The organism is Actinomadura coerulea, from assembly GCF_014208105.1.
Lineage (GTDB): Bacteria > Actinomycetota > Actinomycetes > Streptosporangiales > Streptosporangiaceae > Spirillospora > Spirillospora coerulea.
This window is the reverse complement of sequence record NZ_JACHMQ010000001.1, coordinates 6453096-6509526: the sequence shown is the minus strand read 5'-3', so window position 1 is coordinate 6509526 and position 56431 is coordinate 6453096. Positions and strand designations below refer to the sequence as shown.

Below are 56431 nucleotides of genomic sequence, written 5' to 3'. Positions count from 1 at the left end.
TGAGGAGCTCCTCGCCCAGGGGGCGGTCGAGCTCGTCCGTCCGGGTCTCCAGCGTCAGGCCGGTCGTCGCCAGGATGTGCCGGACGAGCGAGTACCCGTTCGAGTGGATGCCGGACGAGGCCATGGCGATCACGACGTCGCCCGCCCTCACGCGTTCCGGCCCGAGGATCCGGTCGGCCTCGACGACGCCCGTCCCGGCGCCGGCCACGTCGAACTCGTCGGCCTCCAGCAGGCCGGGGTGCTCGGCCGTCTCACCGCCCACGAGGGCGCAGCCGGCCAGAGCGCACGCGTCCGCGATCCCGCCGACGATGTCGGCGACGCGCTCCGGGACGACCTTGCCGCAGGCGATGTAGTCGGTCATGAACAGCGGCTCTGCCCCGCACACCGCGAGGTCGTCGATGACCATGCCGACCAGGTCGTGCCCGATCGTGTCGTAGACGCCGAGGCGCCGCGCCAGATCGACCTTGGTGCCGACGCCGTCCGTGGACGTCGCGAGCAGGGGCCTCTTGTAGCGCAGCAGCGCCGAGGCGTCGAAGAGCCCCGCGAACCCGCTGACGTCGTCGACGACCTCGGGCCGCCGCGAGCGGGCCACCCGGGACTTCATCAGCTCGACGGCGCGCTCGCCCGCCGCGATGTCGACGCCTGCGGCCTCGTAGGAGGTCGTCGGGCGGTCCGTCATCGGGTGGCCTCCAGCAGGTGCTTGCCGCGGGCGTCCTGCTCCACCGGGATGGGGTACTGGCCGTCGAAGCAGGCCCGGCACAGGTTGTCCTTGGCGATGTGCGAGGCGGAGATCAGCTCGTCCAGGGAGATGTAGCCGAGCGAGTCGGCGCCGATGGAGTCGCGGATCTCCTCCACCGACAGGTTCCCGGCGATCAGCTCGGCCCGGGTCGCGAAGTCGATGCCGTAGAAGCACGGCCAGGAGACGGGCGGGCTGGAGATCCGCACGTGGACCTCGGCGGCGCCCGCGTCCCGCAGCATCGACACGATGGCGCGCTGGGTGTTGCCGCGCACGATCGAGTCGTCCACCACGACGAGGCGCTTGCCCTCGATCGCCTCGCGCAGCGGGTTCAGCTTCAGCCGGATGCCGAGCTGGCGGATCGTCTGGGACGGCTGGATGAACGTCCGGCCGACGTAGGAGTTCTTCACCAGGCCCTGGCCGTAGGGGATGCCGGACGCCTCGGCGTAGCCGATCGCGGCCGGCGTGCCCGACTCCGGCGTCGGGATGACCATGTCGGCCTCGACGGGGTGCTCGCGGGCCAGCCGCCGCCCGACCTCGACGCGGGTGGCCTGGACGCTGCGCCCGGCGATCGTCGTGTCGGGCCGCGCCAGGTACACGTACTCGAACAGGCAGCCCTTCGGGCGCGCCTCGGCGAACCGCTCGGACCGCACGCCCTGGCCGTCGCACGCGATCAGCTCGCCGGGCTCGATCTCCCGGACGAACCGGGCGCCGACGATGTCGAGGGCGGCGGTCTCCGAGGCGACGACCCAGCCGCGGTCCTCCAGGGCGCCGAGCACGAGCGGCCGGATGCCCTCGGGGTCGCGGGCGGCGTAGAGGGTCCCCTCGTCCATGAAGACCAGGGAGAACGCGCCGCGGGTCGCGGGAAGGATCTCCCGGGCCGCCTCCAGCGCGCCGCCCTCGCCGCGCGCGGCGAGCAGGGCGGTCAGGACCTCGGTGTCGGTCGTGGCGGTCAGCTCGCCGGGGTCCAGCCGCGCGGCCAGCTCCGGCGTGTTGATGAGGTTGCCGTTGTGGACGAGCGCCAGCCCGCCGTCGTCGGTGGACCGGAACGTGGGCTGCGCGTTCTCCCACGTGGGCGAGCCGGTCGTGGAGTAGCGGCAGTGGCCGACGGCGATGTGGCCGCGCAGGGTGTTCAGCACCGACTCGTCGAAGACCTGGGCGACGAGGCCCATGTCCTTGAAGACGACGATGCGCGAGCCGTCGCTGACGGCGATGCCCGCCGACTCCTGCCCGCGGTGCTGCAGCGCGTACAGCCCGTAGTACGTGAGCTTGCTCACTTCGGCGCGGGCCGCCTGCTCGGCGGGGACCCAGACGCCGAAGACCCCGCAGGCGTCCTGCGGAGCACGGTCGGAGGGATCGATGTCGTGGCTCAGACGTCCGTCACGGAGAGGCACGTCCGCCAGTCTAGATGCCCGGTTCACCTGCTCCGATCGGTGGCATCTCCTTAACCGACCTTTACTCCCTGAAACCACGGGGATCTCGTGGTCCGGAGGAATCTGGGGACGACACGTGGAGGGACGCATGACCATGCCCGGGTACCGGACCTACTCGCCCCCCGCCCCGGCGAGGCGGAGCACCCTGGCGCGGGCCTCGCAGGTACTCGGGATCGCCGGCCTGGTCGGGCTTGTGGCGGATTTTGCGGGATGATCCCCGCCCCTCAGCGGCTCGGTACAGGTGCTGGTTCCGTCTAACCGTCCGGCTGGTCCGCCAGGGACCGGACGGCCTCATGCCCGAGCGCCGATGCGTACACGCGCAGATCGTCGATGAGGCCGCCGAAGCCGGGCTTGGCGGGCTCCCTGCCCAGGTAGATGGGCCCGGCCGGGGTGACGACGGGGTGTTCCAGCGCGACGGCGGAGTCCTGCTCGCCCCCGACGTAGAGGGCCATGCCCCCGGTGTCCACGACGAAGGCGATGTGGGCCCAGTCGCCCGCGGTCAACCGGGTGCGGCTGTCGACGTAGTGGGGCCCTTTGACGGTGAACAGCTGGACGCGCAGCCTCATCTCGTCCGGGTACAGCCACAGGCCGAGGCCGCGCGCGTCGTTCTCCGCGACGGGCTTGTAGAGGACGCTGCGCCACTCGCCGGTGGGCCCCTCGTCGACCCGGACGAAGAAGGCCAGGCCGAACCCGAAGACCTGGCTGAGGACGAGCTGCGGCGCCCCTGGGATCACGGCGCGGTCGTGCTCGCCGAGCGACAGCGCCTCCCCGTCCCGCCCGGGGACGATCCGGGCGCCCTCCGCCAGCTCGGCGGCGGGAGCGGCTCCGGCGGTGTCGGCGGCCCGGCGGCCGTCCACGGTGCCGGCGTCGAACGTCCAGTGCGCGATCAGCACGGGGATCACCTCCGGTAGGGCGCGCGTCACCCGCGCACGCTATGCGCGCCTCCCCGCCGAGTCGAGAGCCGCCGCCGGACGAGGGGGCGGCACCGGACGGAGGGCGCCACCGGGCGAAGGGCGGCCGTCAGTCGAGGGGGAGCGGGAGGTGGGGCGTCAGGTCGGCGCGCGGGCCGCTCGCCCGCACCAGTCCGTTCGCGGCCGCGTCTTCCCAGGTGAGGCGGCCGGTGGCGAGCGCGATCCAGGTGGCGGCGTCCATCTCCACCACATTCGGTGGCGTACCCCGGGTATGGTGCGGGCCGTCGATGCACTGAACGGCGGCGTGCGGCGGGACCCGGACCTCCACCGAACGGCCGGGGGCCAGCTCCGCCAGCCGGTCGAGCAGGTATCGCACCGCTCCCCTGACCACCGGACGGCTCGGTTCGGCGCCGCCCGCCTCGACGCCGGCGAGGACCGTGTCCAGAGCCGCGCGGCGCAGCGCGGCGGGCTCGTCCGCGCCGGTGTAGGGCGCCAGCCCGAGCGCGGCGCGCTGCTCGTTGAGGACGGTCGGGGAAAGCGGTGTTCGCGGCATCGCGCATGACGCTACCGGGTCGGTCCCGGTACCGCGCAGGCGGTAGAAAGGACCCCGCCAGGCATGGGGGTGCGGGGAACGGGGAGGCCGGGGACGCCGTCCCCGGAGGAGACGGAGGTTCGTCAGATGCCCGAGGCGCTGCCCCTGCAGCCGGGCGACCCGAGACGGCTCGGCTCGTTCGAGATCACGGGACGGCTCGGCGTCGGCGAGCAGGGCGCCGTCTTCCTCGGCAGGGATCCCTCCGGACGCCCCGTCGCCGTGAAGGTCCTGCACGTGCGGTTGAGCGGCGAGCCGGTCGCGCGGTCGCGGTTCGCCGACGCGTTCGGCCCGGCCCTCAAGGTCTCCGGCTTCTGCACGGCGGCGATCCTGCACGCCGACGTGGAGGGCGACCGCCCCTACGTGGTGAGCGAGTGGGTGGACGGGCCGTCCCTCCAGCAGCTCGTCGACGAGGAGGGCGTCCGCGGCTTCGCCGTCGTCGAGCGGGTCGCGGTCGGCATGGCGATCGCCCTGGCCGCCGTCCACCGCGCGGGCGCCGTCCACCATGACCTGAAGCCCGGGAACGTCCTCCTCGGCCGGGACGGCCCCCGGATGTGCGATTTCGCCATCGCCCACGCCATGGAGGCCGTGAACGTGGCGTTCCGCGGTCACATGACCGAGGACCCGGCCTACAAGTCCCCCGAGCAGCTGAGCGGCATGGGCATCGGCCCCGCCGCCGACGTGTTCGCGTGGGCGTCGACCGTCCTGTTCGCCGCCGCGGGCAGGCCGCCGTTCGGCGAGGGCTCGCCGTCCGAGGTGATGCAGCGGATCGTCTACGACGAGGCCGACCTGTCGGAAGTGCCCGACTCCCTGCGCGAGGTGGTGACGGCCGCCCTGGCCAAGGACCCGGCCGAGCGCCCTATGGCCAGGACGGTCCTCGAACGGCTGCTGGGCGCGGGCAGCGAGCTCGTCGAGCGCCTCCCGGCCTCGATGGTCGAGGAGGGCCGCGCCCTCGCGACGGGCGTGATGGTCCGCCACACCCTTCCCCGGGTGGCGCCGCCACCGCGTCCGCCCATGGACGCCCCGGTGAGCCCCATGGGAGCCGCACCCCCGGCCGGGTTCGCGCCAGGCCCTGCCACGCCTCCGGCCCCTGCCGCGCCCCCGGGCCCGGTTCTGGGGCCGCCCCCGGGGCCGCCCCCAGGGCCACCGCCGGGGCCACCGCCGGGTCCGCCGACGGGTCCGCCGACGGGGCCGGTCACGGAGTCCGCGTCGCCGTCCGTGCCGCTGCTCGGGAAGCTCGCGCGCTCCCGCCGGGCGCGACCGGAGGCCGAGCGGCATCCGGAACCGCCCGCCGCCGACCTGGACCCCGCCGCGTTCGAGGCGACCGCGACCTTCAACGCGGTCGGCCTGAACCGGCCCGAGCAGCACGCGCCCGCGGGCGGTCGCGAGCAGGTCGAGCAGACCGCGAAGTTCGACGCCATCGCCGCCGACCGGACGGCCGCGTTCGACGCCGTCGACATGCCCGCCCCGCCGGACCCGACCGCGCCCAACCCCCTCGTCCCGGGCCTGGGGCAGGGCCGCGAGGGAGGCGGCGGGCACCGCTCCCCGGTCCGCTCCTCGCCCTTCGCGGGCCTCGCGAAGATGCGGCGCCCCGGCAACCACGTCCTCGGCCTGGCGCTGTCGCTGGCCATCGGCGTCAGCGTCGGCATCGCCATCATCGCCCTGGTGCTGTGGCCCCAGTTGAAGGCCGACGACGAGGCGCCGCCCGACAGCACCAACACGTCCGACAACCGCCCGGTCACCACGATCCCGGCCTCGTTCGCAGGGACGTGGAAGGGGACGGTGGTCAACACGGGCCGCAACGCGTCCTTCCCGGTGGAGATCACGTTCCAGACCGGCGGGACGACGGGGCGCGCCCTGTACCCGCGGGAGAACTGCGACGGCACACTCCGGCTCGCCCGGGGCACCGAGAGCGCGCTGAAGATGAACCTGGAGATCGGCAAGCCGTGCACGTCCGGGGTCGTCCAGGTCACCCGGCAGCCGGACGGGACGCTCCAGTACACCTGGACCAAGCCGGGAACGGGCCTCGGCTACGGGGGACGGCTCAGCCGGGCCTGACCTCCTTCTGCCACCTCTGGCAATACGTCCATTTTTCGACTCATATCAGGACAGTTCCGCTAGGGTTTCCCCTCGATCGAAACATCGATCATGAGCGGGACGCCTCCGCGCGCCCCGGCAGAAGGAGGGGTCTTGCGGGCTGTCCACCGAAGGCTGCTGCTCGTCGGCTCGGTCACGGCGTGCCTCGGCGCCGCCGCAGCGTTCCCGGTCCTCGCCGACGACTCGTCGTCGCTGGTGAAGGTGACGGCGGCGGAAGGCACCCCGGTGCCCGGCCGGTACATCGTCACGCTGAAGTCCGGAGCGTCCACCGACGCCGCCGCCAAGAAGGTCAAGGCGACGGGCGTCCGGCGCTTCGACGGCGTCCTCAACGGCTTCGCCGCGCGGCTGAACGGCGACCAGCTGAACAAGCTGCGCCGCGACGACCGCGTCGCCGCGATCGAGCAGGACCAGATCGTCAAGGCGACCACGACCCAGCGCGCACCGCTGCCCTGGGGGCTCGACCGCATCGACCAGCGGTCGGCGAAGCTGTCCAAGACCTACACCTACAAGTCGTCCGGCAAGGGCGTGAACGCCTACATCATCGACACCGGCCTGGACGTCAAGCACACGGAGTTCGGCGGCCGCGCCTCGATCGCCTGGGCGGCGAGCAGGTTCAACGGCGACGGGCGTGACTGCAACGGCCACGGCACCCACGTCGCGGGCATCATCGGCTCCAAGACCTACGGCGCCGCCAAGTCCGTGAAGCTGCGGGCCATGCGCGTCCTCGACTGCAAGGGCGAGGGCTCGATGTCGGACATCGTCGAGGCCGCCAACTGGCTGCGCACCCACGCCGCCAAGCCGGCCGTGGCGAACATGTCCCTCGGCGGCCCCAAGTCCACCGCGGTGAACACAGCCGTGATGAACCTGTCCAAGTCCGGGGTGTTCACCTCCGTCTCCGCCGGCAACGAGAACGCCGACGCGTGCAAGGTCTCCCCGGCCGGCGCGGGCTGGGTCATGGCGGTCGGCGCGACCACCAAGAGCGACACGCGCGCCTCGTTCTCCAACTGGGGCAAGTGCGTCGACATCAACGCCCCCGGCTACGGCATCTACTCCACCTGGCCCGGCAACCGCAGCAAGGCGCTCAGCGGGACGTCCATGGCGGCCCCCTACGTGAGCGGTGTCGCCGCCCTGTACCTGTCCACCCACCCGAAGGCCACCTTCCCGACGGTGCAGAAGGTGCTGAACGACAACTCCACCCACACCCTCAAGGGCCTGCGTTCGCAGCCCAACAGGCTCCTGTGGAAGGGCAAGCTGTGAGTCCCGTCACGTAGGATGGCCCGGCTCCCAGCAAGGGAGCCGGGCATCTCGTGCCTTCGCCGCGCCCCTTCACCGCAGGGGTCTACCCTTGGCGAGGCAGACGGCTCTTTGACGTCCATTGACCTCTGGCCATGACGAGAGGAGAACACGTGGAGACCCCCGCCTCCACCCGTCGGCACGCTGACCGCCGCCATGGCCGGCGACACGCCGCCGCGGCTCTCGTGGCCCTCGCCGCCGCGGTGCCCCTGGTCGCCGCCGCCACGCCGTCCGCGGCCGCGCCGGCGTCCGCGCCCCTCGACCCGGGCGACAGCGGCAAGTTCGCGAGACTGAACCGCCAGATCGAGCAGCTCGACAAGGAGTACGGCGGCGACCTCGCCAAGCTGAAGGACGCCGAGTACGCCGCGAAGAAGGCGCTGGACAAGTCCAACGACCTGCAGCGCGACCTCCAGGAGGCCCGCGGCGTCGTCGCCCAGCTCGCCGCGTCCCAGTACATGACGAACGGCGAGGACCCGACCGTCACCTTCCTGGCCGACGCCGACCCCTCCGACCTGCTGAGCAACGCCACCCTGGTCAGCCACCTCGCCCAGAACAAGGCGGGCAAGGTCGCCCAGATCCAGAAGCTCGTCAACGACCAGCTCGCGGCCCGCAAGGCGGCCCAGCAGAAGATGACGGAGCTCAACAAGGAGATCAAGGACCTGAAACGGCGCAAGTCGCAGATCCAGTCCCTGGTCAAGAAGTACAAGCCCGAGTCCCCGAGCGTCGGCATGGGCGGCGTCACGCCGCGCATGCTCAAGGTGAAGAACACCCTCGACCTGGAGACGGGCCCCTTCCCCACGATCGGCTGCGTCCGGCAGACCGGCGACCCCCAGGACCACGGCACCGGCCATGCCTGTGACTTCATGGTGACCACGGGCGGCGTCATGGCCTCCGGCAGCGCCCAGTCCTTGGGCGACCGCACCGCCGCCTACGCCATTGCCCACGCCAGCGCCCTGGGCATCAAATACATCATCTGGCGCCAGCGCATCTACGACCTGCGCAGCCCCGGCTGGCGCGCCATGGAGAACCGAGGCGGCGTAACCGCCAACCACTACGACCACGTCCACATCTCGGTCTTCTAGTAAGGGGACGAATAGCATCTGATGCGCTATTCGCACCGTTGAAGAAGGCGTTGGCCTGGCTGGGAGTCCGCACCTCGCCCCGAGGCGGGATGGCGACTTTCCTGTGACGTGGTCTTGAACAGGGCCGCGTCCCGGAACGCCGGAAGCCAGCCCTTGCGGCCCGCAGCGCGGGCGGGCCTAACGCCGGCCCGAGCGGACCCTTGAACGGGCTCACGAGAGAGCTGGGAAATGGGAGGACCGCGGTCGGCCAGCCTGCCAGCCTTCCTCACCATTGTGTGGCATCTCGGCGAGGACGAGGACGCCGACCGGATCGCCGACGTGCTCGACGGCGATCCCGCCCCCGGGCTCCGGGAGGAGGCACTGCTCGCAGCGTCCACCGCCCTCGACGACGGCGAGGAGCCGAACCCGCGGCTGCTGGCGGCCGTACGCGCCGTCGCCCTCGACGAGAGCCTGGACGCGCGGGTCCGCGGCTCCGCGATCCACGCCCTGGGCGACCTCGACATCCCCGAGGTGGAGGATCTGCTCGTCCGGCTGACCGAGGCCGACGATCTCCAGATCCAGGTCGGTGCCGCCGGTCAGCTGACGACGCCGAAGAGATTGCGTGCGCACCGTGAGCTGCTCCAGCGGCTCGTCGCCTCCTGGCCCGAGGACGCGGGGCCCTTCTCCGGCCACGTCCGCAGCGCGATCGAGGGCTTCCACAGCACGTCCTGAAAGGACGTCTTCAGCCAGTGCCATGCCCTCGCGGGCGCGCAGGCGGCCGGGTTCACATCGAACTCGGCGACCATCCGCCGGCCTCACCGGGTCACATTGCCGCAGGTCGCGATCTTGCGTCGCTCCGAATGACGGCATCACCGGCCCCTCCCAGTCGGACGTCGACCGGGTGATGAGCGAAGGCCGCACACTGACGTTCGACCTCGCCGGCATCGCTCTCGGCCCGAACGTCTCACCGCCAGACTTTCGGCCGGTGCCGGTCCGCCGCCGCTGTCAGAGTTCCAGGAGCTCAGGTCGTTCGCTAGGACGTCCGTAGGCCAGGACGCGGCGCAATCCTTCGCGGAGTTGGTCAATGCGCGCGTGCCAGAGCACAGGTGCCGGCAGAAGATCAGGCCGGGCTGCCGCGGAGCACGAGGATTCGCCATCCTGCGTGGGACGGTCCGAGGCGCCGTCTGCTACGGCGCCGAGGGGCGGCGGTGACGGTGGGGGTGTGGGCGCAGGGCTCTTGGAGGGGGGTCCTCTAGGGTCTGGGGATGGCTGAAAAGCGGGAGCTTCCGCGGTATCGGGTTCTTACCGGGCCGGACGACGAGACGTTCTGCCGGCGGGTCAGTGAGGCGCTCGACCTGGGCTATGAGCTGCACGGGCCTCCGTCGGTGACGTTCAACGGGCAGCGTGTCATCGTCGCTCAAGCGGTCGTTCGTCGCCCGGAATAGCGCGTGGCATGCGAAGGGCGCCCCCGGTCGGGGGCGCCCTTCGGTGCTCGGTCAGTCGGTGTAGGTGGGGAGCATGCGCTCGTGGGCCTCGCGGAGTTCGGAGAGGCCGATGCTGAACAGCTCCTGCTGGTCGCCTTCGGGGCCGCGGCCCGTCACGTGCAGGGCGTCGCCGCCCGCCACGCCGATCTGGCTGACCGGGACACCCGCCGACTCGCACAGGGCCGCGAGGCGGGACTCGGCGCCCGGACGGACGACGACCATGGCGCGGGCCACCGACTCGCTGAACAGCGCGACGAACGGGTCACCGTGCAGGGTGATGCGGGCGCCGAGGCCGCCGCGCAGGCACGACTCCACCAGCGTCTGCGAGAGGCCGCCGTCGGAGAGGTCGTGCACGGCGTTGACCAGGCCGTCGCGGACGGCCGCGACCATCACCGACGCCAGCGCCGCCTCGGCCTTCAGGTCGACCAGCGGCGGCAGGCCGCCCAGGTGCCCGTAGACGACGTGCGCCCATTCCGAGCCGCCGAACTCCTCGCGGGTCTCGCCGAGGAGGGCGATCGTGGCGCCGTCGGTGGTCAGCGACATGTTCACCCGGCGGCGCACGTCGTCGTGGACGCCGAGGACGCCGATGACCGGGGTCGGGTTGATCGGGGTGTCGCCCGTCTGGTTGTAGAAGCTGACGTTGCCGCCCGTCACCGGGATGCCGAGGTACTGGCAGCCGTCCGCCAGGCCCGTGACCGCCTGCGCGAACTGCCACATGACCCCCGGGTCCTCGGGGGAGCCGAAGTTGAGGCAGTTGGTGACGGCCAGGGGCCGCGCGCCGGTCGCGGCGACGTTGCGGAACGCCTCCGACAGCGCGAGCTGCGCGCCCGCGTACGGGTCGAGCCGGGTGTAGCGGCCGTTGCCGTCCAGGGACAGCGCGATGCCGAGGCCCGACTCGTCGTCGATGCGGACCACGCCGGCGTTCTCGGGCATCGCCAAGACGGTGTTGCCCAGGACGTACCGGTCGTACTGCGAGGTCACCCACGTCTTGCCGGCGAGGTTCGGGGACCCGGCCAGCCAGAGGACGGTCCGGCGCAGCTCGTCGCCGTTGGACGGGCGGGTGAGCCGCCCCGGGGTGTCGGACTGCATGGCGCCGAGGTCGTGCGGGGGCGCCAGCGGGCGGTTGTAGACGGGGCCCTCGTCGGCGGCCGTGACCGGCGGGATGTCGACGATCGTCTCGCCCCGCCACGTCATGACCAGCCGGCGGGTGTCGGTGACCGTCCCGATCACGGTGGCCGGGATCTCCCAGCGCGCGCAGATCTCCATGAAGCGCTCGACCTTGGCGGGCTCCACCACCGCCATCATGCGCTCCTGCGACTCGCTCATGAGGATCTCCTCGGGGCGGAGCGTCTCGTCGCGGAGCGGGACGGTGTCGAGGTCGACGTGCATGCCGCCGGTGCCGGCCGCGGCCAGCTCCGTCGTGGCGCACGACACCCCGGCCGCGCCGAGGTCCTGGATGCCGACCACGAGGTCCTCGCGGAACAGCTCCAGGCAGCACTCGATGAGCAGCTTCTCCATGAACGGGTCGCCCACCTGCACCGACGGCCGCTTCTGGTGCGACTCCTCGTCGAAGGTGGCCGAGGCGAGGACGGACGCGCCGCCGATGCCGTCCGGGCCGGTCAGGGCGCCGAACAGGATCACCTGGTTACCGGGGCCGGGGGCCACCGCGCGCTTGATGTCCTCGTGCTTCATCACGCCGACGCACAGCGCGTTCACGAGCGGGTTCTGCTCGTAGCAGGCGTCGAAGACCGTCTCGCCGCCGATGTTGGGCAGGCCGAGGGAGTTGCCGTAACCGCCCACGCCGGCGACGACGCCGGGCAGGACGCGCTGGGTGTCGGCGGCGTCGGCCGGGCCGAAGCGCAGGGAGTCCATGACGGCGATGGGGCGCGCGCCCATCGACATGATGTCGCGGACGATCCCGCCGACGCCGGTCGCGGCGCCCTGGTACGGCTCGACATAGGACGGGTGGTTGTGCGACTCCACCTTGAAGGTGACCGCCCAGCCCTGGCCGATGTCGACGACACCGGCGTTCTCCCCCATGCCGACGAGGAGCTTGTCGGTCTTGGGGGCCTTGTCGCCGAACTGGCGCAGGTGCACCTTGGAGCTCTTGTAGGAGCAGTGCTCGCTCCACATGACGGAGTAGATCGCCAGCTCGGCCGAGGTGGGCCGGCGTCCCAGGATGTTGCGGACGCGCTGGTACTCCTCGTCGTTCATCCCCAGCTCGGCGTACGGCTGCGGACGCTCGGGAGACGCGGCGGCGACGGCGACCGTGTCGGTGCCCTGGTCGTAGTGCGCGGGCGCTTCGAGCGCGGGCTGCGGCCCGGTGCCGCGGCCGATGGCGGGCTGCGGACCCGTGCTCCGCCCGACGGCGGGCTGGGGGCCCGTGCCGTGGCCGGTGGACGGCTGCGGACCCGTGCCGCGCCCGACGGCGGGCTGGGGTCCGGTGCCGGAACCGACCGCGGGCAGCGGCCCCGTCCCCGGGCTCACCCTGGGGAGCGGGCCCGTTCCTGGGCCGACCCTGGGGATCGGGCCCGTCCCTGGACGGACGGCGGGCAGCGGGCCCGTGCCGAGGCCGGCCGGGGGCTGGGGACCCGTGCCCTGCCCGATGGCGGGCAGCGGGCCGGTTCCCGGGCGCACGGTCGGCTGCGGGCCCGTGCCGCGCCCGATGACGGGCTGGGGGCCCGTACCGGTGCCTACGGCGGGCTGAGGGCCCGTGCCGGGGCCCACCTGGGGCAGCGGACCGGTGCCCGGACCCACCGGGGGCAGCGGACCGGTGCCGGGGCCTTGAGACAGCGGGCCCGAGTTCAGGTCGATGAGAGGCTGCGGGCCGGTGCCCGGACGAACCGCCGGCTGCGGGCCCGTGCCCGAGCCGACCGCGGGCTGAGGGCCCGTGCCGGTGCCCACTGCGGGCTGCTGGCCGGTGCCGTGGCCGACCACCGGCTGCTGGCCGGTGCCGTGGCCCACTACCGGCTGCTGGCCGGTGCCGTGACCGACCGCCGGTTGCGGGCCCGTGCCGGAACCGACCACGGGCTGCGGGCCGGTGCCCGTGCCGCGGGCGGGCGGCGGCGCGGCGAAGGCGCTCAGGTCGGGCGCGGTGAGCGACGGGTCCACGACGGTGGACGTGGGGTCGCCGCTGGAGCGCTCCTCTTCCAGGGCTCGCGCGAAGTCCTGGTCAGGCCCGCCTTGGGACGCGGCGGGGCCCGGGGCGGGCTCTTCGACGTTCAGCACCGGGATGGGCCCTGTGAAGGGCCCCGGGGCCGGTTCGGAGGCCGGGTCGTCCGCGCCGGGCAGGGCGGGAGGCTGCTGGTCCTCTTCGAGGATGGCCTTGAAGCCCTGCGTCACGGCGGGGTTGACCGGCTGGAGCTCGGGGTCGTCCGCGTCGGACTTGAGCTCGCCGAGCCACTCCATCGAGGGCTCGTCCTCGTCCCGCCTAGCCCTTCCGGAAGCGTGGGGCCGTTGCTCACTCATGCGTTGACCAGTCTCTTGACGATCGAGGTGAAGAAGCCGAGCCCGTCGGTGGACGGCCCGGTCAGCGACTCGACGGCGTGCTCGGGATGGGGCATGAGCCCGACCACGTTGCCGGCCTCGTTGCAGATCCCGGCGATGTCGTCCTGGGAGCCGTTCGGGTTCAGGTCGAGGTAGCGGGCGACGATGCGGCCGGAGTCGGCCAGTTCGAGCAGCGTCTCCCGGTCGGCGGTGTAGCGCCCGTCCCGGTTCTTCACCGGGATCACCAGCTCCTGGCCCTCCTGGTACTCGGAGGTCCAGGCGGTGTCGGCGTTCTCGACGCGCAGCCGCTGGTCGCGGCAGACGAAGTGCAGCCCCGCGTTCGGGAGCAGCGCGCCGGGCAGCAGGTGCGACTCGCACAGCACCTGGAAGCCGTTGCAGATGCCGAGGACGGGCAGGCCGTCGCCGGCGGCGGCCACGACCTCGGACATCAGCGGCGCGAACCGGGCGATAGCCCCCGCGCGCAGGTAGTCCCCGTAGGAGAACCCGCCGGGCAGGACGACGGCGTCGACCCCCCGCAGGTCGCGGTCGCCGTGCCAGAGGGCGACCGGCTCCGCGCCGGCCAGCCGCACCGCGCGTGCGGCGTCCTTGTCGTCAAGGGAACCTGGGAAGGTGATGATCCCAACCCGGGCAGCGTCCATCTGTTCTGTTCCTCCGAAATGAGGTGCGGCCGAGACGATCGGGATCTTCTCCGCCGATCAACCCCGATGCGCGTCGCATTCCCCCGCGCGCAGGTCCCAATCTACCCGGCGTTGGGAATGAGGTTGCGGTCGAGGCGCCGGACCAGCGCCCCGTCCCTCCAGGTCAGCCGCTTTCGCAGGTGAACGACGGTGCCGCGGTCGGGCACGGAGTCGATGTTCAGGTCATCCACCAGCGCGCGCATGAGCTTGATCCCGCGCCCCGACTCGCTCAGCGGCCCGGGCTCGGGCGGGGCGGACCGCAGCCCGCGGCCCCAGTCCATGATCTTGAGCAGGCAGGTGCCGTCGGCCACGTGGCCGGTGACCTCGTAGTCGCCGTTCGCGCGGGCGTGCTCGATGACGTTCGTGCACGCCTCGGAGATCGCGACCAGCAGGTCGTCGACGCAGTCCTCGGCGACGCCCAGGCCGCGCAGGGCCTCGCCCGTCACCCGGCGGACCACCGGGATGCTCATCGCGTCGCGCGGCAGCGCGAGCGAGAACCTCATATCCACCCGGACACCTCGTGTCATGCTCCGGGCGTCCCGACCGTGCCCCCGGTCCCGGAGCGTGCTCGACGACTCAACGCAGCTAACAGTTCCCCGGAGGAATCTTCCGTAATCGCCACAGTCGCGGGGCCCACATTTTGGAACGGGCCATGTCGCGGCCGGAAACCGAGCGGTGTTCTGCCGCCGGGTCGGGCCGCGGGCCGGTCCCGGCCGCGCGCCGGGGCGGTTACAGAACGTGAACCTCGTAGTTCTCGATCACCGGGTTCGCCAGCAGCGTCTCGGCGATCTTGGCCACCTTCTCCAGGGCGGCCTCGTCGGCCTCCCCCTCCAGCTCCACCTCGAACCGCTTGCCCTGCCGGACGGCCACGACCCCGTCGAACCCCATCTGCGGCAGCTTGCGGGCGATCGCCTGCCCCTGCGGGTCGAGGATCTCCGGCTTCAGCATGACGTCCACGACGACACGCGCCACGGTCGCCCCCTCACTGATCTGCGCTTTTGCTTACGATCCTGAAGCGTACGGCACCATGGCCCATCACGAGCCATCAGCACCCCCGGAGCCAGACGATGAACATCGAGGACCTCACGCCCGTGGAACGCCGCCTCTGGGAGGCGTTCCCCAAGGGCGAATCCGTCGACCTGTCGTCCGGCGACCAGGCGATGGACGACATCACGCGCTCCGACCGCTGGGGACGTGACCGCATGGTCAGGGCGGAGGTCCTCGTCGCGCTGCTCGTCGGCGCGGTGGAGGCCGAGCCCGGCCAGGTCGCCGCCGTGCGGCTCGGCGGCGCCCGCATCACCGGCGCGCTGAACCTCGGGCACGCGGAGGTCCACGTTCCGCTGGCTCTGACCGGCTGCGACTTCGACGAGGCGCCGCACCTGTACTGGGCGAGCATGAACAGCGTCCACCTGATGCGCTGCCGGCTGCCCGGCCTGATCGCCTCCGGCACGCGGGTGGACGGCCACCTGTGGCTGGAGGGCAGCCGCATCAACGGGGGCCTCTGGCTGGACGGCGCGAACATCACCGGCATCCTCAACATGTCGGGCGTCCACCTGTCCAACCCCGGCGGGGACGCCATGCTCGCCGACCGCCTCTCGGTCGAGGCGAACGTCTACTGCGACCAGGGGTTCGCCGCCAACGGCGAGGTCCGGCTGCCGGGGGCCCGCGTCGGCGGCCAGCTGATCTTCCGGGGCGCGCGGCTGTACAACCCGTCCGGCGCGGCCCTGTACGCCAGCCGCCTGGACGTGGCCGCGAACGTGTTCTGCGACGGCGGGTTCACCGCCGAGGGCGAGGTCCGGCTGCGCGGCGCCCGCGTCGGCGGTTACCTGTCGTTCGTCGGCGCCCGCCTGGCCGCCCCCAAGCGGACCGCCCTGAACGCCGACGACCTGGCCGTCGAGACCGACATCTACTGCTCGGACGGGTTCACCGCCGTCGGCGCCGTCAGCTTCTCCGGGGCCCGCGTCACCGGGCAGCTCAGCCTGCGCGACGCGCGCCTGTTGCACGACGAGGGGACGGCCCTCGGCCTGCAGCGGCTCCAGGCCGAGGAGCTGCTGATGCGCACCGCCGAGCCGATCAAGGGGACCGCGGACCTGTCCTACGCGCGCATCAACCTGCTGCGCGACGACGCCGCGTCCTGGCCGGAGCGCCTCCAGCTCGACGGCCTCCAGTACGAGACCCTCGAACCGCCGCTCACCGCCCGCGAGCGGCTGGCGTGGCTGCGCCGCGACAGCGACGGCTACGCCCCGCAGCCCTACGAGCGGCTCGCGCAGACCTACCGCGCCCTCGGCCTGGACGCCGACGGCCGCTCCGTCCTGCTCGCCAAGGCCCGGGACCGGCGCCGGACGCAGGGGCTCCCCCGCAAGATCGTCGGCTGGTTCCAGGACGGGCTGGTCGGCTACGGCTACCGCCCGTTCCGCGCCGCGAGCTGGCTGATCGGCCTGCTCGCGTTCGGGACGATCGTCTTCACGATCCACCGGCCGGACGTCCTGGACGACGGCCACAAGCCGCACTTCAACGCGTTCTTCTACACGCTCGACCTCCTCCTGCCGATCGGCAGCCTCGGCCAGGAGATGGAGTTCGCGCCCAAGGGCGTCTACCAGTGGATCGCCAACTTCATCGTCGCGGCGGGCCTGCTCCTCGGCCTGACGGTCGCGGCGGGCGCCACGCGGGCGCTCTCCCGGGAGTAGCGGGTCACAGGAGGCCGAGCCACAGGCGCTTCGGGACATAGGGGATAGCGGACTTAACGTGCGTCACGTCCGGGTCGCGGGGTAAAGCCGGGGGTAAGACCTCCGGTGGCGGGGCTCGCATCGCGGTGGCGGGGGCTTGCATCGCAGGGTGTGATGTCTGCCACGATGGCATTGCGGCTTTTGTCCCTTACCGGGGACGGGCCGTCGACATCGGCCGGCCGCGCGGCGACCCCGCGCGACGGCCCCGAACGAGGAGTGTCATCGATGACGATCGACTCCGTGCGCGGCGCGCCCGACACCCCGAAGGCCGCCGAGCCCGAACTCGTCCAGCTGCTCACCCCCGAGGGCGAGCGGATCGAGCATCCGGACTACCCGCTGGACCTCGGCGCCGAGGACGTGCGCGGGCTGTACCGCGACCTGGTGATCGTGCGGCGGATCGACCAGGAGGCCGTCGCCCTCACCCGCCAGGGCGAGCTCGGCCTCTGGGCGTCCCTGCTCGGCCAGGAGGCGGCGCAGATCGGCTCCGGGCGGGCGGCGTCCGCCAACGACATGGTGTTCCCGACGTACCGGGAGCACGGCGTCGCCTGGTGCCGGGACGTGGAGCCGCTGAAGCTGCTCGGCATGTTCCGGGGCATCAACCACGGCGGGTGGGACCCGAAGGAGCACGGCTTCCACCTGTACACCGTCGTGATCGGCAGCCAGACGCTGCACGCGACCGGGTACGCGATGGGCGTCCAGAGGGACGGTGTGCTCGGCACCCCGTCCGCCGGCGCCACGATCGCCTACTTCGGGGACGGGGCGACGTCCCAAGGCGACGTGAACGAATCCTTCGTCTTCGCCTCGGTCTTCAACGCGCCGATCGTGTTCTTCTGCCAGAACAACCAGTGGGCCATCTCCGAGCCCCTCGAACGGCAGTCCAGGATCCCTCTCTACAAGCGCGCGCAGGGTTTCGGCTTCCCGGGTATCCGCGTGGACGGCAACGACGTGTTCGCCTGCTTGGCCGTCACCAAGAAGGCCTTGGAGAACGCCAGGACGGGCCAGGGGCCCACGCTCGTCGAGGCGTACACGTACCGGATGGGTGCTCACACCACGACCGACGACCCCACGCGCTACCGGCTGAAGGCCGAGGAGGAGGCGTGGAAGCTCAAGGACCCGATCGAGCGCGTCAAGGCGTACCTGGTGCGCGGCGACATGGCCGACGCGGGGTTCTTCCAGAAGGTGGAGGACGAGGCCAAGCAGATCACCAGGGAACTGCGTGAGGCGTGCCTGGCGCTGCCCGACCCGGAGCCGCTGTCGATGTTCGACCACGTGTACGGGGAAGAGCACCCGCTGATGACCGAGGAGCAGGAGCAGTTCGCCGCCTACCTGGCGTCGTTCGAGGAGGAGGCGAAGTGAGCACCCTGACCCTCGGCAAGGCCCTCAACACGGGCCTGCGCAAGGCCATGGAGAACGACCCGAAGGTCCTCGTCATGGGCGAGGACGTCGGCAAGCTCGGCGGCGTCTTCCGCATCACCGACGGCCTGCAGAAGGACTTCGGCGAGGAGCGGGTCATCGACACCCCGCTCGCCGAGTCCGGCATCGTCGGGACGGCGATCGGGCTGGCGCTGCGCGGCTACCGGCCCGTCGTGGAGATCCAGTTCGACGGGTTCGTGTTCCCCGCCGCCGACCAGATCATCACGCAGCTGGCGAAGATGCGGATGCGCTCGCTCGGCGCGCTGGAGCTGCCGGTCGTCGTCCGGATCCCGTGCGGCGGCGGCATCGGCGCGGTCGAGCACCACTCCGAGTCGCCCGAGGCGTACTTCACGCACACCGCCGGCCTGCGCGTGGTGGCGTGCTCGAACCCGCTGGACGCCTACTCGATGATCCAGCAGTCGATCGCCTCCCCCGACCCGGTGGTGTTCTTCGAGCCGAAGCGCCGCTACTGGGACAAGGCGGAGGTGGACACCGACGCGGACCCGGCCGACTGGACGCCGCTGCACCGCGCCGCGGTCGTGCGGCCGGGCGAGCACGCGACGCTGCTGGCCTACGGGCCGGCGGTGAAGACGTGCCTGGAGGCGGCGGGGGCCGCCGCCGAGGAGGGGCGCGAGCTGGAGGTCATCGACCTGCGCTCGCTGAACCCGCTCGACATCGGAACGGTGACCGACTCGGTGAACCGGACGGGACGCTGCGTCGTCGTCCACGAGGCCCCGGTGTTCAACGGGTACGGCGCCGAACTGGCCGCCCGGATCACCGAGAAGTGCTTCTACCGGCTGGAGTCGCCGGTGCTGCGCGTCGGCGGGTTCTCCACCCCGTACCCGCCGTCCCGCATCGAGGACCATTACCTGCCCGACCTCGACCGCATCCTGGACGCGGTCGACCGGACCTTCGCGTGGTGACGCCGGTGAGCCAGCCCAGACTGTTCAAACTGCCCGACGTGGGCGAGGGCCTGACCGAGGCCGAGATCGTCAAGTGGCACGTCCAGCCCGGCGACACCGTCGAGGTGAACCAGACCATCGTCGAGATCGAGACGGCGAAGGCGATCGTGGAGCTGCCCTGCCCGTTCGAGGGCGTGGTGACCGAGCTGATGGTCACCGAGGGGCAGACCGTGGACGTCGGGGTCCCGATCATCGCGGTGGACCCCGGCGGCGAGGGCGGCGTGGCGACGCCGGTGTCCGAGCCCCCGGCGCAGGCGGCCGCGCTCCGCGAGGAGGGCGTCCCGACCGTCAACGAGCCCGGCATGGTCTCGCCGAAGGAGGCGCCGAAGCGCACGCCGGTCCTCGTCGGCTACGGCGTGAAGGAGGGGACGACCAGGCGCCGCCCTCGCAGGTCCGCCAACGGCGCGGCGTCCCCCGCGCCCGCGGCGTCCGCGGCTCCGGTCGCCCCGGCGCCCGCGCCCGCCCCGCAGGCGCCGCCGGCGCCCCGTCCGAGCCCTTCGGGCAACGGGTTGCCGCTGGCCAAGCCGCCCGTCCGCAAGATGGCCAAGGACCTCGGGGTGGACCTCACGTCCGTCACCGGGTCGGGTCCGCAGGGATCGATCACGCGCGAGGACGTCCTCGCCGCGCAGGCCGGGGCCGAGGCTCCCGCCGCGCCCGCCCAGGCGGGCCCGCGCGAGGAGCGGATCCCCGTCAGGGGCGTCCGCAAGGCGACCGCGGCGGCGGTGTCGGGTTCGGCGTTCACCGCCCCGCACGTCACCGAGTTCCTCCAGGTGGACGTGACGCGGACGATGGAGACCGTCAAGCGGCTCCGCGAGCTGCCCGAGTTCGCGGACGTGAAGGTGTCGCCGCTGCTGCTGGTGGCGCGCGCGCTGCTCACCGCGGTGGCGCGCAACCCGATGGTGAACTCCACCTGGTCGGACGGCCCGGACGGCGCGGAGATCGTCGTCAAGCGCTACGTGAACCTCGGGATCGCGGCGGCCACCGAGCGCGGCCTCATCGTCCCCAAGGTCAAGGACGCGCACGAGCTCGACCTGCCGGGCCTCGCGCGCTCTCTGAACGAGCTGGCGGCGAAGGCCCGCGCGGGCAAGGCGTCCCCCGCCGACCTGTCCGACGGGACGATCACGATCACGAACGTCGGGGTGTTCGGGGTGGACGCCGGGACCCCGATCATCACCCCGGGCGAGGCCGCGATCCTGGCGTTCGGCCAGGTCCGGGACATGCCGTGGGTGCACGAGGGCGAGCTCGCGATCCGCAAGGTGACCACGCTCGCGCTCTCGTTCGACCACCGCATCGTGGACGGCGAACTGGGCTCCCGCGTCCTGCGCGACGTCGGGGACATGCTCGAAGACCCGATCCGCATGCTCGCCTGGTCGTAGCCGCCGGGGTCGTCGCCGCCGACGGGCGGGCAAGACTGAGGGGCCGGTGCCAAGCGGTCGGCATCGGCCCCACCCCGCCCCTGGCCGGCGCGATCGAGATGACTGCGTCGCGCCGGCGAAAAATTCTCCCTTTCCTGGGCAGATCCATAGGTGTCAAGCATTGCCCCTGATCGTCCTGCCCAGTACACTCGCCAGCTACGCGAAACCTTAATCTCGAATGGACGGGAAGAAAGGACACGCGGGACTCTCCAGAAGGGGATCCCCATTCCCTACCTGATCGAGAAGCATGGCGACTTACTGTCTACGACTGCCGACCCCCGCGCCCAGTCCCACCCTGCCATCGCATTGGGTCTCTGCTGCGCCGGGGAGACTCCCGAACGCGACCGGCATCGGCTCTGACCACTCGGTCTCCACCATCCGCTGGACGTTACGCTGCGTCCAGTATGGCGACACCTCACATTTCGGCGGCCGAAGGTGAAGTCCGTAGTCTCATGACCGGGCCGCAAGGCTCACGGGACGGCTGCCTCCCATAACCGGCCGTTCCCAAAAGGACCGACACTCCCGGCGACCGATACCAGGTACCGCTGAGGTCGAGCCGCGACTCCGGTAGGCGGAAACTGGCGGCAGCGGCCCCGCAGCGAAGATCTGGATGGCGGCTGCGGACACCCGCCGAAACGGAGCGCTTTCGAACCGCCGGGTGACCGCTGCTCACGGCCGCCCGCTTCCCAGCAAAGACTCATCATGCGAGGAACCGCGTTCCGCGCGCCCAAAACCGAGATCATTGGAAAGAGACACCTTGGACTCATTGAGCAAGCATGTACCGGTGATGGCACAGCCAGAGGCCGCCGAACCAATGATCATGCACAACACGATCATGGGCGAGGCGGCGGGAGCATCCCTCATCGCGCTGGCCGTGTTCCTCTTCCTGGCACGGCGCGGCGACCGGCTGTGGGCCAGGGGGTGGGCGCTGACGTTCGGCGTCGGCTCCCTCATCCTGACCTCTTTGAGCTGGGACGCCATCACCACCGGCCCGTTCACGGCCAAACCCGAGATCAACATGGTGTTCGGCGGACCACTGCTCTGGTTCGGCGTCCTGCTCGGCGCCGCCGCCCTCTACCTCTGGGTGCACGGCGACACGCTGCAGGAGCCGGCGGGCGCCAAGCGGGGGGAGACCGAGCTCTACCGGTTCACGGCGACCACGCGCGGAACCTTCTCTCCGGTGTATCTGCTGGTCCTGGCCGCCGGCCTCAACCTGCTGGGCAACGCCGCCGCCATCGTCCGGTTCAATCTGGTGGGGGGAGCGCCCGCGTCAGAGCCCATCACCGGGCGTCTCGGGCACATCGCGTGGATCGAGAACAACTCCTTCGGCCTGGTCTACGCACTCGCCGGCATCGCCACGATCCTTCTCATCGGCGCCGTTCGTGACCTCGGGGGCCGCATCGCGGCGGTCGTCATCACGCTGTTCTTCGCGACCGGTCTGTTCTTCCTGGTCTTCAGCACGCTGAACGAGTACACCCATCCAGGATTGATGACCAACAAGTGCGTGCAGGGAACCATGGAGAACTGCGCCAAGTGGAAGTACAACTACTAGCCTCGATTTTTCGTGAGGTTGGTTGGTCGCGTGTCCGCGCGGGGGGCGGCGCGGAGCCGGCCCCCGCGGCCCACCACTAGGAGACGGGGGCCTTGTCGACCTTGCCGAAGGGGCCGGCGTTGAAGGTCACGGAGGTGACCTTGCCGGGTGGGGCCGGGAGGTAGACGAAGCCTCGGACGGGCTCGTTGACCGCCGTGCGGAAGACGGCCCGTCCGGGATCGATGTAGTCGGTGGGGCGGCCCGGCGTCGGAGGGCCGACGCGGACGGCGCGGTAGACGTCCTTCTTGCCCGGCACCTGGATCGAGAACGATCCGAACACCCCGCCCGGATAGCTCGCGTTCGGGTAGGACGCGTCCGGCGGCGTGGTCCCGGGGCCCTCGTTCACGATGTCGAACACGGCGACGATGTAGGCGCCGTCCCTGTAGAAGGGCTTGACCTCAAGGCGCCTCTTGGCAGCGCCAAAGGGGGCCGTGCGGGTCACCACGTTCTGCCCGTCCTGCGCACGGAAGGCAGCCGGGGGGGTGGAGACCTGCGGGGCCGACTTGAGCTGGTAGGTGAAGTCGACGCCGTCACCGTCCTGCCGCCCGTTCGCCGTGTAGGTGAAACCGGCGCCGAGCCTGGTCTTCATCTCGTTCAGAAGTGCCTGGGCCCGGTCTCCGGACACCTTGGTGTCACTCGCGTTCGCCACGAACGTCAGCGCGCCGGACGCCTGCCCCTTGATCTGCTGAGAGACCCCGTCCAGGACGGCCTTGGCCCCGCTCTTCAGCTTGGCCGAGCCGATCTCGAACAGGGTGTCGCTTCGCAGGCTGACCGTGGCGCTCGAACCGTTCGACACGACGGTCCGGTTCTCCTCCTCGACGATGTCGTAGAGGTCGACGGGGTTCCCACCCGGCGCGGTCGTCGAGGGCGAGCCCGACGCCGTGGGCGTGGGGGAGGTCGTGATCGGTGACGGAGCGCCCGCCATGAACGGCTGGGCCCCGACCTCCGGCTCGGCCCCGACCGACGGAGAAGACGAGGCCGACGGAGACGAAGGAGGCGTCGAGGACGACGGCACCGACCCGCTCGGCGGCGCGGACGACAGGGACGGCGTCGCCGAGGGCCCGGCGGACGCGACGCTGACCGGGATGCCGGTGAACTCGCCGGCCGTCCCGGGCGTGATCGCGGTGACCTTCTGGACGGTCGCCGGGATCGGCGGATAGTCGGCGGCCATCTCGCGGGTCGTGCCGGGCGCGAAACCCGAGCCGCTGGTGGTCCCCGTCGGCTTGTAGAGCCGGCGCCCGGCCGTGTCGAGCAGCGCGATCTCGAACGGGACCGACTTCACCGACGAGTCCAGCGAGGTCACGCTGTAGCGCAGCACCGACTTCGCGGCCTGCCGCTCGACGCCCCGGATGGCCACGCGCGCGTGCAGGCCGTCCGCGCCGCCGAACCACCCCTCCTTGGCGTACGCGCCCGCGGGCTGCACGGTGGGGAGAGCGGCGCCCGCGCGAACCGTCGGCGGAGCCACCTTCTCGGCCCGGCCGGCATCGGCGCATCCGGCCACGAGCAGCAGGCCGACAGAGGAAACGGCGAGGGGCAGCGCACGCATCGTTCATCCGCTCGGGAGGGGGGACGGGCGAGGGACGCGGGCAACAGTAGTCAACCGCACCACCCCCCGCCATAACCCCGGCGCTCCCCGGCCGCCGGCACCCCTGGTGCGCGATGGCGTCCCGTCGACCGGCTGGCCTGGAACACCGCCATTCGCCGCAGGTCGAGCATATGATCGCCTGAACTTCACAAACCAGAAAAATTTTCCGGTTCTGCGGAGTCTCGTCGCATCCATCGGCGCGATCTCCAGGGGACCGGCTCACAGCTGATCCTCTTGCGCGCCTGTCTGAGGGGATCAGAACAATGGAAGAGAAGCCGGCCGCCAGGCCGGAGAACATAGCCCTGGGCGCGGGTATCACCCTCGTCGAAGGTTCCTCGAAGCTGTTCGGGCGATCGATCTTCAAGAACTATCTGCTCGAAGGCATCACGATGTCGGCCCTGGTCGTCGCGACGGCCGAGTACGGCATCGGCGCGATGGTCATGCTGCTGGTGGCGTACAGGCTCCAGTTACTGGGGCTGATCGGCCGCATGCTGTCGCTGTGGCCCCAGCGGCTCGTGTACACCCGGCGAGCCGTGAAGGCGACCCTCGTGTTCATGGTGGCCATCCTGATCATCACGATGGCCGAGTACGGCACCGTGCTGGCAGCACTGCTGGTGGCGTACAGGCTCCAGGTACCGGATCCCTTCCGCCGCGGGAAGCCGCGGCCTGTGCGGCTCCTGTTCACCTGGAAGACCGTGACGGCCGTCATCGCCTTCGCCGGCTGCAACATCGCGGGCCGGGGAATGATGGTGATGGCGATGACGTCGCCGGGGACGGCCCTCGCCACCATCAACGCGATCACGTTCGCCGTCTCGACCATGACCTACTCATCAGGGGTCTGGAAGACGGGGCAGCGGTTCGCGGCGATGCTGGTGCCGCTGCTCATCGTGCTGGGCCTCGCCGTCTCCATCGAGGCGTGGCGCATCACGGCGAGCCCGTGGGGAGTCATCTGGTCCATCGGATCGGCTGTCTCCGGTCTCGTCTACATGGCGCTGTCCCGGGGTTTCATCGAACGGGGCGGTGCGGAGGCCGACCAGTTCCAGGCGCTGGGCACGGGCCTGGGCGTGGTCGGTCTCGGCGTGTGGGCGATGCTGGCCGGCGAGGACGCGTCGGTCGGCTGGTCCTGGGAGGTCCTCTTGGCGCTGCTCTGCACGGCGCTGATGACCGTCGTCGTACCCAGGTACCTGCACAGCCGGGCAAGGAGGGCTCTGGGAGACGCCGTCTACACGATCCTGTGGAGCGTCATCCCGCTGCTCGGCCTGCTGGTCGACCTGATCATGGAGCAGAAGATCCCGACGATATGGCAGGTCGTCGGGATGACCTCGATCAGCGTGATCGCAGCCGTGGCCGCCCTGCTCGCGAAGAAGCCCAAGGCGGAGACCGTCCAGCGGAGAACTTTACGCGGGACGGTCGAGCGCCTGAGGAAGCCGGTCGGCTGCGGGTGATCCAAGCCGGTTGGCACAGTTCGTGCGGTTTCGCATGATCCGCATGAAATCTGCGCCGGGGAGAGGCTCAGTCTCCCCGCCGTTCGCGGTGTCCCGGCGGAAAGGCTGAAAGCCTCTCCGCCGGGACACCGTTCTACCCAACCACAATGACCAGGGCCCAGGTCCGCAGTGGCGGGGTCAGCGGTAGGCGTGGGGGCTGCGGCCCGGCGATCGGAAAGGACGTCACCGACCATCCAACCGCTCCGACCACTGACCCGGCGAACGGGCGGCGGACTCCGTAAAAGCCGTTGGCGGGGCGCGGGGGCGCTGATACCTTTTCGGAGGCCGTGCCAGAGAACGAGGAGGTGGTACCCGTGAACCTAGTATCGACATGGGTGCTCCCCTCTGGGGTCACGGTCGGGCGATAGGTCGTCCGGGAGCGCCGTTCAAGCGCACTCCCGAAAGGCACGACCATGCATTTCACCTCCGAGCGGCGCCTCGACGACGGCGTCCTCGAACGCGAATTCACCCTCGGCGACATTCCCGGCATCCTTTGGACGCCCGAGGCCGCGTCCGCGTCCGCGCCGGTTCCGCTGATCCTGATGGGCCACCCCGGCGGGCTGCGCAGGATGTACCCCCGGTTGGTGGGCCGGGCACGTCACTGCGTGGCGGGGGGCTTCGCCGCGACCACCGTCGAGCTCCCGTGGAGCGGTGACCGGCCGGGTTCCGACGCCGCAGACCAAGCCCGCGCCGACATGCGCCGGGCGCTGGAGGCCGGCGAGCCGGTCGGCGACGACATCGTGGACCGGCTCATCCTTCCGCTGGTCGACCAGGCGGTCCCGGAATGCCAGGCGACCCTGGACGCGCTCCTCGCGCTGCCCGAGGTCGGCGGCCCGGTCGGGTTCTCGGGAGGGGTCATCTCCATCGGCGTCCGGCTGGCGGTGGTCGAGCCGCGCATAGCGGCCGCCGGTCTGTTCGCCGGGAGTTTCGTGCCCCGCTCCATCATCGAGGAGGCCCGCCAGGTCACCATCCCGCTGCACGTCCTGCTGCAGTGGGACGACGAAGGCAACGACCGGCAGGCGGCCCTGGACCTGTTCGACGCCTTCGGCTCCAAGGAGAAGACGCTGAACGCCAACATGGGCGGGCACACCGGAGTCCCGCACTACGCGGGGGACGCCGCGGCTCAGTTCTTCGCCAGGCATCTGAAGTAGCCGAGTAGCACCGTGGCCCTGCCCGGAGGGGCAGGGCCACAGCGCGGCGGGGCTAGAACGCGTCTTCGGGGAGGTCCATCACGTCGAGGGTGGTGGACTCGGTGATGGCGCGGTCGGAGGCCAGGCGGGGCAGGACGGTCTGGCAGAAGAACTGCGCGGCCGCGACCTTGCCGGTGTAGAACGCCCTGTCGGAGTCGGACACGTCGCCGCCGCCGAGCGCGGTCAGCGCGACCTCGGCCTGCCGGCACAGGAGCCAGCCGACGATCAGGTCGCCGAGGGCGAGCAGGAGGCGCGAGGAGTTGAGCCCGATCTTGTAGAGCTCCTTCGGGTTCTCCATCGAGCCGAGCGCCCAGCCGACCATCGGGTCGAGGATCCCCTGGACGTCGTCGAGGGCCCGGCCGAGCAGGGCGCGCTCGTTCTTGAGGCGGCCGTTGCCGGCCTCGGAGCCGGCGAACGCCCGGATCTCCCCGACGAGCACCTTCAGCGCCTCGCCGTTGTCCCGCAGGATCTTGCGGAAGAACAGATCCTGGCCCTGGATGGCGGTGGTGCCCTCGTACAGGGTGTCGATCTTGGAGTCGCGGATGTACTGCTCGATCGGGTACTCCTGCAGGAAGCCGGACCCGCCGAGCGTCTGCAGCGACTCGGCGCCGAGCAGCGCGTAGGCCCGCTCGGAGCCGAAGCCCTTCACGATGGGCAGCAGCAGGTCGTTGACCTTCTCGGCGGTCTCGTCCCTGCGGCCCTCGAACTCGGCGAGCTGCACGGCGTCCTGGTAGGACGCGGTGAGCAGCACGAGCGCGCGCATGCCCTCGGCGTAGGCCTTCTGCGTCATGAGGCTGCGCCGGACGTCCGGGTGGTGGGTGATCGTCACCCGCGGAGCGGTCTTGTCCGTCATCTGCGTCATGTCCGCACCCTGGACGCGCTCCTTCGCGTACTCCAGCGCGTTGAGGTAGCCGGTCGAGAGGGTGGCGATGGCCTTGGTGCCGACCATCATCCGCGCGTACTCGATGACGAGGAACATCTGCCGGATGCCCTGGTGGACGTCGCCGACCAGGTAGCCGACCGCCGGGTGCTTCTCGCCGAGGGTGAGCTCGCAGGTCGTGGAGACCTTGAGGCCCATCTTCTTCTCGACGTTGGTCACGTAGGCGCCGTTGCGCTCGCCGAGCTCACCGGTCTCCACGTCCACCAGGTACTTGGGGACGAGGAACATCGACAGGCCCTTGGTGCCGGGGCCGGCGCCCTCGGGGCGGGCCAGCACCAGGTGGAAGATGTTCTCGGACATGTCGTGCTCGGCCGAGGTGATGAAGCGCTTGACGCCCTCGATGTGCCAGGTGCCGTCCGGCTGCTGGACCGCCTTGGCGCGCCCGGCGCCGACGTCGGAGCCGGCGTCCGGCTCGGTCAGCACCATCGTGGCGCCCCACTGGCGCTCAAGGGCCAGCTCGGCGAACTTCTTCTGCTCGGGCGTGCCGATGTGCCAGAGGATCTGGGCGAAGCCCGGGCCGGAGGCGAACATGTAGACGGCCGGGTTGGCGCCCAGCACCTGCTCGGCGACGGCCCAGGTCAGCGAGCGCGGGGCGCCGCTGCCGCCGAACTCGGGCGACAGGTCGAGTCGGTACCACTCGGAGTCCATCCACGCCTTGAACGACTTCTTGAAGCCCTCCGGCATCGTGACCGTGCCCGCGGCCGGGTCGAACACCGGCGGGTTGCGGTCCGCGTCCTCGAAGGAGGCGGCGAGCGGGCCCTCGGCCAGCCGGTTCACCTCGTCGAGGATGCTGCGCACGGTGTCCTCGTCCAGTTCGGCGTACGGGCCGCTGCCGAGGAGGTCCTGGCGCCTGAACACCTCGAAGAGGTTGAACTCCAGGTCCCGGAGGTTGCTCTTGTAGTGCCCCATTCGAGACTCCGTCTGGTTCCGGCGGCGACCGGCGGCCCCGCTGCGTACTGGTCAGTAACTCGACGACATGCTACCCGCTGGTAACCGCTGACAACCACCCCGATCGTCCGGTTTCCGGGGAGGCAGGCCACATCGATACCACGCCCGTCTCCTCCGCGTGACCCACGTCACCGGGGCCCCCTGAGCCGCACCCTCCTACGCCCCGCGCGGCGGGGGTGGCAAGATCAGGCGGGCGCGAATTCACCCGCGGTGCACGAGGAGGTGCGCAATGAGGCAGGAGGAGGAGGCCGCCCCGAGACTGACCGTCATCGGGACCGGCTACCTCGGCGCCACGCACGCGATCTGCATGGCCGTGCTGGGGTACGAGGTCCTCGGCGTGGACGTCGACCGGCACAAGGTCGAACGACTGGCGTCGGGCGAAGTCCCGATCTTCGAACCCGGGCTGCCGGAGCTGCTCACCAAGGCACTCGACTCCGGCCGGCTCCGGTTCACCACCTCCTTCGCGGAGGCCGGGGAGTTCGGGGACGTCCACTTCGTGTGCGTGGGAACACCCCAGCAGGCCGGTTCGGACGCGGCCGACCTGACCTACGTCGACGCCGCCGTCAGCTCCCTGGCGCCGCACCTGCGCCGCAGGTGCCTGGTCGTCGGCAAGTCGACCGTGCCCGTCGGGACGGCCGCGCGCCTCACCGGCCTCGTGCAGGAGCTGGCGCCCGCCGGGACCGACGTCGAGCTGGCCTGGAACCCCGAGTTCCTCCGCGAGGGCTTCGCCGTGGACGACACGCTGCGGCCGGACCGGCTGGTGTTCGGCGTCGCGTCCGACTGGGCGCACGAGCGGCTGCGGGCGGCGTTCAAGCCCGTCCTCGACCTCGGCACGCCGGTGGTCCGCACGGACCTCGCGACCGCCGAGCTGGTCAAGGTGGCGGCGAACTCCTTCCTCGCCACGAAGATCTCCTACATCAACGCGATGGCCGAGGTCTGCGAGGCGGTCGGCGCCGACGTCAAGGACCTCGCCGACTCGCTGGCGCTGGACGACCGCATCGGCGGCAAGTTCCTGCGGCCCGGCCTCGGGTTCGGCGGCGGCTGCCTGCCCAAGGACATCCGGGCGTTCGCGCACCGGGCGGAGGAGATCGGCGTCGGCCAGGCCGTGTCGTTCCTGCGCCAGGTGGACGACATCAACCGGCGCCGGAGGGCCCGCACGGTCGACCTCGTCCGGGACCTGCTCGGCGGCGACCTCGCCGGCAAGCGCGTCGCCGCGTGGGGCGCCGCGTTCAAGCCCAACTCCGACGACATCCGGGACGCTCCCGCGCTGGACGTCGCGCGCACCATCCACGGCCTCGGCGGGGACGTGCGCGTCTACGACCCGGTCGCGCTCGACAACGCCCGCCGCGCGTTCCCCGAGCTGACCTACGGGGACAGCGCGTTCGGCGTGGCGCAGGACGCCGACGTGGTCGTCCTGCTGACCGAGTGGTCGGACTTCCGGGAGGTCGAGCCGGAGGCACTGGCCGGGATCGTCCGGCACCGGCGGGTGGTGGACGGGCGCCACGCGCTCGACGCGGCCCGCTGGCGCGCGGCGGGCTGGGAGTACCGCGCCCTGGGCCGTACCTGACGCGGGAACATCCCGGGTCCCGGGGCCGTTGGCGAAGGTGAGGGCCACGCCTGGAACGGGCGTGCGGTCTCTCCCGGACGAGGTGCGCCGTACCCGGAACGCGAAGACGGCGCGTGACAGCAGTCGTCTCGTCATCCGGGAGTGCCACCATGGCCTGGATCCTCGTCATCGTCGCCGGCCTCTTCGAGGTCGCCATGGCCCTGTGCCTGAAGGGCAGCAAGGGCTTCACCCAGCCGCTGGAGTCGGTGGGGTTCCTCGTGTTCGCCGCGGCGTCCTTCGGCCTGCTCACCGTCGCCCTCAAGCACCTGGAGGTCGGCACCGCCTACGCCGTGTGGGTCGGCATCGGGGCCGTCGGGACGGCGGTGCTCGGCATGCTCTTCATGGGCGACGAGGTCTCCGCGACCCGCGTCGTCGCGCTCGCGTTCATCGTCCTCGGGGTCGTGGGGCTGAACCTCGCCGGCGGCGGCCACTGACCCGCGGGACGGCGGAGCGGCGCGAACGGCCAGGAACGGCCACCGCCTTCGCAGGTCAGCCGAGTTCCCCGGAACGTAATCTCCCGTAACAGCGTCTATGGGACGAGAGCGCGGGGAGTCGCTCGAACACGGGAGGACGGACCTTGGTCTTCAAGAAGCTGCGCCAGGCGATGGGCATCGGCGGCCCCTCGATCGAGACGGTTCTGCACGACCCCAACACGACGCCCGGCGGCGTCGTCACAGGCGAGATCGCCATCATCGGAGGCCAGTTCAACTCCGACATCAAGGCGGTGAACCTCGCCCTGCGCACCAAGGTCGAGGTCGAGTCGGGCGACAACGAGTACACCTCCAACCTGGAGTACGCCAAGATGCCCGTCGCGGGCGGGTTCAGCCTGCAGGAGGGCGCGCGGCACAGCATCCCGTTCCAGTTCCCGATCCCGTGGGAGGCGCCGCTCACCCACATGTACGGGCGGCCGCTGCACGGCACGACGGTCGGGATCGCGACGGAACTGGAGGTCACGGGCGCGGTCGACCCGGGCGACCTCGACCCGATCGCCGTCCACCCGCTGCCCGCGCAGGAGCGCATCCTCGCGGCGTTCTCCAACCTCGGCTTCCAGTTCCGCAACGCCGACTGCGAGAAGGGCCGCATCTGGGGCGTCCACCAGGAGCTGCCCTTCTACCAGGAGATCGAGTTCTACCCGCCGGGGCACTACGCGCGCGGCATCAAGCAGCTCGAAGTGACGTTCGTGTCGTACCCGCAGTCGATGGAGGTCGTGCTGGAGCTCGACAAGCGCGGCGGGGTGTTCACCGAGGGCCATGACGCGTTCAGCCGGTTCACGGTCGACTACGCGACCGTCGAGCACACCAACTGGGAGCAGCAGCTCGACGGCTTCCTGCGGGAGGCCGGGCGCCGCCGGGGCTTCTTCTGATCGCCGGCCGGCCGTCCACGGGATCCCCTCCGCGATGTTGATCGCGGAGGGGATCTCCGCGTAGAAAGGGGTCCCGTGCCCCAGCCCCCCGGACTGAACAACGCGGAACGGCGCCTCTGGACGGCGTTCCCCACCGGCGCGGCCGTCGTCCTCGGCGACGACCGCCCGGCCGGCCCCCTGCCCGACCGCATCGTCCGCGCGGAGATCATCACCCGGCTGCTGCTCGGCGAGTGCGCGCCGCGTCCCGGCGCGGTCGCGGCCGTCCGGCTCCGCGGCGCCTACGTCACCGGGCGGCTGGACGTCGCCGGCGGCCGCGTCGAGGCCGAGCTGCTCCTGGAGGACTGCCGGCTCGTCGAGGAGCCGGTGTTCGCCAACGCCGAGACGCGCCAGCTCCGGTTCTCCGGCTGCCGGATGCCCGGCTTCGACGGCGGCGGCCTGCGCGCGGACGGCTTCCTCAGCCTGTCCGGGTCCGAGATCGAGGGGGAGGTCCGGCTGCCGCGGGCGCAGATCCTCGGCGGCCTGCGGATGAACGGGACGCGGGTGACCGCGTCGGCGCCGGAGAAGTGGGCGGTCTCCGGCGGCGCGCTCGTCGTGGACGCCGGGGCGTTCATCCGGGACGCCGAGATCACCGGCGGGGTGCGGTTCGTGGGCGCGCGGATGAACGGCGGGCTGTTCATGGAGCGCACCACCCTCACCAATCCGGGCCGCATCGCGCTGGACGCGCAGAACATCGTCGTCGAGGACACCGCCGAGCTGAGCCACGGGTTCAGCACGTTCGGCACCGTCCGCCTGCGCAGCGCCCGCGTCAACGGCGTCCTGTCGTTCATCCGTGGCCGCCTGGACTCCTCGGACCCCGCGCGGATGGCCCTGCACGCCAGCCACATGCAGGTCGACGAGCTGCTGCTGTGGCCGGCGGAGCCGATCAAGGGCCGGGTGTCGCTGTCGTACTCCAGGATCGACCTGGTCATGGACCACCCGGACATCTGGCCGGACGAGCTGTACCTGAACGGCATGACGTACCAGACCCTGCGCGGCGCCGAGTTCAAGCACCGGCTCAGCTGGGTGTCGCGGGACCCGGAGTTCCACCTCCAGCCGTACGAGCAGCTGGCCGGCTGGTACCACGGCATCGGCCACGACGACCTGGCCCGGAAGGTGCAGCTCGCCAAGATGCGGGCGCGGCGCCGCGGACTGCATCCGGTCGCCCGGGCGTGGAACCACGTGCTCGACTGGACGGTCGGGTTCGGCTACCGGCCCTGGCTGGCGTTCGCGTGGTTCGCCGCCCTGCTGGCCGTCGGGACGACGGTGTTCTCCATCGAGCATCCGCGTGCGGTCAAGCCACCGGACGAACTGCCGTCCTTCCACGCGCTGATCTACACGCTGGACCTGCTGATCCCGCTCGACACGTTCGGGCAGCAGCTGTCCTACGACGCGGTGAACTGGTCCCGCTGGGTGGCGTACACGCTGGTCGCGACGGGGTGGGTGCTGGTGACGGCGCTGATCGCCGGCGCGACGCGGGTGCTGCGCCCGAACTGACGCGCGGACCGCCCCGGGGCGGGACCGAACCAGAGAACCGTCCCGGGCGTCCATCGGGGGTAGGGGATCGACGAGAATGGGGCGCCATGGGCACGTATCTGATCACGGGCGCGACGGGCGGCATCGGCACGGCGGTCGCCGAACTGCTGCGCGAGCGCGGGCACGACCTGCTCCTCACCGGCCGCTCCGCCGAGCGCCTGGACAAGCTCGCCGCGGCGCTGCGCGGAGGCGCGCACGCGGCCACGCAGGTCATCAACCGGGGGGCGGTCGCGTCGCCGCCGCGCGCGGCGTCCATCGGCACGGTCCCGCTCGACCTGACCGAGCCGCGCCGCATCGAGGCGCGGCTCGCGGCGGCCGGGATCCCCGCCCGGCTGGACGGCGTCGTCCACGCGGCGGGCATGGTGCACCTGGGGACGGTCGCCGCCACCGAGGCCGACGAGTGGCTGGAGCACCTGTCGGTCAACCTGGTGTCGGCCGCGGAGCTGACGCGGCTGCTGCTGCCCGCGCTGCGCGCCGCCGAGGGGCACGTCGTGTTCGTCAACTCCACCGCCGGGCTGCGCGCCAACCCCGAGTGGTCGGCGTACGCGGCGAGCAAGTTCGGCCTGCGCGCGCTGGCCGACTCGCTGCGCGCGGAGGAGCCGTCCCTGCGCGTCACGAGCGTCTACCCGGGGCGGACGGCCACGGAGATGCAGCGCAGCGTGCGCGCCCAGGAGGGCCACCCCTACGCCGAGGACGACTTCGCGGCCCCCGCCACGGTCGCGCGCGTGCTGGTCGCCGCGCTGGAGACGCCGCGGGACGCCGTCGTCTCGGACGTCACCGTCAGGCCGAACCCTTCGCGGAGGTGACGGCCGCGTCGCCGTTCCGGGGCGACGCGGCCGCCGTTCACTCCTGACGGGCGACGGGGCGTCGCCGTACCGGCCTGCCACCGGCCTGCCATCGCCCCGTCGCCGTCCCGGCCGGTCAGGCGGGGCCGGTCGCCCGCCGCCGTGCCGCGAGCGCCATCCCGCCGCCGGCGAGGACCGTGGCCAGACCCGCGGCGGCGAGTGCGGAGTCCATGCCGGTCGAGGTGCCGCCCGCGCCCGTCTTCACACCGCCGGTGGGAATGACGCGAATCTTGTGCAGGTACTTCACGTCGATGAACCCGTGCCGGAGCTGAACGGGGACGTTGCCGCGAATCTCGGTGAACCCCTTGGTCTTGCAGTCGGCCCACGGCTTCTGGTGGTACTTCAGGACGCCCACGACCTTCGAATGCACGTTGGGCATCTCGTGGACGTTGAGCCCGTGCCGTGCCGTCACGGAGTACTCGCAGAGCTGGGTGTCCGTCTGCGCCTCCGCCGTCCCCGCCCCGATCACGACGAACGCCCCCGCTGCCGTCCCCGCTGCCGCCACGGCCATCGCTCTTCGCACGCTCATCCTTCTCCCCCTGATCGTTCCCCTGGTGGGCGCCGTCGCCCATCTCGGGGGGACCGATACCCGACGAAGATCAAGAAGAGCCATGGACAAGACAAAACAATGGAGTCGCCACATTGGCGTCCATTCACTACAAAGGGCCTTTAGTCGGGCATTCTCCGAGGTGCCTCCGTCCTGCCGCGGCGCAGGAACCACGAGGCGAGGACGCCGCCGAGCAGCCCGAAGAGGTGGCCCTGCCAGGAGATCGTGGGGTCGCTCGGCAGGACGCCGAGCAGCATCGTCCCGTAGACGGCGACGACGGCGACCGCGATGGCGATGTCGAGCAGCCGCCGCTCGAAGATCCCGCGTCCCACCAGGTAGCCGAAGAACCCGAAGATCAGGATGCTGGACCCGAGCGTGTTGGCGGAACTGAGGAACCACACCCCGAGCCCGCCGACCACGATGATGATCAGGCTCGCGGCGAGGAACTTGGCGATGCCCCGCGCCGCCGCGGCGAACCCGAGGATCAGGAACGGGACCGTGTTGGCCGTCAGGTGCCCGAAGCCGGCGTGCATGAACGGCGCGGTGAAGATGTCCGGCAGGTCGTTCACGTCGCGCGGCTGGATCCCGAACCGGTCGAGCCAGCCGTTCGTCGTGTAGTCGAACGCCTCCAGCACCCACATCGCGGCGGTCACCGTGAGGATCAGCACCGCCGACGCCAGTGCGCGGGCGCCGTGCTTCGCCAAACCTTCGGAACGTTGCCGGTCGGGGGTAAAGCTCATGTCAGCCACCGTAAAGTCTGCGCGTCCCTGACTCCCCCAACGCGTGGGGCGGGCGAAAGGTGCCGGTGGCCTTCTTGTAGGCGGCGCCTCGGTGAGGTGGCCCGCTAAGCGGCCGACGCGTGCTCCGACTCGGAGGCGTCGCCGCGCACCACTATCACCGGCAGCGGCCGCCGCGCCGGGGCGTCGGCCGTCCGGCGCAGGTAGCGCCGCTCCTCGGGGGTCGTCCCGCCCCAGATGCCGTCGGGCTCCCCCACCCGCAGCGCCCACGCGAGGCAGTCGGCCCGCACGGGGCAGTGGGAACAGATCTCCTTGGCCGCGTCCTCCTGTGCCTGGAGCACGGGCGCGGAGTAGCCGATCGGGAAGAACAGGTCAGGATCCGCGCCGCGGCAGATGGCGTGGTCGGTCCAGTGTTCCTCGTTCTCCGTGTTGTGCATTGACCCGGTGTTGTGCATTGACTTCTCCCTGCGCGGCGATGAGACCGCCGTCCGAGCCGGGGATCTCCACTCAGCGTAGTACTACACATCGTAGTACTACAAGACATGGGCGAACGCTGCAACTTAGCGTCCCGATAGCCTGGAAGGCGTGCAGAGTGATCAAGAAGTGACCTTCCGCGAGGCGACGTTGGACGATCTCCCTGAGATCGTCCGGCTACTCGCCGACGATCCCCTGGGTTCCACCCGTGAAACACCGGGTGAGGAGATACCGGAGGCCTACTTCAGAGCGTTCGCCGCGATCGAGCGGGACCCCAACAACACCCTGGTCGTCGCCGAGGTGGCCGGGGCGGTCGCCGGCACGCTCCAGCTCACCTTCATCCCCGGCCTCACCTACACCGGCTCCGAGCGCGCCCAGATCGAGGGCGTCCGCATCGCCGCCGAGCAGCGCGGCGCCGGGCTCGGCCAGCTGATGATCACCTGGGCCCTCGACCGGGCCCGCGCCCGCGGCTGCCGCGTCGTGCAGCTCACCACCGACCGCCAGCGCCCGGACGCCATCCGCTTCTACCAGAAGATCGGCTTCCACCCGTCCCACATGGGGATGAAGTACCACCTCGACTGAGCCCTCGCCGGGCGGCGGCGGTTCACGGGACGAGGGCGTCCCGCCACCGTGCCGTGTCGGTGTACTGGTGCAGCCAGAAGATCCTGCCCTCGGCGACGCGTTCGCCGGCTCCCGCCGCCGCGGGTCGACGAACTGATCATCACCACCTGCCGCGCCGTCCTGGTCCCCTGGGGGCCGGGGAGATTTCGGTCGTTGTTCACTTTGACGTGGAATGCTGGCTATCTGGGTGTGCACCCGGTTTGTCACCCGTCCTTGAGGAGCAGCGCGTGGCCGAGCGGCATCTGGAGATCGAGCAGAAGTACGACGCCCCGGCCGGGTTCGCCCTGCCGGAGCTCGACGGGCTCGCGGGCGTGGCGTCGGTCGGGGAGCCCGAGGTCCGGGAGCTGCACGCCACCTATTTCGACACCCCGGACCTGCGGCTGGCGGCCAACAGGATCACGCTGCGCCGCCGGCGGGGCGGGCCGGACGCGGGCTGGCACCTGAAGATGCCGGCCGGGCAGGACGGCAAGCACGAGTTCCGGGCGCCGCTCGGGCGGCCCCTGCTCGTCCCGGCGCGCCTGTCCGGGCTGGTCGCCGCGCACACCCGCGGGGCGGAGCTGCGCCCCGTCGCGACCCTGGAGACCCGCCGGACGGTCGTGCGCCTGCTCGGCGCGGACGGCGAGGCCCTCGCGGAGGTCGCCGACGACCTGGTCACCGGGCGCGGGCGGGAGGCCGAGCCCGAGCGGTGGCGGGAGATCGAGGTCGAGCTCGGCACGGGGACGCCGGAGCTGCTGAAGGCCGCGGGCAAGCGCCTGCGCAAGGCCGGCGCGAAGAGGTCCAAGTCGGCGTCCAAGCTGGCGAGGCTGCTCGGGGACGGTGTCGCGCCGTCGGAGGCGGCCCGCCAGCGGGCCCGGGCCCGGTCGCGGATCACGGCCGCGACCAGCAACGGGAAGGCCCCCGCGATCACGACCGGGGAGGTCGTGCTGGCCTACCTCGCCGAGCAGGTCGAGTCGATCCTGCGGTTCGACCCGGGGGCGCGGCTGGGCGAGGACGACGCCGTCCACCGCATGCGGGTCGCCGTGCGCAGGACGAGGAGCGTCCTGCGCAGCTACCGGCCCGTCCTGGACGCGGAGCGCACCGCGCCCCTCGGGCCCGAGCTGCGATGGGTGGCGCAGGCCCTCGGCGAGGTCCGCGACCTGGAGGTGCTGCGGGCGAGGTTCGCGGAGGCGCCGCCCTTCCTGCTGGACGACCTGGAGCGGCACGAGCGGGCCGCGTACCGGCACCTGAACGCGGCCCTGCGGGACGCGCGGTACTTCGCGCTGCTCGACGGCCTCGACAGGCTGGTCGCCGATCCGCCGCTGGCGGCCGTGGCGGGCAAGAAGGCCCGCAAGGAGCTTCCCGCGCTCGTCACCCGGGCCTGGGACCGGTTGGCCGGGGACTACGCGTCGATCAAGACGTCCGCCGACCCCGACCTCGCCCGCCACGAGACGCGCAAGGCGGCCAAGCGCGCCCGGTACGCGGCCGAGCTGGCGGTTCCCGTGCTGGGCGCGGCCGCCAAGCGGGTGGTCAAGGACACCAAGCGCATCCAGGAGGTCCTCGGCGCCCACCAGGACGCCATGATCGCGATGGAGCACCTCGAACGGGCCGTCGCCCGCGCCCGCACGACGGCGGACGCCTTCGCGGTCGGCGTCCTGTACGGCAGGGAGCGGGCGGAGGCGGACAAGGCCCGCGACCTCCTGGTGACCACCTGGTCACGGACCCTGGGCCCCTCGTTCTGACCGGCCGGACGCTCTCACCCCCGTCCGCGGTGCGGCCGGTCCGGACCGACGCGGGGATCGCGTGGGGCCGGAGGCAGACCACGCGCACCCCGTCGGGCCCGCTTCGTCAGGCCCGCTTCGTCAGGTCTGCGCCGTCCGGGAGGTGTGGCGTTCGAGGGCGGTCAGCGTGCCGTCGGCCAGGTGGGCGGTCCAGAACTCGGCCTTGTCGAGGGTCGTGTCGTCCGGGAGCTTCTCGCCCAGTTTCCGGCAGAGGCCGGCGATGAGCTCGGACACGACCTCGCCGTGCGTGCACACCATCGCGGGCGTGCCCGCCATGGACAGCAGCCGCTCCACGGCCCGGTCCGGGTTGGTCTCGCCGACCGTGAACGCCGCCTCCGTCTCGACGGGCGCGCGGACGCGCCGCGCGTAGGGCAGGACGGTCTCCAGGCACCGCGCGGTCGCCGAGCTGACGGTCCGCATGGGCCCGTAGGAGTGCAGCAGCCCGGCGAGGTCGGACGCCTCGGCGCGGCCGGCCTCGTCCAGCGGGCGCAGCTCGTCGGCCTCCCGCCACGCCCTCTTCTCCCCCGCGCGGGCGTGCCGCAGGATGACCAGCGGCGCGGTGTCGAGCGGCCCCGCCAGGAACTCGTGGAGCAGGTCGACGTCGTGCCGGTAGCTGAGCCGGGCCTCGGCCTCCTTCGCCGGCAGCCAGACCAGCTCGTCCACCTCCTCGTTGGGGGCGAACGCGCTCACGGCGACCGGGCGGGCCGCCCAGTACTCGACCCGCTTGGTCCGCCCACCGAGCTGGTAGGAGACGGTCGAGAGGCGCCGCCCGAGGCGGGGGACGACGCCGGTCTCCTCCTCGACCTCGCGGACGGCGGCGCGCAGCACGTGCTCGCCCGGGTCGACCTTGCCCTTGGGGAATGACCAGTCGTCGTGGCGGGGCCGGTGGATCAGCGCGAACTCGGGGCCGTCGCGCCACAGCAGCGCTCCGGCGGCCATGATGACGTCAGGCATCGATCGTCCTCCACCGGCGGCTCTTCACCAGATGGGTCTGGATGTCCAGGAGGGTCTCGCCCGCGCCGGCCAGGCTGCGCGTCCAGGTGCCCTCAGCGTCGAGCGCCCAGGCGTGGGTGTGGTCGTCCATGGCCCGGTCCATCAGGGCGAGCAGGTCGTCGCGCTGGGCCCGGTCGTTGACGGTGACGAGGGCCTCGACGCGCCGGTCCAGGTTGCGGTGCATCAGGTCGGCGCTGCCGAGCCACACCTCCGGCTCGCCGCCGTTCTCGAACGCGAACACGCGGGAGTGCTCCAGGAACCGGCCGAGGACGCTGCGCACGCGGATCATGTCCGACAGGCCGGGCACGCCGGGGCGCAGCGCGCAGATCCCGCGGACCCAGACGTCCACCGGGACCCCGGCCCGCGACGCCCGGTAGAGCGCGTCGATGATCACCTCGTCCACCAGGGCGTTGCACTTGATCCGGACGCGGGCGGGGTGCCCGGCCCGGCGGTTGTCGATCTCGTGCTCGATCCGCTGGACGAGCCCGGAGCGCAGGCTGTTCGGCGCGACGAGCAGCCGGTGGTAGGAGCTCTGCCGCGAGTAGCCGGTGAGGTGGTTGAACAGGGCGCTGACGTCCTCGCCGACCTCGGGGTCGGCGGTGAGCAGCCCGAAGTCCTCGTACAGGCGCGCGGTCTTCGGGTGGTAGTTGCCGGTGCCGATGTGGCAGTAGCGGCGCAGGTGGCCCTCGGACTCCTGCCGGACGATCAGCGCGAGCTTGCAGTGCGTCTTCAGCCCGACGAACCCGTAGACGACATGGCAGCCGGCGGTCTCCAGCTTGCGCGCCCAGGCGATGTTGGCGCGCTCGTCGAACCGGGCCTTCAGCTCGACGACGACCACGACCTGCTTGCCGGCCTCGGCGGCGCTCATCAGCGCGTCCACGATCGGCGAGTCGCCGCTCGTCCGGTACAGAGTCTGCTTGATCGCCAGGACGCGCGGGTCGGTCGCGGCGTCCTCGATCAGCCGCTGGACGGTCGTGGTGAACGAGTCGTAGGGGTGGTGGACGAGGACGTCGCGCTCACGGATGGCGCTGAAGATGCTCGCGTCCTCCGGCAGCGCTTCCTTCGACGGGACGAAAGGGGGGTACTTCAGCTCCGGGCGGTCGAGGTCGGCGATGGCGGCGAGGCCGCCGAGGTCCAGCGGCCCGACCACGCGGTAGATCTGGCCCTCGTCCACCCCCAGCTCGGAGGTGAGCAGGTCCAGCACCCCCTCGGAGATCGACTCCTCGACCTCCAGCCGGACGACGGGGCCGAACCGGCGCCGCAGCAGCTCGCGTTCGAGCGCCTGGAGCAGGCCCTCGCTGATGTCGTCGTCGATCTCCAGGTCCTGGTTGCGGGTGACCCGGAACGCGTGGTGCTCGACGACCTCCATCCCGACGAACAGCTGCCCGAGGTGCGCCGCGATGACGTCCTCCAGCGGCGTGAACCGGTCGGGGGAGGCCTCGATGAAGCGCGGCAGCAGCGGCGGCACCTTCACCCGGGCGAACATCGTGGCGTCGGTCTCCGGGTCGCGGACGATCACCGCGAGGTTCAGCGACAGGCCCGAGATGTAGGGGAACGGGTGCGCGGAGTCGACGACGAGCGGGGTGAGCACCGGGTAGATCCGGTCGCGGAAGAGCCGCCGCAGCCGCTCCTGCTCGGTCTCGGCCAGCTCGTCCCAGCGCAGGAGGTCGATGCCCTCGTCCTCGAGCGCGGGCAGGATCTCCTTGCGGAAGCACGACGCGTGCCGCTGCATCAGCTCGTGCGCGACCACGCCGGTGCGCGCCAGCACCTCGCGGGGCTGGCGGCCGCTCGCGGACTGGACGGCCAGGCCGGTCGCCATCCGGCGGGCGAGCCCGGCGACGCGGACCATGAAGAACTCGTCCAGGTTGCTGGAGAAGATCGACAGGAAGCGGACGCGTTCCAGCAGCGGCAGCCCCGGGTCCTCGGCGAGCTCCAGGACGCGCTGGTTGAATCTCAGCCAGCTCTCCTCACGGTCGAGGAAGCGGTCGTCGGGCAGCGCCTCGGATTGCGGAGGGACATGTCCTGGATTGACGGTCATGCCAGAATTTTCCCTGACTTAGGTTAACGAAAGTCGAACGTGCGGGTTCCACCGAGGTATCTGATACGTCGATCATTCCCGCGGTTCCCCCAGATCACTCCGGTCCGGCCGCCCCCGCCGAACGTGGCCGGGGGGTTCAACGACCTGGCCACCAAGAGACCTTCACTGCGCGCCCCCGCGTGGGTAGAACGAACACCGTGACTCCTCACGAGGCTTCGCCGCCCATGGTGTTCTGGCCGCGCTGCACCGCCGTCGACGGCTGCACCGGCCGGGCCGCGGGCGACCTCGGCGGCTGCCCCGCCCACCTGCGCCCCCGCGAGTTCGAGCGGTTCACGGGCTCCCTGCGCCCCGGCGCCGACCTCGACCTGCGCGGCGTCACCGTCCCGCCGTGGCTGCTGGACGGGGTGCTGGACGCCGTCACCGGGCCCGACGGGCGGCCCCACCTCGGCCGGGCCCGGTTCGACGGGGCGGTGCTGCCGGCGGACGCGGGACTGCGCGGCCTGTGCGTCGAGGGCGACAGCTCGTTCGACGGCGCCCGCTTCCTCGGCGGCGCGTCGTTCTACGACGCCCGGTTCTTCGGCAACGTCTCGTTCCGGGGGGCGCGCTTCGGGCGCAACGCGTCCTTCCACGAGGCCCGCTTCCACCGGCACGCCACGTTCGAGGAGGCGGTGTTCACCGGCGACGCCCTCTTCGGCGAGACGCGGTGGCACGCCGACGCCGCCTTCCGCGGCGCCGTGCTCATGGGCGCGGCCTGCTTCGACCGCGCCCGGTTCGGGCGGGACGCGGCGATGCAGGGCGCCTGCTTCCGCGGCGACGTGTCGTTCAAGCGCGTCCAGGTGGCGCGCCATGCCCGGTTCGAGCGGGCGCGGTTCCGGCACGGCGCCTGGCTCGGCCCGCTGGCGGCGGGCGGCCGGATCGGGCTGTCGGACGCCACCGTGCACGGCGGGCTGCGGGTGCACGCGGCGGCGCGGCAGGTCATCGCCCGCGGCGCGATCGTCCACGGGGAGGCCGACTTCCGGCTCCGGCACGCCGCACTCGACCTGGAGGACGCGGTGTTCGAGGGCCCTGCCGCCGTCCGGGCGCTGGCCCACCCGATCCAGGGGCTCACCGAGCCGCCCGCCGGTAGCGGCCCGTCCGGCGTCCGGCTGCTGTCGCTGCGCCGCGCCGACGCGACCCGGCTGCTGCTCGCCGACATCGACCTCAGCGGCTGCGGCTTCCTCGGGCTGCGGCGGCCGGACGCGCTGCGGATCTCCGGCGACTGCGCGTTCGCGACCGCGCCCGGCCGGCGCCGGCTGCGCCCGTGGCGCCGCCGCGACCGGGCCGTCCTCGCCGAGGACCTCGCCGGCGGCGCCGGCCGCGACGACCGCCTGCGCACGCTCTACCAGGAACTGGCCCGTGCCACGGCCGACTCCGACAGCGTCCGCCTCGCCCGCGACTTCCGCTACAGCGCGCTGGAGATGCGGCGGCACGGCGAGCGCGACCCGTGGCGCCGCGCCGGCCTGCACCTTCTCTGGATCACCTGCGGATACGGGCTGCGCGCGGGACGCGCGGTGGCCTGGCTCGCCGTCATCATCGCGCTGCTGTGCTGCGGCGCGTCGGTGGTGCGCCACGACGACCGGACGCGGCACGACGACCGCACGGGCGGCGTCCGCGCCGCGCACATGACCGCCCGCCGCACATAAGCGCCCGGCGGCCCGCTAAAGGCGGGGGGTTGTTTTGTCAGACCCACGCGTAATGATTGTTGTTATGAGCAGAGACACCCATCCGGGGGTGCAGTGCCCGCACTGCCAATCCCATCTCGCGCTCGTCCCCGTGACTGGAAACCCCGTGTCCGGAAACTCCGCCGCCCCGCCTCTCCCCGTCCTGCCGACCGCGGCGAAGGAGGAATGGCAGCCTCCCCCCGTCGCCGAGGTGCTCGCTGTTTACGCCGGGCGTGCCAAGGACACCGTGACCGCGGCGCGCGGAGCCGCCAAGGTCCGCGAAAGCCTGAACCGCGCCAAGGCGGCCGCCGCGGGCCGCAAAGCCGCACAGAAAACCGCGCGCCGCACTCCCAGAAGCGCTTGATCACAACCCGGCCACTAACGCCGGGAAGGGACGGCACCGCGCCGGCACCGTCCCTTCCCCAATGACGTCAGCGCGGCTTGGAATCGGTCCATTCCGCGCCGACCAGGGCGGTCGAGTACATCGTCCGCCCCGCCGGGACGCTCACCCCGGCCGCCGGCGCCACCATGACGTTGCTGCTGGCCAGCGCGGCGCCCGATGCCAGATCAATGATCATTTCTTCCCGGACGACGCCCAGCGGCGTCTTCTCCTCCACCGCGATCGCGTTCCCCGTCCGCCCCTGCGGATCGGTGACCTTCCCGAGCGACCGCACCGCGGGAAGCCCGGCCAGCATCCGGAACGCGGCCGCCCGCACCCCCGGCTTCACCGGCATCTCCATCACCAGTCCGCGCGCCACGGTGTAGAGCCACCGGTCCGAGGACATCGGCCGGCTCGACTCGGTGTCGTGGCCCTTGTACCAGCGCAGCAGCTCGGCCTTGAGCCGCTTCGGGTCGGACGGCAGCGCCCGCAGGTCCTTCATGCTCACGTTGCGGCCGAGCCAGAAGACCTTGTCGCCGTCGACCAGCGCGGATCCGCTGAGACTGCGCGGACCCGCCGTGGTCTTCGCCGTGAACCCCTTCAGGCGGCCCTTGGGCGTCGGGGCGACGGGGACCTCGATCTTGAACGTCCCGGGCGACCCCGCGCGCCGCCAGGCCTCCTCGTCCGCCTTGGTCGCGGGCTTGGCCCCCAGCTCCTGCGCCGCGCCCCACGCCTTGCCGCCCGGCCTGCTCGGCGTCCAGCTCTCCGCCTTGCTCCTGACCGTGACGGCGTAGGCGCCGCCGCCCTTGCCCACCGTGTACGTGGCGGACGACACCGTCACCTGGTGCCAGAAGGCCCGCATGGTCTCGGTCCGCCCGTCCGCCTTCTCGGCCGCCGCGAGCAGGACGGTCCTCGCGTCGAGCACCCGCTCGCCGCCCCCGCCCGCCGTCCTGCCCGGCTCCGTCCCGTCCCCGCCGGGAACGACGAGCACCGCCGCCGCGGCGACCGCCCCCGCCGCGACCGCCCCGGCGAGCCCGAGCCCCCAGACCGGCCGCACTCGCCGCCGCACGGGCGCGGCGCTCCCGGCCTCCGGACGCGGCGCCGCCATGGCACGCGCCAGCTCGGCCTGCCGCACGCCCTCGTCCACCGGCGCACCCGGGTCCATCTCCTCAGGCCTGGAATCCCGCAACACCCGCATCACATCCCTCATGCCGTTTCCCGGCGGGGGGACGACCCCCCGCACCCCCCGGTTCGCTCCGCTCATGCCGTTTCCTCCTTGATGACTCCGACCTGCGACCGTGCTCCCTGTGCCGCCGCGCCCGCCGACCCCGGTCCGGTGTCGGTTCGGGCGGGCGGCCGGGGCGGGTCCGGGCGGGCGGATGCCGTGCGGGCGTCCGACTGCTCGTCCTCGGCCGCGCGGACCAGGCGGCGGCGCGCGCGGTGCAGGCGCACCCGCAGCGCCGCGGGCGAGCAGCCGACCACCCGGGCGGCCTCGCGCGGCGTCAGGCCCTGCCAGGCGATGAGGATCAGGATCTCCCTGTCCCCCTCGGGCAGCGCCGCCATCGCGCGCAGCACCGCGAGCCGCTCGGCCACGTCCTCGGCGACGTCGCCGGTCCAGCGCGGCGCCCACCGCCCGAGCTCGGCCGCGAACGACTCGCGGCGCACCCGCGCGCGGTGCCCGTCGCGCAGCACGTTCCGCGCGACGCCGAGCAGCCACGGCAGCGCCGGGTCGGGGACGTCGGCGAGCCGCCGCCACGCCACGGCGAAGGTCTCGCTCACCACCTCGTCCGCGACCTGGCCGCCGGCGCGGGCGGCGGCGTAGGCCCACACGCGCTGGCGGCACTCGTCGTAGATCGCGGTGAAGCGCTGTTCATCGGGGGCCTCGTCTGCCACCGCGTGCTCCTCCGTCCGTCCGTTCAGGTCATGTCACGGGGTAGTGGCGCGGGGGACGGCATCGTTACCGAAAGGGGAGCGGGTTCCGCCGGACGAGCGCCGTTCGGCCGCTCCGCGTGCCCCCCGAGCGCCCGATGCCTCTAACATTTGCTCGATGGCAAGGGCCTCCAACCCGACATCGACCCGGCCACGCCGGACAGAAGGAGCTGAGACATGGCCGCGATGCCCAGTCGCGGTGCGGAGCGGCTCCTCGGTGTCGCCGGTTCCCCGCACCTCCTTCTCGTCGAGGACGATCCCGGCGACGCGTTCCTGTTCGAGGAGCTGCTGACCGAGGCGCAGCCCGGCCTGCGGATCACCGTCGCGGCCACGCTCGCCGAGGCCCTCGACGCGCTGCGGCCCGACATCCAGTGCGTCATCGTCGACCTCTCCCTCCCGGACGCGCGGGGCCTCGACGCCCTCCACCAGGTGCGCGAGCACGCGCCGGCCACCGCCGTGCTGGTGCTGACCGGGCTCGCCGACGCGCACGTCGGCGTCGCGGCCGTCGCCGCCGGAGCCCAGGACTACCTCGTCAAGCAGGACGCGGACGGCGCGCTGCTCACCCGGGCGATCAGCTACGCGATCGAGCGCAAGCGCGCCGACGAGTCCGAGCGGCAGCTCGTCGAGGCGCGGGCGCTCAGCCGCGAGAACGCCCGGCTGGAGCGCGGCCTGCTGCCCGTGCCGATCCTGCACGACCGGGAGCTGCGGCACCACACCCGCTACCGGCCCGGACGCGACCGCGCGCTGCTCGGCGGCGACTTCCACGACACCGTGGAGACCGCCGACGGCGCCGTGCACGCCGTGATCGGCGACGTGAGCGGGCACGGCGCCGACGAGGCGTCCCTCGGCGTCCGGCTCCGCATGGCGTGGCGGACGCTCGTGCTCGCCGGGCACACGGGCTCGCGCCTGCTCGACACCCTCGACGCCGTCCTGCAGCACGAGCGGTGGAGCGACGAGATCTTCACGACCGTCTGCATGGTGACGATCGCGCCGGACCGGCGCACCGCCCGGGTGCACCGCGCCGGGCATCCGTGCCCGCTCTTCTTCGCGCCGGGCGGCGTGGAGCCCCTCCCGGACGAGCCGCGGGGGCCGGCGCTCGGGCTGCTTCCGGGCGCCCGGTGGCCCGCCGCCGACCTGGAGCTCGGCGACGAGTGGGGACTGCTGCTCTACACCGACGGGCTGATCGAGGGTTCCGCCGGGGAGGACGGCGGGCACCTCGACTTGGCCGGTCTGCTGCGGCTCGCCAGGGCCGCGCACGAGGAGGGGAGGCGCGGCGACGTGCTCGTCGACGGGCTGATCGCGGAGGCCGAACGGCTGAACGGGGACGTCCTGGCCGACGACCTCGCCCTGCTGATGCTGAGCCGGGGTGACCACCGGTGACCGCCGCGACGTCCGCGGAGGCGGGCCGGGCCGCCGAGCCCGCCGGCGGGCACCGGGCCACCGGGCCGGGCGCCGTGCTGCCCGGCGCGCAGATTCCCGAGGGGCAGGGGATGGGCCGGGTCCGGCTCGTCCAGATCTACCGGATCGGCTCCGCCGTCCTCGGCGCCCTCCTGCTGGCCGCGTTCGTGCAGACCGGCATGGCGATGTACGGCAACGAGCAGGCCCGCGACGTCCTGATCGAGCGCGTCGACCCGGCGACGCTGGAGCAGTTCCGGCTCTCCACGGCCGTCACCGGGCAGGACATCGCCATCCGCGCGTACGCCGAGGAGGGCGGGCGCGAGCACGTCGAGCAGTACCGGGCCGCCGTGCGCCAGGAGGCGGCGTCCGCCGCCCGCATGCGCCGCCTCCTCGCCGGGGTGCCCGGCCACGGGGACGTCGACCGGCTCCTCGCCAAGGCGACCGCCGACTCGCGCGCCTGGCGGGCCGGGTTCGCCGACCGGATCGCGGCCGGGCCCGGCGGCCAGGGCGTCGACCGCGGCGAGAGCCGGCTGGCGACCCGCCTGCTCGTGCAGGCGCGCGGCGACATGACGCCGCTGCAGGCCGGCATCACCGAGATGCACGACCGGGCCGCCGCGGAGCTGAACTCCCGCGCGCTGACCGCCCAGTGGTCCACGTTCGCCGCGCTCGCCATGGTCGTCGTCGCCGCGCTGCTGCTCGCCGTGCTGTTCCGCCGGACGGTGCTGACGCCGGTGTCGTCCCTGACCGGACGCGTCCGGGCCGTCTCCGAGGGCGACTTCGGGCACCGCCTCGACGTCTCCGGCCCGGCGGAGATCAACGAACTGGCGGCGATCATCGACGCGATGCGCGCCCGGATCATCGAGGAGTGGCGCACCAGCGAGGACAAGTCCCGCCGGCTCGACGAGCAGACCGAGGAGCTGCGCCGCTCCAACGCCGAACTGGAGCAGTTCGCCTACGTCGCGAGCCACGACCTCCAGGAGCCGCTGCGCAAGGTCGCCAGCTTCTGCCAGATGCTCGAACGCCGCTACGGGGACCAGCTCGACGACCGCGGGAAGCAGTACATCGCGTTCGCCGTGGACGGCGCCAAGCGCATGCAGGCCCTGATCAACGACCTGCTGAGCTTCTCGCGCGTCGGGCGGATGGCGCGGCCCGAGGACTCCGTCGACCTGGACGAGGTCGTCCGGCAGGCGCTGGACAACCTCTCCACGCTGCGCGAGGAGACCGGCGCCGAGGTCGAGGTGGCGGAGCTGCCCGACGTGCCCGGCGACCGCACCCAGCTCGTCCAGCTGTTCCAGAACCTCGTCGGCAACGCGATCAAGTTCCGGCGGGAGGGCGTGCCGCCGCGCGTCACCATCGACGTCCGCCGCGCCGGGGACGAGTGGGAGTTCGGCTGCGCCGACAACGGCATCGGCATCGACCCCCGCTACGCCGACCGGATCTTCCTCATCTTCCAGCGGCTGCACTCGCGCGAGGAGTACACCGGCACGGGCATCGGCCTGGCGCTGTGCAAGAAGATCGTCGAGTACCACGGCGGGCGCATCTGGCTCGACGCCGGCGAGCACGCCGGGCCGGACGCGGAGACCGGCCCCGGGACCACGTTCCGGTGGACGCTGCCCGCCCAGCCGTCGACCGGCTCCGAAGACGACGCCGACGAAAGCACCGCGGAGAGCACCGGAGACGGGGACGACTGACCCCCCGGCGCCTGAACCGGGGCGACGAGAGCTTCGCGGATCCCTTCCGCGCCCACCGGCGCATCCGGTCATCGGCCCGCCGAGCCCGGCGCATCCGGCTGCGGCGGCGACCGGAGCGGCGGCCGCTCCGGCGCGGTGGTCAGGTTTCCTCGACCGCCTGGCCCGCGTCCGGGTTCCGGCCCGTCCAGTCGACGCACACGATGACCGCGTCGTCGGACGGCTCCGTGTCCTCGTGAAAGCCGACGTAGTGCCGGACCATGGTCCGGACGGCCTCGGGCGGGTCCTGCAGCCGGGTGGCGCGCATCGCCTGGGGCAGCCCGGCGTCCCCGTACAGGACCCCGGCGGGCGATCGGGCGGCGTGCACGCCGTCGCTGACGATGACCAGCCGGTCGCCCGGCTCCACGGCGAACTCCTGGGGCACGTAGCGGGTGTCGCCGAACATCCCGAGCGGCATCTGCGCCTCGAACCCGATCCGATCCGTGGTGCCGCCCCGCATCCGGGTGATCCTCGGCGAGCCCGCGTCGATGGCCCGGACCCGCCCGTCGGCGAGGTCGAACTCCAGCAGCAGCGCGTCCACGAGCCGCTCGCCCCGGTGCCGTCCGAACACCGCCTCGTCGGCGAGCTCGGCCTGCTCCACGATGTCGCCGCCGGACCGGCGCGCGTTGCGCAGCGCGCTGATCGCCAGATGGGTGAGCTCCGCCGACTCGGTGCCCGACCCCATCCCGTTGCTGACGGTCAGCGTGAACCGCCCGCCGGACGCGGCCCAGTCGAACGCGTCGCCCCACACCGCGTAGGCGGGCTCCAACTGGCCCGCGAAGCAGAGCTCGGTCGCCTCGTAGGCGGGCGCGGGCAGCATGTCCCACTGCATCTCGGCGGCCAGCGTCAGCCGCGTCCGCCGGCGCAGGCGCCGGTACGTGTCGGTGGCCTGATCAGCGATCTTGAGGGCGCGGGCGAGCACGCCGGCGAAGTCGTCCAGCCAGGGCGGCCCGCCGTCCGGGAGCCGCACCGACAGGATCCCGATCCGCTCCCCCTTCACGGTCAGCGGCAGGTGGGCGAGGCCGCCCCCGTCCTCCCGGACCATCCGCTGCGACGCGAACGCCCGGCCCGGCGGCGTGTTGTCCACGGGGACGTCGTCGCCGGCGGAGCGCGTCCGGACCAGGAACGTCTGCCGGTAGTCGATCACCAGGACCTCGGTGTCCGTGCCGCCGGCGTGCCGGTCGAGCAGGTCGGCCGCGACGGAGATCACCTCGTTCGGCGGGGCCGCCCAGATCGCCTTCCTGGCCGCCTCGAACGGCCCGTTCTCCGCGCGTGCACCGTGCATCTCGATCCTCGCCCCGTCGCCGCACGGTTCCGGCGGCCGGCGGACCCGCAGGTCCCGGGATGCCGTGGGCGACGTCGTGTGTAACAGTGGAGGGCATGGTGGCCACGTCGGGTGAGGACGCCGCGGACCTCGCGGCTGCGCTCGACAATGCGGCCTCCACCCTGTTGAACGTATGGTCGCGCGCCCACAATGCCCCGGATGTCCCTATTCCGTCCACGCAGCTGCGCGCGCTGTTCGTCCTGGAGCGGGGGCCGGTCAACATCAGCCGGCTGGCGGGCGAGCTCGGCGCCCTGGTGTCGTCGGCGAGCCGGCTGTGCGACCGGCTGGAGGCGGCCGGGCTGCTCACGCGCGACCCGGGCCGCGACCGGCGCCAGGTCACCGTCCGGCTGAGCGGCGACGGGCAGGAGCTGCTCGACCGGCTCCGGCTGCGGCGGCGCGAGAGCCTCACCCGCGTGCTGGCCGAGATGCCGGCGGCCGCGCAGGCCGCGCTGCTGTGGGGGCTGACCGAGTTCCACGAGGCGGCCTCCGGCCGGGACGGCGACGACGATTCCCTCTCCATGCTCGCGTGAACCGTCCATGGAATCCGTTTTCCCCGTAAAGTCGTGACCCTCCGCAAAGCGCCTTCCAAATAGAGCATTATCTACATTTACAACGCGGCGCCCGGAGCGGATTTCGCCATTCTCGCTACGGCCGCCCCCGCCACTACTAACATCCCCGCTCATGGCGACCATCCGTGCCCCTCGGCCTTCCCTGCGCGCCGTCACCGCAGGCGGGATCACCGCTGCCCTGCTCCTTTCCGCCGGCGGCTGCGGCGGCTCCTCCTCCGGGCACAGCACGGCGTCGGCCGGGACCACGGGCCGGAACGCCGCCCCCGCCACGGCCCCCGAGGCCACGACCTACACGACGCTCTCCGGCGCCCCGGCGGACACCACGCCCGACGGCGCCACCGACGGCCTCGTCGTGCACCCGACCAGCCCGGCACCGGTGTTCGACCGTCCGGCCGGCCATCGCTTCGCCACCCTGCCCACCACCGAGCTCGGGGGCCCCACATGGGTGCCCGTGGTGGAGACCTCCGGCGACTGGCGCAGAGTGCTTCTCCCCAGCCGTCCCAACGGGGCGACCGGGTGGATTCCCGGCACCGCGCTGAAAACCGCGCACACGCCCTACACCGTCCACGTCGACCTCACCCGCAGGCGTCTCGTCCTGGAGAAGTCCGCGCACCCGGTGGGCCGCTGGCCCGTCGCGGTCGGCGACAGCAAGACCCCGACACCGACCGGCCGGACGTTCGTCATGGCGACGCTCGCCCCGGCCAAGAAGACGCCGAGCCCCATCGTCCTGCCGCTCGGTACCCACTCGGCGACCCTCGACACCTTCGGCGGCGGTCCCGGCACCGTCGCACTCCACGGCTGGCCCGACGCCTCGGTGTTCGGCAAGGCCGTCACGCACGGCTGCGTGCGCGTACCCGCCGACGCGCTGAAGGCGCTGTCCCGGGTGCCGCTCGGTTCCCTGGTGTTCGTCTCGGCCTGACAGGCCGGCACCACCCCCAGCTCTCAAGAGAATCGGAGTGAGTTCATGCGTCACACCCATGCCGCAAAACGGTTCGCCACGGCCGGGCTGCTGGCCGCCGGCCTCGCCGCGGCCGCCGCCCCCGCCCCGGCGTTCGCCGCCGCCCCCGGGAGCGAAGGCTCGGCGTACGGGCTGACCGTGACCGGGCCGCTCGCCGTCCCGCCGGTGCCCGCCGTCTCCTCCAGCACCGGCACCGTCCGCAAGAGCGTGCTCCGCGAGGACCGCACCAAGCTGGTCAAGGCGTCCGCGCTGGACGTCGACGCCTCCGCCTCCCGCGCCCGCTCGGCGGTCACGCACCTGTCCGTCCCGTCCGCGAAGCTGCTGGCCGACGCGGTCACCGCCAAGTGCACCGCCGGCCAGGGCGGCGCCCGCCTCGCCGGCGCCTCGATCGCCGGGAAGCGCCTGGACTCCACCCCGCCGCCCAACACCACCGTGCCCGTCGACGTGGACGGCCTCGGCCGGACGGCCCTGGTCCTCAACAAGCAGCAGCGCATGGCCGACGGCCGCCTCGCCGTCACCGGCATGGAGCTCTCCCTGCCCGGCAAGAAGGGCGCCATCCGGGTCGCGTCCGCCACCTGCGGCAAGGCCGCCGGCCCCGCGCACGGCCCCGCCGAGGCCCCCGCGCCGAAGCCGGTCAGGCACGACCTGCCAGTCACCGGCTGAGCGGTCCGGAAAGCCGCGGCCCGGCGGGCACCAGCCCGCCGGGCCGTTCCATGCCGTCAGGTCGCCAACGACTTCTCGAAGTGCACGATCGACCCGTTCCGGTGAGCGCGCGAGGCGATCTGAACCCCCTCCGTGAACGCCCGCATCAACCGGAGCCCGCGCCCATGCTCGGCCAGCGGCGGCGCGTCCACGCGCTCCCATGCCGCGGACCCGTCCGCCCCGTCCCCCGCACCCCCGTCGATGACGTCCACGACGCACCGCGCCCCGTCCATCCGCGCCCGGACCTCGTACTCTCTTCCGGCCGCGGCATGCTGAATGACGTTCGCGCACGCCTCGCCGAGCGCGAGCGCGATATCGGCACGGACCTCGGAACCGACTCCGAGCCCGCGGAGGGAGGCGTCGAGCGTGTGCCGCACCAGCGGAGCGCTCTCCGCGTTCCTCGGCAGGGTCATTTCAAGAACGACCTCCATGCCAATCGCCTCCGTTCCCTCTAGCACTCAGATTTCCCAGAGCTAACGGAGAGAAACTTTTTTGCGCTTATTGCGATGTCCTCCGCCTACAGGCCGAACGGCGCCGCGGAGGCGCGGCCCTTGGGACCTTTACTCGTCCGCCCCGCCGGCCAGACGGCGGGCGGCGGCGACCTGGCCCCTGTCGAGGCCCTGGTAGTCGCTGCGGCGGTTCTGCTCGGCCTGGTCGTCGATCCACTTGCCGTGCGCCTCCCAGGCGGCCTGCTTGCTGACGCCCATCGCGCCGCCGATCTGGGCCCAGGAGGCGCCCGCGCGGCGGGCCGAGCGGACGGCGAGCTGTCGGCCGTAGACCGCCTTCCGCGCGATCACCTCTCCCAGCGCGAGGAGTTCGAGGACCTCCTCGCGCCGGAGCGGTGGTTCGCCGACGGCGTCCCGGACCCACAGCTCGTCGTACCGGGCCGCCGCGCTCGTCAGCGTGATGTCTCGCTCGATCCCATCTGGAGTGACCATGGTGCGAGTGTGCGCGTCAAGGAGTCCTGACGTCAAGCCTTCTTGACCTCCAGGGAGCGCGCCTGCTTCACCCAGCCGGCGAACAGGGCGGCGTCGACGTCGTCCGGCGTGCGCAGCCTCACGCCCGCCATCTGCCTGGACATGGCCTCCAGGCGGCCCGAGCCGTCCTCGACGAGCCGGCCCTTCCAGATACCGAACGTCACGTACTTCGGGTACGCCTTGAGGAAGCACACGGGCTGCTTCCCGAGGCTCCAGGTCGGCTGGCCGTGCCACAGCGCGGGCTCCACCTCGGGCATCGCCTCGCCGACCACCGCGAGCGCCTTCTCCAGGACGTCCCGCAGCCCCTCCGGCACGTCCGCCGTGTACTCCTGAACATTCGCGTGCCTACCCATGTCGATCCCCTCTCGTCGCCAACGCGTCGCTCGGCGGGCGGGCGGATCGACATTCGGAAGAGATTTCTTTCCTGTGGCGTGGGTCACTTGACCCTGGGGAGGCGCCGGGCAGACTGGGCCTGTGGTCAAGTCGCTGCGCCCCCAGAACTACAACGAGGTCCTGTACGTAGGGCACTTCTTCCGCAAGGGCGTGCCCGTGCTCATGGACCTGACGGACCTTACGGACGGCGACGCCAAACGCCTCGTCGACTTCGCCACCGGTCTGGTCTTCGGCCGCGGCGGCGCGCTCGACCGCGTCGACCGGAAGCTCTTCCTCCTCCAGCCCTGAGGTCTTCCCGGCCGCTGCGGCGGCTGCCGGAGTCGCCGGGCGACGCGTCCCTGGAGTGACGGACCGCGCCGTCCGGCCGCATAGTTCGTCACACGAATTGCGGGATTCCCCGGTGTTACGCTGGCCGAATGGTGAAGTCTGACGACGGTCCCATCGGGCTCGTGGCCGCGCTGGTGCGGTCCTCGTTCCTGGTGAACGCCGTGTACGCCGAGTCGGGCCGAGAGCACGGCCTGACCCCGCAGCAGGGCCAGTTGCTGTGCGTGCTGATGGCGCGGCCGTACGGCATGAGCGAGTTGGGGGCGACACTGCGGCTGGCCAAGTCGAGCCTCACCGGCCTGGTGGACCGCACCGAGCGCAATGGCCTGGTCCAGCGCGAACCTGATCCGCAGGACACGCGCGCCGTGCGGGTGTCGCTGACCCCTCAGGGCAGCAAGCTCGCAGACGCGTTCTACACCGAGACCTGCCGGCGGATCGAGCAGCTGCCGGGCGGTCTCAGCCCGGCCGAACGCGACGCGCTCGCCGGCCTTCTCGGCCGCGTCGTGCTGGAGAACGAGGTCCCCCCGGTCTTCCTGGGACCGGGCGAAGGAGGAGCCTCCGGCGCCCACGGCCACTGACGCGCGCCACCGCGCTCCACACGGGCACTTGCGGTTCGCAGTACGAACTAATACGGTTCGTGCTACGAACTTTGAGTTGAAATGAAAGGCGGAGCCTTGTCCGTGCATGATCTCGTCTTCGGTTTCGGTGCGCACAGCGACTTCGACGACGGTCCGGAGCTGTTGCGCATGGCCCGCCAGGCCGACCGCGACGGCCTCGACCTCTTCTCGCTGTCGGACCACCCCTACATCGGCAAGCGGCTGGACGCCTACGCCACCATCGGGTTCGTCCTCGGGGGCACGCGGCACCTCGCCGGGCTGGCCAACGTCACCAACCTGCCGACCAGGCCCGCGCCGATGCTGGCGCGGACGGCGGCGGCGCTGTCGGCGCTCTCGGAGGGCCGCGTCGTGCTCGGCATGGGCGCGGGCGGGCTGTGGGACCGGATCTCCGACATGGGCGTGCCGCGGCTGTCGCCGTCCGACGCCGTGGACGCCTTCGAGGAGGCGATCGTCCTGGTGAAGAAGCTGGCGGGCGGGGGGCCGCCGGTCACCCACCGGGGACGGCACTACCGGGTGGAGCGGATCGAGCCGGCGCCGGTCGCGGCGCCTCCGGTGTGGACCGGCTCGGTCGGGAAGAAGTCGCTGGCCGCCACGGGACGGGTGGCCGACGGGTGGATCCCCGGGCACGCGGCGGACTGGCTCAGCGAGCGCTACCGGACGTCGCGGCCGGTCATCGACGAGGCGGCGGCCGCCGCCGGCCGCGCCCCCGGGGAGATCCGCACGGTGTTCAACCTCCCCGGGCGCATCACCGACCGGCCGCTGCCGGCCACCCGCGACCGCGACGGCCGCTGGATCGGCGGTTCCGCCGGGCAGTGGGTCGAGGAGCTGACCGGCGCCGTGGTCGAGCACGGGGCGTCCGGCTTCACCCTCTTCTCGCCCGAGGGCGGCACCCAGGACATCGCGTCGGTCGGCCGCTGGGCCGCGGAGATCGCCCCCGCGGTCCGGGAGGCGGTCGCGAAGGAACGCGGTTAGCCGCCGGCCCCGGCGGCGGCCTCGGTCGCACGCCGCCGCGGGGCCGGGCTTGCGCGGCGTCCCCGGGGAACGGTCTGCTCAGCCGAGCTGTTCGAGGATGCGTCTGGCGGTGCTCTGGATGTGGACCTCGTCGGGGCCGTCGTAGATGCGGGCCTCGCGGGCGTGGCGGTACATGCGGGAGAGGGGGGTGTCGTCGGTGAGGCCGGCGGCGCCGTGCACCTGGATGGCGCGGTCGATGACGTTGTGCAGCATGCGGGCGCCGACGACCTTGATGGCGCCGATCTCGACGCGGGCCTGGTCGCCCGCGTCGATCCGCTCGGCCGCCTGGAGCGTGAGCATGCGGGCGGCCTGGATCTCGGTGTAGGAGTCGAAGACGTGCTGCTGCATCAGCTGCTTCGCCGAGAGGGGCTCGCCGAACGCGACGCGGGAGCCCAGGCGAGCGCACATCAGCTCGAAGGCGCGCTGGGCCTGGCCCAGCCAGCGCATGCAGTGGAAGATGCGGCCGGGGCCGAGGCGCTCCTGCGCGATGACGAAGCCGTGGCCGCGCGGGCCGAGGAGGTTGTCCGCCGGGACCCGGACGTCGTTGTAGGCGACCTCGTAGTGGCCGCCGTTCAGCCCGAGGACGGGCGTCTCCCGGACGATCTCGTAGCCCGGCGTGTCCGTCGGCACGATGATCATGCTGAAGGAGCGGTGCGGGGACGCGTCCTCGGGCTCGGTCCGGCACATGACGGTGGTGTAGGCGGCCTCGCCGGCGCCGGTGGTGAACCACTTGCGGCCGCTGATGACCCAGTGGTCGCCGTCCAGGACGGCCCTCGTCCGAAGCTGGGTGGGGTCGGAACCGGCGTAGTCGGGCTCGGTCATCGCGAAGCTCGGCGAGACCTCGCCGGCGACCATGGGGGCGAGGTAGCGCTCGCGCCAGCGGGGGCTCGCGTACTTGTGCAGCATGAGCGAGTCCTGGAGGGTGAACGTGCCGAGGGCGAGCTGACCCCACTCGCTGCGTCCCTGCACCTCGTTGATGTAGACGTAGTCGAGGAACGGCATGCCGCCGCCGCCCAGTTCGGTGGGGTGGCCGAGCGCCCAGAGGCCCTCGTCCTTCGCCTCCCGGCGCAGTTTCAGGAGCTTCTCGCGGTCGCCCGCGTTGAGGGCGGGCTCGGCCGGTTCGACGCGCTCGGTCATGAAGGCGTGGACGGCGTCGCGGACGTCCCGGACGCGGTCCGGCACGGGGAACAGCATCAGCCCTCCCCGGTGAGGTCGGCGGCGATGTCGCGGGTGCCGTACCCCTCGGGCGCCGCGACCTCGACGACCGGTTCGGGGCGGTCGTCGAACTCCAGCCGCAGGGCCCGGGACATCGTCGCGTGCATGTCGTACATGCAGGTGATGTAGGTGAGCTGGAGGATCTCCTTCTCGGGGAGGTGCTCGCGCAGGACCTCGAAGACGCCGTCGGGGACGCGGCCGCCGTCCAGGACGAGGCAGTCGGTGTAGGCGAGGACGGCGCGTTCGAGCGGCGAGTAGCAGCCGGCCGTCTGCCAGTGCGGGATGGACGCGATCTTCTCCTCGGGCATGCCGAGGGCGCGCATCTGCTTGCAGTGCTGGGAGAAGACGAACTGGCTGCCGCGCGCCCATCCGGCCCGGCACTGGCCGAGCTCGCGCAGGACGGGGTCGAGATCGGCGCCCCGGTACAGGGCGAAGCCGCGGACGGCGTGCCGGAACACGTCCGGGGACTGGGCGAACACCGTCCACCAGTCGCCCGGCGAGCCGGTCGCGGTGCCGTGGTCGACGGCCGGGTCGCGGTCGGGCGCGAAGAGGCGGTCGTAGAAGAAGAGGATCTGCTCGTCGGTGACTTCGGCGCGGGGGACCTCACGCAGTC

At 72.1% G+C, this 56431-nt stretch carries 52 protein-coding genes and 1 riboswitch (3 of these 53 cut by a window edge); of the genes, 28 read left to right on the top strand and 24 right to left on the bottom strand.

The annotated features are described in order from the left end of the window. The 4 genes from purM to BKA00_RS30145 all read right to left on the bottom strand — a co-directional run. Window positions 1-679, bottom strand: the 5' portion of a protein-coding gene (purM, locus tag BKA00_RS30160; RefSeq protein ID WP_185030797.1) for a phosphoribosylformylglycinamidine cyclo-ligase. Its footprint begins 362 nt before the window's first position; 679 of the gene's 1041 nt are visible here — the first part of the coding sequence; it begins with the start codon at window positions 677-679; its stop codon lies off the left edge, out of view. Next, entirely contained in the window at window positions 676-2130 is a 1455-nt protein-coding gene (gene purF, locus BKA00_RS30155; RefSeq protein WP_185030795.1) for an amidophosphoribosyltransferase, read from the bottom strand. Before purF ends, purM begins: the two co-directional genes overlap by 4 nt. 293 nt (window positions 2131-2423) lie before the next feature. Next, window positions 2424-3092: a LamG-like jellyroll fold domain-containing protein gene (locus BKA00_RS40675; RefSeq protein WP_185030793.1), complete on the bottom strand. Its 669-nt coding sequence runs from the start codon at window positions 3090-3092 to the stop codon at window positions 2424-2426. Window positions 3093-3189: 97 nt separating this feature from the next. Then, window positions 3190-3633, bottom strand: coding sequence for a sterol carrier family protein (locus tag BKA00_RS30145; protein WP_185030792.1), 444 nt, complete (start codon window positions 3631-3633; stop codon window positions 3190-3192). A gap of 126 nt (window positions 3634-3759) precedes the next feature. On the opposite strand from BKA00_RS30145, the gene BKA00_RS30140 reads away from it, so the two are divergent. The 5 genes from BKA00_RS30140 (at window position 3760) to BKA00_RS30120 (ending at window position 9565) form a co-directional block, all read left to right on the top strand. Continuing rightward, window positions 3760-5727: a serine/threonine protein kinase gene (locus BKA00_RS30140; RefSeq protein WP_185030789.1), complete on the top strand. Its 1968-nt coding sequence runs from the start codon at window positions 3760-3762 to the stop codon at window positions 5725-5727. A gap of 132 nt (window positions 5728-5859) precedes the next feature. Continuing rightward, on the top strand, window positions 5860-7023 hold the full coding sequence (locus tag BKA00_RS30135) for a S8 family peptidase (protein WP_185030787.1): 1164 nt from the start codon (window positions 5860-5862) through the stop codon (window positions 7021-7023). 149 nt (window positions 7024-7172) lie between these two features. Then, window positions 7173-8141 (top strand): coiled-coil domain-containing protein, encoded by a 969-nt coding sequence (locus BKA00_RS30130; protein ID WP_185030785.1) that lies wholly within the window; start codon window positions 7173-7175, stop codon window positions 8139-8141. Window positions 8142-8369: 228 nt separating this feature from the next. Beyond that, complete coding sequence (locus BKA00_RS30125) at window positions 8370-8852, top strand: hypothetical protein (RefSeq protein WP_185030783.1); 483 nt, start codon at window positions 8370-8372, stop codon at window positions 8850-8852. A 533-nt stretch (window positions 8853-9385) separates the two neighbouring features. Beyond that, window positions 9386-9565, top strand: coding sequence for a DUF1737 domain-containing protein (locus BKA00_RS30120; protein ID WP_185030781.1), 180 nt, complete (start codon window positions 9386-9388; stop codon window positions 9563-9565). Between the two features lie 51 nt (window positions 9566-9616). Here the strand turns inward: BKA00_RS30120 and purL are convergent, their stop codons facing one another. The 4 genes from purL to purS form a co-directional block, all read right to left on the bottom strand. Further along, window positions 9617-11818 carry a phosphoribosylformylglycinamidine synthase subunit PurL gene (purL, locus tag BKA00_RS30115; protein WP_244994601.1) on the bottom strand — a complete coding sequence of 734 codons (2202 nt, stop codon included), beginning with the start codon at window positions 11816-11818 and terminating at the stop codon, window positions 9617-9619. A gap of 1250 nt (window positions 11819-13068) precedes the next feature. Beyond that, entirely contained in the window at window positions 13069-13749 is a 681-nt protein-coding gene (purQ, locus tag BKA00_RS30110) for a phosphoribosylformylglycinamidine synthase subunit PurQ (protein WP_185030779.1), read from the bottom strand. A gap of 101 nt (window positions 13750-13850) precedes the next feature. Then, window positions 13851-14291, bottom strand: a complete 441-nt coding sequence (locus BKA00_RS30105) for an ATP-binding protein (protein ID WP_221494271.1) — start codon at window positions 14289-14291, stop codon at window positions 13851-13853. A gap of 226 nt (window positions 14292-14517) precedes the next feature. Next, window positions 14518-14760 (bottom strand): phosphoribosylformylglycinamidine synthase subunit PurS, encoded by a 243-nt coding sequence (gene purS, locus BKA00_RS30100; protein ID WP_185030775.1) that lies wholly within the window; start codon window positions 14758-14760, stop codon window positions 14518-14520. Window positions 14761-14855: 95 nt separating this feature from the next. Between purS and BKA00_RS30095 the strand changes: the two genes are divergently transcribed. The 5 genes from BKA00_RS30095 to BKA00_RS30075 all read left to right on the top strand — a co-directional run bounded on the left by BKA00_RS30095 (window position 14856) and on the right by BKA00_RS30075 (window position 21856). Continuing rightward, complete coding sequence (locus BKA00_RS30095) at window positions 14856-16475, top strand: hypothetical protein (RefSeq protein ID WP_185030774.1); 1620 nt, start codon at window positions 14856-14858, stop codon at window positions 16473-16475. Between the two features lie 264 nt (window positions 16476-16739). After that, entirely contained in the window at window positions 16740-17870 is a 1131-nt protein-coding gene (gene pdhA / locus BKA00_RS30090) for a pyruvate dehydrogenase (acetyl-transferring) E1 component subunit alpha (protein WP_185030772.1), read from the top strand. Next, window positions 17867-18850 carry an alpha-ketoacid dehydrogenase subunit beta gene (locus tag BKA00_RS30085; RefSeq protein ID WP_185030770.1) on the top strand — a complete coding sequence of 328 codons (984 nt, stop codon included), beginning with the start codon at window positions 17867-17869 and terminating at the stop codon, window positions 18848-18850. The genes pdhA and BKA00_RS30085 overlap by 4 nt, the downstream gene beginning before the upstream one ends. A 5-nt stretch (window positions 18851-18855) precedes the next feature. Then, window positions 18856-20265 carry a 2-oxo acid dehydrogenase subunit E2 gene (locus BKA00_RS30080; protein WP_185030768.1) on the top strand — a complete coding sequence of 470 codons (1410 nt, stop codon included), beginning with the start codon at window positions 18856-18858 and terminating at the stop codon, window positions 20263-20265. A gap of 826 nt (window positions 20266-21091) precedes the next feature. Further along, window positions 21092-21856, top strand: a complete 765-nt coding sequence (locus BKA00_RS30075) for a DUF981 family protein (RefSeq protein WP_185030766.1) — start codon at window positions 21092-21094, stop codon at window positions 21854-21856. Window positions 21857-21932: 76 nt separating this feature from the next. On the opposite strand, the gene BKA00_RS30070 is transcribed toward BKA00_RS30075, so the two are convergent. Further along, the gene (locus tag BKA00_RS30070) at window positions 21933-23441 is read right to left on the bottom strand and encodes an OmpA family protein (protein ID WP_185030764.1); all 1509 of its coding nucleotides are present in this window, start codon (window positions 23439-23441) and stop codon (window positions 21933-21935) included. 302 nt (window positions 23442-23743) lie between these two features. On the opposite strand from BKA00_RS30070, the gene BKA00_RS30065 reads away from it, so the two are divergent. Beyond that, a complete protein-coding gene (locus tag BKA00_RS30065; RefSeq protein ID WP_185030762.1) occupies window positions 23744-24925 on the top strand; it encodes a hypothetical protein in 1182 nt (393 codons plus the stop codon). A gap of 452 nt (window positions 24926-25377) precedes the next feature. Continuing rightward, window positions 25378-26115: a dienelactone hydrolase family protein gene (locus BKA00_RS30060; RefSeq protein ID WP_185030760.1), complete on the top strand. Its 738-nt coding sequence runs from the start codon at window positions 25378-25380 to the stop codon at window positions 26113-26115. 52 nt (window positions 26116-26167) lie between these two features. On the opposite strand, the gene BKA00_RS30055 is transcribed toward BKA00_RS30060, so the two are convergent. Next, window positions 26168-28003 carry an acyl-CoA dehydrogenase gene (locus tag BKA00_RS30055; protein ID WP_185030757.1) on the bottom strand — a complete coding sequence of 612 codons (1836 nt, stop codon included), beginning with the start codon at window positions 28001-28003 and terminating at the stop codon, window positions 26168-26170. A 268-nt stretch (window positions 28004-28271) separates the two neighbouring features. Here BKA00_RS30055 and BKA00_RS30050 point away from each other — a divergent pair, with 268 nt between their 5' ends. From BKA00_RS30050 to BKA00_RS30030, 5 genes are all read left to right on the top strand, one after another. Continuing rightward, entirely contained in the window at window positions 28272-29609 is a 1338-nt protein-coding gene (locus BKA00_RS30050) for a UDP-glucose dehydrogenase family protein (protein WP_185030755.1), read from the top strand. A gap of 52 nt (window positions 29610-29661) precedes the next feature. Continuing rightward, window positions 29662-29725, top strand: a riboswitch (guanidine-III (ykkC-III) riboswitch). Between the two features lie 33 nt (window positions 29726-29758). Continuing rightward, window positions 29759-30082: a DMT family transporter gene (locus tag BKA00_RS30045; RefSeq protein ID WP_185030753.1), complete on the top strand. Its 324-nt coding sequence runs from the start codon at window positions 29759-29761 to the stop codon at window positions 30080-30082. A gap of 143 nt (window positions 30083-30225) precedes the next feature. Beyond that, window positions 30226-31011 carry a sporulation protein gene (locus BKA00_RS30040; RefSeq protein WP_185030751.1) on the top strand — a complete coding sequence of 262 codons (786 nt, stop codon included), beginning with the start codon at window positions 30226-30228 and terminating at the stop codon, window positions 31009-31011. 75 nt (window positions 31012-31086) lie between these two features. Further along, entirely contained in the window at window positions 31087-32544 is a 1458-nt protein-coding gene (locus tag BKA00_RS30035) for a hypothetical protein (protein ID WP_185030749.1), read from the top strand. An 86-nt stretch (window positions 32545-32630) separates the two neighbouring features. After that, window positions 32631-33389 (top strand): SDR family oxidoreductase, encoded by a 759-nt coding sequence (locus BKA00_RS30030; protein ID WP_185030747.1) that lies wholly within the window; start codon window positions 32631-32633, stop codon window positions 33387-33389. A 115-nt stretch (window positions 33390-33504) separates the two neighbouring features. Here the strand turns inward: BKA00_RS30030 and BKA00_RS30025 are convergent, their stop codons facing one another. The 3 genes from BKA00_RS30025 to BKA00_RS30015 all read right to left on the bottom strand — a co-directional run bounded on the left by BKA00_RS30025 (window position 33505) and on the right by BKA00_RS30015 (window position 35149). After that, window positions 33505-33957 (bottom strand): hypothetical protein, encoded by a 453-nt coding sequence (locus BKA00_RS30025; protein ID WP_185030745.1) that lies wholly within the window; start codon window positions 33955-33957, stop codon window positions 33505-33507. A 140-nt stretch (window positions 33958-34097) separates the two neighbouring features. Next, a complete protein-coding gene (locus tag BKA00_RS30020) occupies window positions 34098-34715 on the bottom strand; it encodes a rhomboid family intramembrane serine protease (protein WP_185030743.1) in 618 nt (205 codons plus the stop codon). A 104-nt stretch (window positions 34716-34819) separates the two neighbouring features. Continuing rightward, window positions 34820-35149, bottom strand: a complete 330-nt coding sequence (locus BKA00_RS30015; protein ID WP_179831811.1) for a WhiB family transcriptional regulator — start codon at window positions 35147-35149, stop codon at window positions 34820-34822. 166 nt (window positions 35150-35315) lie between these two features. Between BKA00_RS30015 and BKA00_RS30010 the strand changes: the two genes are divergently transcribed. Then, the gene (locus tag BKA00_RS30010) at window positions 35316-35768 is read left to right on the top strand and encodes a GNAT family N-acetyltransferase (protein WP_185034973.1); all 453 of its coding nucleotides are present in this window, start codon (window positions 35316-35318) and stop codon (window positions 35766-35768) included. Between the two features lie 266 nt (window positions 35769-36034). Beyond that, window positions 36035-37525, top strand: a complete 1491-nt coding sequence (locus BKA00_RS30005; RefSeq protein ID WP_230298978.1) for a CYTH and CHAD domain-containing protein — start codon at window positions 36035-36037, stop codon at window positions 37523-37525. Window positions 37526-37645: 120 nt separating this feature from the next. Here the strand turns inward: BKA00_RS30005 and BKA00_RS30000 are convergent, their stop codons facing one another. Both BKA00_RS30000 and BKA00_RS29995 read right to left on the bottom strand, forming a co-directional pair. Continuing rightward, window positions 37646-38518 carry an NUDIX hydrolase gene (locus BKA00_RS30000; RefSeq protein ID WP_185030740.1) on the bottom strand — a complete coding sequence of 291 codons (873 nt, stop codon included), beginning with the start codon at window positions 38516-38518 and terminating at the stop codon, window positions 37646-37648. Beyond that, window positions 38511-40595, bottom strand: a complete 2085-nt coding sequence (locus BKA00_RS29995) for an RNA degradosome polyphosphate kinase (RefSeq protein WP_185030738.1) — start codon at window positions 40593-40595, stop codon at window positions 38511-38513. The genes BKA00_RS30000 and BKA00_RS29995 overlap by 8 nt, the downstream gene beginning before the upstream one ends. 197 nt (window positions 40596-40792) lie before the next feature. Between BKA00_RS29995 and BKA00_RS29990 the strand changes: the two genes are divergently transcribed. Beyond that, window positions 40793-42277 carry a pentapeptide repeat-containing protein gene (locus tag BKA00_RS29990; protein WP_185030736.1) on the top strand — a complete coding sequence of 495 codons (1485 nt, stop codon included), beginning with the start codon at window positions 40793-40795 and terminating at the stop codon, window positions 42275-42277. 449 nt (window positions 42278-42726) lie between these two features. On the opposite strand, the gene BKA00_RS29985 is transcribed toward BKA00_RS29990, so the two are convergent. After that, window positions 42727-43839 (bottom strand): CU044_5270 family protein, encoded by a 1113-nt coding sequence (locus BKA00_RS29985; protein WP_185030734.1) that lies wholly within the window; start codon window positions 43837-43839, stop codon window positions 42727-42729. A gap of 95 nt (window positions 43840-43934) precedes the next feature. After that, window positions 43935-44567, bottom strand: coding sequence for an RNA polymerase sigma factor (locus tag BKA00_RS29980; RefSeq protein WP_230298977.1), 633 nt, complete (start codon window positions 44565-44567; stop codon window positions 43935-43937). A 213-nt stretch (window positions 44568-44780) separates the two neighbouring features. On the opposite strand from BKA00_RS29980, the gene BKA00_RS29975 reads away from it, so the two are divergent. Next, window positions 44781-45983: a PP2C family protein-serine/threonine phosphatase gene (locus BKA00_RS29975; RefSeq protein WP_230298976.1), complete on the top strand. Its 1203-nt coding sequence runs from the start codon at window positions 44781-44783 to the stop codon at window positions 45981-45983. Further along, the gene (locus BKA00_RS29970; protein WP_338072172.1) at window positions 45980-47692 is read left to right on the top strand and encodes a sensor histidine kinase; all 1713 of its coding nucleotides are present in this window, start codon (window positions 45980-45982) and stop codon (window positions 47690-47692) included. The genes BKA00_RS29975 and BKA00_RS29970 overlap by 4 nt, the downstream gene beginning before the upstream one ends. Before the next feature lie 139 nt (window positions 47693-47831). Here BKA00_RS29970 and BKA00_RS29965 read toward each other — a convergent pair whose 3' ends face one another. Further along, complete coding sequence (locus BKA00_RS29965; protein ID WP_185030732.1) at window positions 47832-49013, bottom strand: PP2C family protein-serine/threonine phosphatase; 1182 nt, start codon at window positions 49011-49013, stop codon at window positions 47832-47834. Between the two features lie 95 nt (window positions 49014-49108). On the opposite strand from BKA00_RS29965, the gene BKA00_RS29960 reads away from it, so the two are divergent. The 3 genes from BKA00_RS29960 to BKA00_RS29950 all read left to right on the top strand — a co-directional run bounded on the left by BKA00_RS29960 (window position 49109) and on the right by BKA00_RS29950 (window position 51242). After that, window positions 49109-49582: a MarR family winged helix-turn-helix transcriptional regulator gene (locus BKA00_RS29960; RefSeq protein WP_185030730.1), complete on the top strand. Its 474-nt coding sequence runs from the start codon at window positions 49109-49111 to the stop codon at window positions 49580-49582. 151 nt (window positions 49583-49733) lie between these two features. Further along, window positions 49734-50540 carry a L,D-transpeptidase gene (locus BKA00_RS29955; protein ID WP_185030728.1) on the top strand — a complete coding sequence of 269 codons (807 nt, stop codon included), beginning with the start codon at window positions 49734-49736 and terminating at the stop codon, window positions 50538-50540. A gap of 45 nt (window positions 50541-50585) precedes the next feature. Next, on the top strand, window positions 50586-51242 hold the full coding sequence (locus tag BKA00_RS29950; RefSeq protein ID WP_185030726.1) for a choice-of-anchor P family protein: 657 nt from the start codon (window positions 50586-50588) through the stop codon (window positions 51240-51242). A gap of 56 nt (window positions 51243-51298) precedes the next feature. Here BKA00_RS29950 and BKA00_RS29945 read toward each other — a convergent pair whose 3' ends face one another. The 3 genes from BKA00_RS29945 to BKA00_RS29935 form a co-directional block, all read right to left on the bottom strand. Continuing rightward, window positions 51299-51694: an ATP-binding protein gene (locus tag BKA00_RS29945; protein ID WP_230298975.1), complete on the bottom strand. Its 396-nt coding sequence runs from the start codon at window positions 51692-51694 to the stop codon at window positions 51299-51301. A 147-nt stretch (window positions 51695-51841) separates the two neighbouring features. Then, entirely contained in the window at window positions 51842-52219 is a 378-nt protein-coding gene (locus BKA00_RS29940; RefSeq protein WP_185030722.1) for a hypothetical protein, read from the bottom strand. A gap of 32 nt (window positions 52220-52251) precedes the next feature. Next, entirely contained in the window at window positions 52252-52611 is a 360-nt protein-coding gene (locus BKA00_RS29935; protein ID WP_185030720.1) for a DUF1801 domain-containing protein, read from the bottom strand. A 121-nt stretch (window positions 52612-52732) separates the two neighbouring features. On the opposite strand from BKA00_RS29935, the gene sepF reads away from it, so the two are divergent. From sepF to BKA00_RS29920, 3 genes are all read left to right on the top strand, one after another. Then, window positions 52733-52939 carry a cell division protein SepF gene (sepF, locus tag BKA00_RS29930; protein ID WP_021598327.1) on the top strand — a complete coding sequence of 69 codons (207 nt, stop codon included), beginning with the start codon at window positions 52733-52735 and terminating at the stop codon, window positions 52937-52939. 128 nt (window positions 52940-53067) lie between these two features. After that, the gene (locus BKA00_RS29925) at window positions 53068-53553 is read left to right on the top strand and encodes a MarR family winged helix-turn-helix transcriptional regulator (RefSeq protein ID WP_185030718.1); all 486 of its coding nucleotides are present in this window, start codon (window positions 53068-53070) and stop codon (window positions 53551-53553) included. A gap of 102 nt (window positions 53554-53655) precedes the next feature. After that, window positions 53656-54564 carry an LLM class flavin-dependent oxidoreductase gene (locus BKA00_RS29920; protein WP_230298991.1) on the top strand — a complete coding sequence of 303 codons (909 nt, stop codon included), beginning with the start codon at window positions 53656-53658 and terminating at the stop codon, window positions 54562-54564. Window positions 54565-54642: 78 nt separating this feature from the next. Here BKA00_RS29920 and BKA00_RS29915 read toward each other — a convergent pair whose 3' ends face one another. After that, the gene (locus tag BKA00_RS29915) at window positions 54643-55797 is read right to left on the bottom strand and encodes an acyl-CoA dehydrogenase family protein (RefSeq protein ID WP_185030714.1); all 1155 of its coding nucleotides are present in this window, start codon (window positions 55795-55797) and stop codon (window positions 54643-54645) included. After that, a protein-coding gene (locus tag BKA00_RS29910) for a carboxymuconolactone decarboxylase family protein (RefSeq protein ID WP_185030712.1) crosses the window boundary here: on the bottom strand, window positions 55797-56431 show its 3' portion. Its footprint extends 7 nt past the window's final position; 635 of the gene's 642 nt are visible here — the last part of the coding sequence; its start codon lies beyond the right edge, outside the window; it ends in the stop codon at window positions 55797-55799. The genes BKA00_RS29915 and BKA00_RS29910 overlap by 1 nt, the downstream gene beginning before the upstream one ends. After that, on the bottom strand, window positions 56422-56431 hold the 3' portion of the coding sequence (locus BKA00_RS29905) for a VOC family protein (protein ID WP_185030710.1). It continues 563 nt past the right edge of the window; the window shows 10 of its 573 coding nt (coding positions 564-573); the start codon falls outside the window, past its right edge; it ends in the stop codon at window positions 56422-56424. The genes BKA00_RS29910 and BKA00_RS29905 overlap by 17 nt, the downstream gene beginning before the upstream one ends.

Coding starts and splice junctions, on each gene's coding strand:
- purQ (WP_185030779.1), bottom strand. CDS start 13,749: ATGGACGCTGCCCGGGTTGGGATCATCACCTTCCCAGGTTCCCTTGAC.
- BKA00_RS30070 (WP_185030764.1), bottom strand. CDS start 23,441: ATGCGTGCGCTGCCCCTCGCCGTTTCCTCTGTCGGCCTGCTGCTCGTG.
- BKA00_RS29950 (WP_185030726.1), top strand. CDS start 50,586: ATGCGTCACACCCATGCCGCAAAACGGTTCGCCACGGCCGGGCTGCTG.
- BKA00_RS30125 (WP_185030783.1), top strand. CDS start 8,370: ATGGGAGGACCGCGGTCGGCCAGCCTGCCAGCCTTCCTCACCATTGTG.
- BKA00_RS30105 (WP_221494271.1), bottom strand. CDS start 14,291: ATGAGGTTCTCGCTCGCGCTGCCGCGCGACGCGATGAGCATCCCGGTG.
- BKA00_RS30025 (WP_185030745.1), bottom strand. CDS start 33,957: ATGAGCGTGCGAAGAGCGATGGCCGTGGCGGCAGCGGGGACGGCAGCG.
- BKA00_RS29975 (WP_230298976.1), top strand. CDS start 44,781: ATGGCCGCGATGCCCAGTCGCGGTGCGGAGCGGCTCCTCGGTGTCGCC.
- BKA00_RS30140 (WP_185030789.1), top strand. CDS start 3,760: ATGCCCGAGGCGCTGCCCCTGCAGCCGGGCGACCCGAGACGGCTCGGC.
- BKA00_RS30095 (WP_185030774.1), top strand. CDS start 14,856: ATGAACATCGAGGACCTCACGCCCGTGGAACGCCGCCTCTGGGAGGCG.
- BKA00_RS30060 (WP_185030760.1), top strand. CDS start 25,378: ATGCATTTCACCTCCGAGCGGCGCCTCGACGACGGCGTCCTCGAACGC.
- BKA00_RS30075 (WP_185030766.1), top strand. CDS start 21,092: ATGGCACAGCCAGAGGCCGCCGAACCAATGATCATGCACAACACGATC.
- BKA00_RS29915 (WP_185030714.1), bottom strand. CDS start 55,797: ATGCTGTTCCCCGTGCCGGACCGCGTCCGGGACGTCCGCGACGCCGTC.
- BKA00_RS29945 (WP_230298975.1), bottom strand. CDS start 51,694: ATGACCCTGCCGAGGAACGCGGAGAGCGCTCCGCTGGTGCGGCACACG.
- BKA00_RS29935 (WP_185030720.1), bottom strand. CDS start 52,611: ATGGGTAGGCACGCGAATGTTCAGGAGTACACGGCGGACGTGCCGGAG.
- BKA00_RS29925 (WP_185030718.1), top strand. CDS start 53,068: ATGGTGAAGTCTGACGACGGTCCCATCGGGCTCGTGGCCGCGCTGGTG.
- BKA00_RS30020 (WP_185030743.1), bottom strand. CDS start 34,715: ATGAGCTTTACCCCCGACCGGCAACGTTCCGAAGGTTTGGCGAAGCAC.
- BKA00_RS30120 (WP_185030781.1), top strand. CDS start 9,386: ATGGCTGAAAAGCGGGAGCTTCCGCGGTATCGGGTTCTTACCGGGCCG.
- BKA00_RS29955 (WP_185030728.1), top strand. CDS start 49,734: ATGGCGACCATCCGTGCCCCTCGGCCTTCCCTGCGCGCCGTCACCGCA.
- BKA00_RS29985 (WP_185030734.1), bottom strand. CDS start 43,839: ATGGACCCGGGTGCGCCGGTGGACGAGGGCGTGCGGCAGGCCGAGCTG.
- BKA00_RS29940 (WP_185030722.1), bottom strand. CDS start 52,219: ATGGTCACTCCAGATGGGATCGAGCGAGACATCACGCTGACGAGCGCG.
- BKA00_RS29995 (WP_185030738.1), bottom strand. CDS start 40,595: ATGACCGTCAATCCAGGACATGTCCCTCCGCAATCCGAGGCGCTGCCC.
- BKA00_RS30055 (WP_185030757.1), bottom strand. CDS start 28,003: ATGGGGCACTACAAGAGCAACCTCCGGGACCTGGAGTTCAACCTCTTC.
- BKA00_RS30065 (WP_185030762.1), top strand. CDS start 23,744: ATGGAAGAGAAGCCGGCCGCCAGGCCGGAGAACATAGCCCTGGGCGCG.
- BKA00_RS30030 (WP_185030747.1), top strand. CDS start 32,631: ATGGGCACGTATCTGATCACGGGCGCGACGGGCGGCATCGGCACGGCG.
- BKA00_RS29965 (WP_185030732.1), bottom strand. CDS start 49,013: ATGCACGGTGCACGCGCGGAGAACGGGCCGTTCGAGGCGGCCAGGAAG.
- BKA00_RS30015 (WP_179831811.1), bottom strand. CDS start 35,149: ATGCACAACACGGAGAACGAGGAACACTGGACCGACCACGCCATCTGC.
- BKA00_RS29960 (WP_185030730.1), top strand. CDS start 49,109: ATGGTGGCCACGTCGGGTGAGGACGCCGCGGACCTCGCGGCTGCGCTC.
- BKA00_RS30145 (WP_185030792.1), bottom strand. CDS start 3,633: ATGCCGCGAACACCGCTTTCCCCGACCGTCCTCAACGAGCAGCGCGCC.
- BKA00_RS30050 (WP_185030755.1), top strand. CDS start 28,272: ATGAGGCAGGAGGAGGAGGCCGCCCCGAGACTGACCGTCATCGGGACC.
- purL (WP_244994601.1), bottom strand. CDS start 11,818: ATGAACGACGAGGAGTACCAGCGCGTCCGCAACATCCTGGGACGCCGG.
- BKA00_RS30000 (WP_185030740.1), bottom strand. CDS start 38,518: ATGCCTGACGTCATCATGGCCGCCGGAGCGCTGCTGTGGCGCGACGGC.
- pdhA (WP_185030772.1), top strand. CDS start 16,740: ATGACGATCGACTCCGTGCGCGGCGCGCCCGACACCCCGAAGGCCGCC.
- BKA00_RS30045 (WP_185030753.1), top strand. CDS start 29,759: ATGGCCTGGATCCTCGTCATCGTCGCCGGCCTCTTCGAGGTCGCCATG.